General features: G+C 63.8%; 48 protein-coding genes, 1 tRNA gene and 1 rRNA gene (1 of these 50 only partly in view). 21 read left to right on the top strand and 29 right to left on the bottom strand.

Annotation, left to right across the window (positions count from 1 at the left end; genetic code table 11):
• Window positions 1–1,925, top strand: the 3' portion of a protein-coding gene (locus tag ACRCYW_RS05095; protein WP_438549077.1) for a ligand-gated channel protein. The gene continues 31 nt to the left of window position 1, outside the view; the window shows 1,925 of its 1,956 coding nt (coding positions 32–1,956); the start codon falls outside the window, past its left edge; it ends in the stop codon at window positions 1,923–1,925.
• Between the two features lie 67 nt (window positions 1,926–1,992).
• On the opposite strand, the gene ACRCYW_RS05090 is transcribed toward ACRCYW_RS05095, so the two are convergent.
• Both ACRCYW_RS05090 and ACRCYW_RS05085 read right to left on the bottom strand, forming a co-directional pair.
• Entirely contained in the window at window positions 1,993–3,354 is a 1,362-nt protein-coding gene (locus ACRCYW_RS05090) for an ATP-binding protein (protein WP_438549093.1), read from the bottom strand.
• A gap of 33 nt (window positions 3,355–3,387) precedes the next feature.
• Window positions 3,388–4,110 carry a response regulator gene (locus ACRCYW_RS05085; protein WP_438549092.1) on the bottom strand — a complete coding sequence of 241 codons (723 nt, stop codon included), beginning with the start codon at window positions 4,108–4,110 and terminating at the stop codon, window positions 3,388–3,390.
• Window positions 4,111–4,309: 199 nt separating this feature from the next.
• On the opposite strand from ACRCYW_RS05085, the gene ACRCYW_RS05080 reads away from it, so the two are divergent.
• The gene (locus tag ACRCYW_RS05080) at window positions 4,310–4,651 is read left to right on the top strand and encodes a hypothetical protein (protein ID WP_438549076.1); all 342 of its coding nucleotides are present in this window, start codon (window positions 4,310–4,312) and stop codon (window positions 4,649–4,651) included.
• Window positions 4,652–4,785: 134 nt separating this feature from the next.
• On the opposite strand, the gene ACRCYW_RS05075 is transcribed toward ACRCYW_RS05080, so the two are convergent.
• The 4 genes from ACRCYW_RS05075 to ACRCYW_RS05060 all read right to left on the bottom strand — a co-directional run bounded on the left by ACRCYW_RS05075 (window position 4,786) and on the right by ACRCYW_RS05060 (window position 8,781).
• Window positions 4,786–5,205, bottom strand: a complete 420-nt coding sequence (locus tag ACRCYW_RS05075; protein WP_438549075.1) for a hypothetical protein — start codon at window positions 5,203–5,205, stop codon at window positions 4,786–4,788.
• Window positions 5,206–5,337: 132 nt separating this feature from the next.
• The gene (locus ACRCYW_RS05070; protein ID WP_438549074.1) at window positions 5,338–6,339 is read right to left on the bottom strand and encodes a sensor domain-containing diguanylate cyclase; all 1,002 of its coding nucleotides are present in this window, start codon (window positions 6,337–6,339) and stop codon (window positions 5,338–5,340) included.
• 634 nt (window positions 6,340–6,973) lie between these two features.
• A complete protein-coding gene (locus tag ACRCYW_RS05065) occupies window positions 6,974–8,155 on the bottom strand; it encodes an SGNH/GDSL hydrolase family protein (protein WP_438549073.1) in 1,182 nt (393 codons plus the stop codon).
• A 17-nt stretch (window positions 8,156–8,172) separates the two neighbouring features.
• On the bottom strand, window positions 8,173–8,781 hold the full coding sequence (locus tag ACRCYW_RS05060) for a TetR/AcrR family transcriptional regulator (protein WP_438549072.1): 609 nt from the start codon (window positions 8,779–8,781) through the stop codon (window positions 8,173–8,175).
• Between the two features lie 211 nt (window positions 8,782–8,992).
• Between ACRCYW_RS05060 and ACRCYW_RS05055 the strand changes: the two genes are divergently transcribed.
• Entirely contained in the window at window positions 8,993–9,958 is a 966-nt protein-coding gene (locus ACRCYW_RS05055) for an alpha/beta fold hydrolase (RefSeq protein ID WP_438549071.1), read from the top strand.
• 250 nt (window positions 9,959–10,208) lie between these two features.
• Here ACRCYW_RS05055 and ACRCYW_RS05050 read toward each other — a convergent pair whose 3' ends face one another.
• The 7 genes from ACRCYW_RS05050 to ACRCYW_RS05020 form a co-directional block, all read right to left on the bottom strand.
• Entirely contained in the window at window positions 10,209–10,697 is a 489-nt protein-coding gene (locus ACRCYW_RS05050) for a GNAT family N-acetyltransferase (RefSeq protein WP_438549070.1), read from the bottom strand.
• Between the two features lie 53 nt (window positions 10,698–10,750).
• Complete coding sequence (gene recD, locus ACRCYW_RS05045) at window positions 10,751–12,805, bottom strand: exodeoxyribonuclease V subunit alpha (RefSeq protein ID WP_438549069.1); 2,055 nt, start codon at window positions 12,803–12,805, stop codon at window positions 10,751–10,753.
• Complete coding sequence (gene recB / locus ACRCYW_RS05040) at window positions 12,802–16,413, bottom strand: exodeoxyribonuclease V subunit beta (RefSeq protein ID WP_438549068.1); 3,612 nt, start codon at window positions 16,411–16,413, stop codon at window positions 12,802–12,804. The genes recD and recB overlap by 4 nt, the downstream gene beginning before the upstream one ends.
• Before the next feature lie 67 nt (window positions 16,414–16,480).
• The gene (gene recC, locus ACRCYW_RS05035) at window positions 16,481–19,879 is read right to left on the bottom strand and encodes an exodeoxyribonuclease V subunit gamma (RefSeq protein WP_438549067.1); all 3,399 of its coding nucleotides are present in this window, start codon (window positions 19,877–19,879) and stop codon (window positions 16,481–16,483) included.
• Window positions 19,880–20,120: 241 nt separating this feature from the next.
• The gene (locus tag ACRCYW_RS05030) at window positions 20,121–20,513 is read right to left on the bottom strand and encodes a DoxX family protein (protein ID WP_438549066.1); all 393 of its coding nucleotides are present in this window, start codon (window positions 20,511–20,513) and stop codon (window positions 20,121–20,123) included.
• 83 nt (window positions 20,514–20,596) lie between these two features.
• Window positions 20,597–21,283, bottom strand: coding sequence for a pirin family protein (locus ACRCYW_RS05025; RefSeq protein ID WP_438549065.1), 687 nt, complete (start codon window positions 21,281–21,283; stop codon window positions 20,597–20,599).
• A 30-nt stretch (window positions 21,284–21,313) separates the two neighbouring features.
• Window positions 21,314–21,646, bottom strand: a complete 333-nt coding sequence (locus tag ACRCYW_RS05020) for a hypothetical protein (protein ID WP_438549064.1) — start codon at window positions 21,644–21,646, stop codon at window positions 21,314–21,316.
• A 256-nt stretch (window positions 21,647–21,902) separates the two neighbouring features.
• Between ACRCYW_RS05020 and ACRCYW_RS05015 the strand changes: the two genes are divergently transcribed.
• Both ACRCYW_RS05015 and ACRCYW_RS05010 read left to right on the top strand, forming a co-directional pair.
• Entirely contained in the window at window positions 21,903–22,823 is a 921-nt protein-coding gene (locus ACRCYW_RS05015; RefSeq protein ID WP_438549063.1) for a LysR family transcriptional regulator, read from the top strand.
• Window positions 22,824–23,272: 449 nt separating this feature from the next.
• Window positions 23,273–24,037, top strand: a complete 765-nt coding sequence (locus ACRCYW_RS05010; protein WP_438549062.1) for a helix-turn-helix domain-containing protein — start codon at window positions 23,273–23,275, stop codon at window positions 24,035–24,037.
• A gap of 121 nt (window positions 24,038–24,158) precedes the next feature.
• Here the strand turns inward: ACRCYW_RS05010 and ACRCYW_RS05005 are convergent, their stop codons facing one another.
• Window positions 24,159–24,992, bottom strand: a complete 834-nt coding sequence (locus ACRCYW_RS05005) for a UTRA domain-containing protein (RefSeq protein ID WP_438549061.1) — start codon at window positions 24,990–24,992, stop codon at window positions 24,159–24,161.
• A 225-nt stretch (window positions 24,993–25,217) separates the two neighbouring features.
• Here ACRCYW_RS05005 and ACRCYW_RS05000 point away from each other — a divergent pair, with 225 nt between their 5' ends.
• The 6 genes from ACRCYW_RS05000 (at window position 25,218) to ACRCYW_RS04975 (ending at window position 30,511) form a co-directional block, all read left to right on the top strand.
• Window positions 25,218–26,264: an ABC transporter substrate-binding protein gene (locus tag ACRCYW_RS05000; protein ID WP_438549060.1), complete on the top strand. Its 1,047-nt coding sequence runs from the start codon at window positions 25,218–25,220 to the stop codon at window positions 26,262–26,264.
• A gap of 9 nt (window positions 26,265–26,273) precedes the next feature.
• Window positions 26,274–27,107: an alkaline phosphatase family protein gene (locus tag ACRCYW_RS04995; RefSeq protein ID WP_438549059.1), complete on the top strand. Its 834-nt coding sequence runs from the start codon at window positions 26,274–26,276 to the stop codon at window positions 27,105–27,107.
• Entirely contained in the window at window positions 27,107–28,003 is an 897-nt protein-coding gene (locus ACRCYW_RS04990) for an ABC transporter permease (RefSeq protein ID WP_438549058.1), read from the top strand. Before ACRCYW_RS04995 ends, ACRCYW_RS04990 begins: the two co-directional genes overlap by 1 nt.
• Window positions 27,996–28,772: an ABC transporter permease gene (locus ACRCYW_RS04985; RefSeq protein WP_438549057.1), complete on the top strand. Its 777-nt coding sequence runs from the start codon at window positions 27,996–27,998 to the stop codon at window positions 28,770–28,772. The genes ACRCYW_RS04990 and ACRCYW_RS04985 overlap by 8 nt, the downstream gene beginning before the upstream one ends.
• A gap of 6 nt (window positions 28,773–28,778) precedes the next feature.
• Window positions 28,779–29,786 (top strand): ABC transporter ATP-binding protein, encoded by a 1,008-nt coding sequence (locus tag ACRCYW_RS04980; protein ID WP_438549056.1) that lies wholly within the window; start codon window positions 28,779–28,781, stop codon window positions 29,784–29,786.
• 65 nt (window positions 29,787–29,851) lie between these two features.
• Window positions 29,852–30,511, top strand: coding sequence for an HAD family hydrolase (locus tag ACRCYW_RS04975; protein WP_438549055.1), 660 nt, complete (start codon window positions 29,852–29,854; stop codon window positions 30,509–30,511).
• A gap of 42 nt (window positions 30,512–30,553) precedes the next feature.
• Here the strand turns inward: ACRCYW_RS04975 and ACRCYW_RS04970 are convergent, their stop codons facing one another.
• Complete coding sequence (locus tag ACRCYW_RS04970; RefSeq protein ID WP_438549054.1) at window positions 30,554–32,080, bottom strand: sensor domain-containing diguanylate cyclase; 1,527 nt, start codon at window positions 32,078–32,080, stop codon at window positions 30,554–30,556.
• A gap of 165 nt (window positions 32,081–32,245) precedes the next feature.
• On the opposite strand from ACRCYW_RS04970, the gene ACRCYW_RS04965 reads away from it, so the two are divergent.
• Entirely contained in the window at window positions 32,246–32,686 is a 441-nt protein-coding gene (locus tag ACRCYW_RS04965; protein ID WP_438549053.1) for a DUF2214 family protein, read from the top strand.
• A gap of 216 nt (window positions 32,687–32,902) precedes the next feature.
• A complete protein-coding gene (locus tag ACRCYW_RS04960) occupies window positions 32,903–33,811 on the top strand; it encodes a DMT family transporter (protein WP_438549052.1) in 909 nt (302 codons plus the stop codon).
• 74 nt (window positions 33,812–33,885) lie between these two features.
• Here ACRCYW_RS04960 and ACRCYW_RS04955 read toward each other — a convergent pair whose 3' ends face one another.
• On the bottom strand, window positions 33,886–34,761 hold the full coding sequence (locus ACRCYW_RS04955) for an AraC family transcriptional regulator (RefSeq protein WP_438549051.1): 876 nt from the start codon (window positions 34,759–34,761) through the stop codon (window positions 33,886–33,888).
• A 22-nt stretch (window positions 34,762–34,783) separates the two neighbouring features.
• Window positions 34,784–35,275 carry a GNAT family N-acetyltransferase gene (locus ACRCYW_RS04950; RefSeq protein ID WP_438549050.1) on the bottom strand — a complete coding sequence of 164 codons (492 nt, stop codon included), beginning with the start codon at window positions 35,273–35,275 and terminating at the stop codon, window positions 34,784–34,786.
• A gap of 160 nt (window positions 35,276–35,435) precedes the next feature.
• On the opposite strand from ACRCYW_RS04950, the gene ACRCYW_RS04945 reads away from it, so the two are divergent.
• Window positions 35,436–36,881, top strand: a complete 1,446-nt coding sequence (locus tag ACRCYW_RS04945; RefSeq protein ID WP_438549049.1) for a catalase — start codon at window positions 35,436–35,438, stop codon at window positions 36,879–36,881.
• A gap of 628 nt (window positions 36,882–37,509) precedes the next feature.
• Here the strand turns inward: ACRCYW_RS04945 and ACRCYW_RS04940 are convergent.
• Window positions 37,510–37,833: a YnjH family protein gene (locus ACRCYW_RS04940; protein ID WP_438549048.1), complete on the bottom strand. Its 324-nt coding sequence runs from the start codon at window positions 37,831–37,833 to the stop codon at window positions 37,510–37,512.
• A gap of 223 nt (window positions 37,834–38,056) precedes the next feature.
• On the opposite strand from ACRCYW_RS04940, the gene ACRCYW_RS04935 reads away from it, so the two are divergent.
• The gene (locus ACRCYW_RS04935; protein WP_438549047.1) at window positions 38,057–39,274 is read left to right on the top strand and encodes a hypothetical protein; all 1,218 of its coding nucleotides are present in this window, start codon (window positions 38,057–38,059) and stop codon (window positions 39,272–39,274) included.
• Between the two features lie 79 nt (window positions 39,275–39,353).
• Here the strand turns inward: ACRCYW_RS04935 and ACRCYW_RS04930 are convergent, their stop codons facing one another.
• A complete protein-coding gene (locus tag ACRCYW_RS04930) occupies window positions 39,354–39,731 on the bottom strand; it encodes a hypothetical protein (RefSeq protein ID WP_438549046.1) in 378 nt (125 codons plus the stop codon).
• Between the two features lie 195 nt (window positions 39,732–39,926).
• Between ACRCYW_RS04930 and ACRCYW_RS04925 the strand changes: the two genes are divergently transcribed.
• The 3 genes from ACRCYW_RS04925 (at window position 39,927) to ACRCYW_RS04915 (ending at window position 43,318) form a co-directional block, all read left to right on the top strand.
• Entirely contained in the window at window positions 39,927–41,303 is a 1,377-nt protein-coding gene (locus tag ACRCYW_RS04925) for a bifunctional NUDIX hydrolase/phosphatase PAP2 family protein (RefSeq protein ID WP_438549045.1), read from the top strand.
• A 10-nt stretch (window positions 41,304–41,313) separates the two neighbouring features.
• Window positions 41,314–42,408 (top strand): AI-2E family transporter YdiK, encoded by a 1,095-nt coding sequence (gene ydiK, locus ACRCYW_RS04920; protein ID WP_438549091.1) that lies wholly within the window; start codon window positions 41,314–41,316, stop codon window positions 42,406–42,408.
• Window positions 42,409–42,613: 205 nt separating this feature from the next.
• Complete coding sequence (locus tag ACRCYW_RS04915; protein WP_438549044.1) at window positions 42,614–43,318, top strand: SDR family oxidoreductase; 705 nt, start codon at window positions 42,614–42,616, stop codon at window positions 43,316–43,318.
• Window positions 43,319–43,410: 92 nt separating this feature from the next.
• Here ACRCYW_RS04915 and ACRCYW_RS04910 read toward each other — a convergent pair whose 3' ends face one another.
• The 4 genes from ACRCYW_RS04910 to ACRCYW_RS04895 all read right to left on the bottom strand — a co-directional run bounded on the left by ACRCYW_RS04910 (window position 43,411) and on the right by ACRCYW_RS04895 (window position 47,731).
• Window positions 43,411–44,532 (bottom strand): agmatine deiminase family protein, encoded by a 1,122-nt coding sequence (locus ACRCYW_RS04910; RefSeq protein WP_438549043.1) that lies wholly within the window; start codon window positions 44,530–44,532, stop codon window positions 43,411–43,413.
• Window positions 44,533–44,549: 17 nt separating this feature from the next.
• Entirely contained in the window at window positions 44,550–45,647 is a 1,098-nt protein-coding gene (locus tag ACRCYW_RS04905) for an extracellular solute-binding protein (RefSeq protein WP_438549042.1), read from the bottom strand.
• A complete protein-coding gene (gene aguB, locus ACRCYW_RS04900) occupies window positions 45,644–46,543 on the bottom strand; it encodes an N-carbamoylputrescine amidase (RefSeq protein ID WP_438549041.1) in 900 nt (299 codons plus the stop codon). The genes ACRCYW_RS04905 and aguB overlap by 4 nt, the downstream gene beginning before the upstream one ends.
• Window positions 46,544–46,678: 135 nt before the next feature.
• The gene (locus tag ACRCYW_RS04895) at window positions 46,679–47,731 is read right to left on the bottom strand and encodes an agmatine deiminase family protein (RefSeq protein WP_438549040.1); all 1,053 of its coding nucleotides are present in this window, start codon (window positions 47,729–47,731) and stop codon (window positions 46,679–46,681) included.
• 116 nt (window positions 47,732–47,847) lie between these two features.
• Here ACRCYW_RS04895 and ACRCYW_RS04890 point away from each other — a divergent pair, with 116 nt between their 5' ends.
• Complete coding sequence (locus tag ACRCYW_RS04890; protein ID WP_438549039.1) at window positions 47,848–48,729, top strand: LysR substrate-binding domain-containing protein; 882 nt, start codon at window positions 47,848–47,850, stop codon at window positions 48,727–48,729.
• A 52-nt stretch (window positions 48,730–48,781) separates the two neighbouring features.
• Window positions 48,782–50,698, top strand: coding sequence for a dihydroxyacetone kinase operon transcriptional regulator DhaR (gene dhaR, locus ACRCYW_RS04885; RefSeq protein ID WP_438549038.1), 1,917 nt, complete (start codon window positions 48,782–48,784; stop codon window positions 50,696–50,698).
• A 65-nt stretch (window positions 50,699–50,763) separates the two neighbouring features.
• Here dhaR and dhaM read toward each other — a convergent pair whose 3' ends face one another.
• From dhaM to ACRCYW_RS04865, 4 genes are all read right to left on the bottom strand, one after another.
• Complete coding sequence (gene dhaM / locus ACRCYW_RS04880) at window positions 50,764–51,477, bottom strand: dihydroxyacetone kinase phosphoryl donor subunit DhaM (protein ID WP_438549037.1); 714 nt, start codon at window positions 51,475–51,477, stop codon at window positions 50,764–50,766.
• A gap of 1 nt (window position 51,478) precedes the next feature.
• Window positions 51,479–52,108 (bottom strand): dihydroxyacetone kinase subunit DhaL, encoded by a 630-nt coding sequence (dhaL, locus tag ACRCYW_RS04875; RefSeq protein ID WP_438549036.1) that lies wholly within the window; start codon window positions 52,106–52,108, stop codon window positions 51,479–51,481.
• A gap of 9 nt (window positions 52,109–52,117) precedes the next feature.
• A complete protein-coding gene (dhaK, locus tag ACRCYW_RS04870; RefSeq protein WP_438549035.1) occupies window positions 52,118–53,188 on the bottom strand; it encodes a dihydroxyacetone kinase subunit DhaK in 1,071 nt (356 codons plus the stop codon).
• Window positions 53,189–53,412: 224 nt separating this feature from the next.
• Window positions 53,413–54,771 carry an NCS2 family permease gene (locus ACRCYW_RS04865; protein ID WP_438549034.1) on the bottom strand — a complete coding sequence of 453 codons (1,359 nt, stop codon included), beginning with the start codon at window positions 54,769–54,771 and terminating at the stop codon, window positions 53,413–53,415.
• Window positions 54,772–54,985: 214 nt separating this feature from the next.
• Between ACRCYW_RS04865 and ACRCYW_RS04860 the strand changes: the two genes are divergently transcribed.
• Entirely contained in the window at window positions 54,986–55,318 is a 333-nt protein-coding gene (locus ACRCYW_RS04860) for a cupin domain-containing protein (protein WP_438549033.1), read from the top strand.
• A gap of 127 nt (window positions 55,319–55,445) precedes the next feature.
• On the opposite strand, the gene ACRCYW_RS04855 is transcribed toward ACRCYW_RS04860, so the two are convergent.
• Together ACRCYW_RS04855 and rrf are read right to left on the bottom strand one after the other, a co-directional pair.
• Window positions 55,446–55,522, bottom strand: a tRNA-Asp gene (locus ACRCYW_RS04855).
• Between the two features lie 95 nt (window positions 55,523–55,617).
• Window positions 55,618–55,732 (bottom strand): 5S ribosomal RNA (rrf, locus tag ACRCYW_RS04850).
• Window positions 55,733–55,743: the final 11 nt, after the last annotated feature.

Raw genomic sequence — 55,743 nt, 5'->3', positions numbered from 1 at the left:
CCCTCATTCTCGCGTCCCTCGCCGTCCCTGCCTATGCAGCCGAACCCGAGGTCATGGTCGTGACCGCCTCCGGCTTCCAGCAGAAGATCGAGGACACGGCGGCCTCCATCTCGGTGGTGACCCGTGAACAGCTGGAGAAGCGTGCCTATCGGGACGTCACCGACGCCCTGAAGGACGTGCCCGGCGTGGTGATCACCGGCGGGGGCAGCAGCAGCGACATCAGCATCCGCGGCATGGGCTCGAAGTACACCCTGATGCTGGTCGACGGCAAGCGGGTCGACAGCCGCGGTACCCGCCCCAACAGCGACGGTCCCGGCATAGAGCAGGGCTGGCTGCCTCCGTTGCAGGCCATAGATCGCATCGAGGTGGTGCGCGGTCCCATGTCATCCCGCTACGGCTCGGATGCCATGGGGGGCGTCATCAACGTCATCACCCGCAAGACCAGCAGCATGAGCGCCTGGCAGGGCTCCCTCCATGCGGACTCCACCTTCCAGGAGAACAAGGCGTCCGGCGACATCTTCCAGACCGACGGCTACACGGCGGGCAACCTGGTGGATGGGCTGCTGGGGATGCGCCTGAATGGCCAGCTCTCCCACCGGGGAGAGGATCAGTTCCAGAACGGCTTCGCCGAACAGGAGACGAAAAGCGGCACCGCCGTGTTCAGCCTGACGCCGGATACACACAATGGCTTCGACTTCGAGGTCAGCCGCTCCCTGCAGGATAGAGACCGCACCCCGGGCGAATCCCTGCCGGCCAAGTCCAAGCCCAGTCTGAACACCTACGAGCGCACCAACTACGCCATCACCCACAACGGCCAGTACGACTTCGGCTCATCCACCAGCTATCTGCAGCGGGAAGAGAACACCAACCCCGGCCGCCAGATGAAGATGATCAACAGCATCGCCGACACCCACACCCAGTTCATTCTGGGGGATCACTACCTGAGCCTCGGCGGCCAGTACCGTTACGAGGATCTGCAGGATCAAGGCAATCAGCTCAACGTGAGCAACCGGGCCAGCCAGCTGACCCGCTGGAGCTGGGCCCTCTTCCTGGAAGATGAGTGGTCCCTGACGGACAGCTTCGCCCTGACCGGCGGGGTCCGCATGGATCAGGATCAGAACTACGGCACCCACTGGAGCCCTCGCCTCTACGGGGTCTGGCACCCGGCGGAATTCTGGACCCTGAAGGGCGGGGTCTCGACGGGCTATCGCTCCCCCGATCTGCGCATGTCGGCGGCCAACTGGGGCCAGGCCACCGGCGGAGGCACCCAGGATGGCATCCTGGTCGGCAATCCGGATCTCAAGCCGGAGACCAGCGTCAGCGAGGAGATTGCCCTGCTATGGGACGGTCGCGAAGGGCTCAGCGCCAGCCTGACCCTGTTCAACACCGACTTCGAGGACATGCTCTCCGAGATCCGTCGCTGCTCCAGCAAGACAGACCCGTCCTGCACCCTCAATGGGCATACCTACGACTTCATCAGCGACCGCATCAACGTCGAAAAGGCGAACATGCGCGGGTTGGAGAGCACGGCCAACTGGGCCATCAATGAGGATTGGTCCCTGGCCTCCAGCTACACCTATACCCAGTCCGAGCAGAAGAGTGGCCCCATGGAAGGCAAACCGCTGAACCAGATGCCCCGCCACATGTTCAACGCCTCGGTCGACTGGCAGACCACCGCGGATGTCAGCCTCTGGTCCAGGGTCAACTTCCGCAGCAAGACCTCCGACTACCTGAGCCGCACCCGGATGGCCGAAGGCACCCCCTCCTACACCTTCTTCGACACCGGCCTGGTCTACAAGGCCAATCAACACCTCAACGTCACCGCCGGCGTCTACAACCTGTTCGACAAGACGGTGGATTACGGCAGCTACGGTACCGTGCTGGACGGTCGCCGCTACAATCTGGGGATGACCTACCAGTTCTGATGACCAGCGCCGCCACAGCGATAAATAAAGAGGGCGCCCTGGACGCCCTCTTTTTCACCATCCGTCTTCACAATGGCAGGCGGATCCTCGCCTCCAGCCCACCGCCGTCTCTATTGTGCAGGGTCAGCTCCCCGCCATGCTGGTGCACCAGGGTGCGGGCGATGGCGAGCCCCAGCCCCACGCTGCCGGACTCCGTATTGCGAGCCCCGTCGAGGCGCACGAAGGGCTTGAACACCTCCTCCAGCTGGCCCGGATCTATGCCGGGCCCCCGATCGCAGACCCGGATCAGCAGCTCGCTGTCGGTGCGCTCGAGGGAGACCTCGGCGCTGCCCGCATACTTGATGGCGTTGCCGATGAGGTTCTGCAGCACCCGGCGCAGGGTGTTGGCACGGCAGGCGTAGACCTGCTTGCCCTCGGCCAGGCAGGTGACCGGCTGGCCCGTGTCCGCATAGTCGTCACACAGGCTTTCCAGCAGGCTCACCAGATCCAGCTCCCGGGTCGCCTCCTGCAGCCCCTCCTCCCGGGCGAAGCTCAGGGTCGCCGCCAGCATCTGCTCCATCTGCTGCAGGGTCTGCTGGAAGCGCTCCTTGTCCTCCCCATCCGCCAGAAACTCGCTGCGCAGCCGCAGGCTGGTGATGGGGGTGCGCAGGTCGTGGGAAATGGCGGCCAGCATGCGGGTCCTGTCCTGCACGAAGCGATCGAGCCGGGTGTGCATCCGGTTGAAGGCCTGGATAGACTCGCGGATCTCCGTCGGCCCGGCTTCCCGCAGCGGCTCTATGTCCTCTCCTCGCCCCAGCCGATCCGCGTTGGCCGCCAACTGCTTGAGCGGTTGGGTGGCGCGGCGGAACAGCCAGATCATCAGGCCGATCACCAGGCTCGCCACCAGCAGCAGGTTGAGGGTGGTCTGCCAGGACCAGCTCGCCGACTCCTTGTCCACCAGGGAGCTGAATTGCAGCCAACCGCCATTGGGCAGCTGGATGGAACCGTAGAGCCGCATGTCCTGGGGCGGCGGCATGCCGCTGCGATCCTTCATCATGCGGTTATGATGACGCCAGGCCTGGCTGCGCTGGAACTCCTGCTTGAGCTCGGCGCTGATCTCCACCGCCAGCTGGGGCGGATAGTCCAGCTTGGCCCGCACCAGCTTCTCGAAGCGGGGGCTGCGGTTGTCCGGTTGCAGCGGCTCGTCGGAGAGGCGCAGCAACAGGGTCTCGCTGCGGCTCGCCTTGAGGATCTCGTGATAGAGGGAGGGGGGAGACAGGGTGAGCAGGCGCACTACAGAGATGATGCGCTGCATGGCGTTGCGGCTGTTGACGTAGCCGAGGGCCTCTTCCCGGTCGGAACGATAGATCTGGATGCTGAGCAACTGGATCAACACCAGCCCGGCCAGGGCCACCAGCACGATCTGGCCGGTCAGCCCCTTGGGCCACAGCCGGGAAAAAAATTTCTTGAACGTACTCACCCTTTACTCCTGGGTCACGTCGGCGGCGAACAGGTAGCCACCACCCCAGATGGTCTTGATGAGCTCGGGGTTCTTGGGATCCCGCTCCAGCTTGCGCCGCAGCCGGCTCACCAGGGTGTCGATGGCGCGATCGAAGGCCACCGCCTCCCGGCCGCGGGCCAGATCCAGCAGTTGATCCCGACTCAGCACCCGCTGGGGACGCTCGAGGAACACCTTCAGCAGATCGAACTCGGCGGTGGAGAGGCTCATCCCCACCCCCTCTTCATCTACCAACTCCCGGCGATGGATGTCCAGCAGCCAGCGATCGAAGCGCAGATCCCGGGTCAGGGCCTCAGGGGCGGATTGCGGCTCGGCCTGGGTGCGGCGCATCACTGCCTTGATCCTCGCCAGCAGCTCGCGGGGGTTGAACGGCTTGGCGAGGTAGTCATCGGCCCCCATCTCCAGCCCTATGATGCGGTCCGTCTCCTCCCCCATGGCGGTGAGCATGATGATGGGCAGGCTGGATTTCACCCTCAGCTCGCGGCACAGGGTCAGTCCATCCTCCCCCGGCATCATCAGGTCCAGCACCAGCAGGTCGAATTCCCGCTCCTCCAGCAGGCGCTTCATCTCCTTGCCGTCGCGGGCACAGCTGACCCGCATCCCGTGCTGTTCCAGAAAGCGCTTGAGCAGATCGCGGATCTCGCTGTGGTCATCCACCACCAGGATATGAGGGCTGCCTTGGTTCATCATTGTTCTCCCATGTTCGAGCTGGAGCGATTATACGAAAATCAACCGGGCGGATTATGTCAAAGTGTGCCGTAGCGCCAAGATGCCACACTCTGCTACAAAATAGGCCTCAACTGGCAAATTTCAGACACTTCCTCGGTGTTTACTGAGTACCAAGGCGAACGAGCCGAATCCCATATTCATCCGAAAGGAGTTACCCATGAAAAAGCTGACCAAGACCCTGCTGACCGCCACCCTGATCCTCGGCCTGCCGCTCGGCGCCTACGCCGCCAGCGAAGCCGTGAGTACCGCTCAGCCGGGCACCCCCATGATGAGCGACTGCCCCATGAAGGATGGCAAGCACCACGGTGGCCGCCACGACAAGATGGCCCGCATGCAGAACATGACCCCGGAGCAGATCCAGGCTCACCTGCAGCAGCGCTACGACAAGATTGAAGATCCGGCCAAGAAAGCCGAGTTCGTGAAGAATCTGGAGCTGCGCGCCGACGGCATGACCAAACACGCCGAGGTGATGAAGCAGTTTGCCGAAGCGAACAAATAAGTCTCTTCGACAACCAACGAGGGTGGCCCAGGCCACCCTCTGTCGTTTCTGCCGCCCCACACAACGGGGTCGGCGGTGAACGCCACCCAGCAAAAAGGGGCCATCAGGCCCCTGCTTCGTATCGTCAATCAGACTTATGCCTTGGCCTTGTCGGCCAGGTTCAGGGTCTTGACGGTCTCCCCTTCGAACTTGATGACCACCGTCTTCTGGGCCACTTCCGCATCCTTGAACAGGGTCTTGGAGGTCTCCGCCAGCATGGGGGATACCTTGTTCAGGGCGCCCAGATCATAGGTCCAGACTTCCAGACCGGCTTCGGTCTGGGTGCTCAGCGGGGCTCCCAGCTTGGCCTTGATGGCCTCCTTGTTGGAGCCGCCTTCCTTGATGTCCAGGGCGCGCTTGACCGCGGCATTGGTGGCGTCGTCCATGGCGCTACCGGCCATCTCCTTGGCGCTGCTGGTCAGGCTGCTGGTCACGGTATCGGTCAGGGAGTCCATCAGGCCGGCGTGGGCAAACAGCGGCATTGCGGTCAGGGCAATCAGGAGGCACTTCTTCATCAAGATACATCTCACAGGTATGAAAAGAGCGCGCATCAGACCAGCGAGTGGGGGCGGCGTCAAGTCGATACCTTGGTCAAGCCGCATCCGGGGGGGCATCGCCACCATGGCGGTCCTCAGCCCGCCCTGTTCCTAGCCACAGAGCCGATCCTTGCCCGCCAGCTTGGCCCGGTAGAGCGCCCCGTCCACCCTCGCCATCAGTTGCGTCAGGGCCTCGTCGGATTGGGATTCGACCAGCCCGAAGCTCAGGGTGACGGGATCCCGCTCCATCACCCGCAGATGCCCGAGTCGCAGGCGCAGCTTCTCGGCCACCAGCAGGGCATCCGCCAGTCGGGTATTGGGCAGGATCAACATGAACTCGTCGCCACCCCAGCGGGCGAGCAGATCGATCTCGCGGATCCCGCTCCGGGCCACCCGGACTATGTCGATCAGGGTCTGATCACCCACCCCGTGACCATGGTTGTCATTGATCTGCTTGAAGTCATCCACGTCCATGGCGATCACGGAGAAGGGCTCGTGGAAGCGCCTTGCCCGCTCGTGCTCCAGCCGGATCGCCTGCTCCAGCCGATAGCGGCTGGCGGCGCCCGTCAGCACGTCCGTCTCCGCCAGTCGACGATTCTCCTCCACCTGATGCTGCAACGCCCGGTTGAGGCGCTCCAGCTCGGCGGTGCGCTCGGCGACCTGCTGTTCCAGGCTGCGGTTTTGCCGCTCCAGCCGCACACAGAGTTCACGTTGGGCATGAATGTCCCGATGGGCCCCTATCATCCGGGCCACCGAACCATCCGGGTTGAGCCCTATGATGCGACCGGAATCCTCAATCCAGCGGTACTCCCCATTGCGGCAGCGGCAACGATACTCGGCCCTGTAGTCGGAGGCCTTGCCGTTCAGGCAGGCATCGAAGCAGGTCATGACATGAGCCAGATCGTCGGGGTGGATGACGCTCTCCCAGGTGAACACAGTGTTGTCCAGGGAGTGGGGATCGTATCCCAGCATCAGATACCAGCCGGCATTGCGGTAGACGAACCCCGTGTTGGCATTCCAATCCCAGATCCCTTCGCTGATCACCTCGAGAATGCCGTGTACCACGGCCTCATTGAGATCCGAGATCCTTATCCCACCCGTCTCTTGTTCCATAACAGACCATCCTTGTCCTCTCGCAGCCCCCATCCGGTAGCAGGCCTGGCATTGAGTGTAGAAGCCTTGGCCCCACTAGGATCATGGCTCACACTCCGTGCGGGTTCAGCTCGCTTCGATCGCCGACTCGCATTTCCCTCTAGCAGCAAAGGCAGGCTTATCTCGCATTACCCTCGGCAGTGTGGAGGGGGGAGAAAATGACCGCCCACCTCAAGCAGCTCAAAAGCGCCGAAGTCAAACACCTGGAGACCCCAGTTGGACCCGTAATAGCTATGACGAGAGCACCTTCCCCGCCCCTGAAGGAAACCGAATGGAACCTACCGCATGACCCATGGAATCGACACAAGTGGGCCAAAGAACAGGCTGGCTGCCCGGTTAGCGCTTTCGGCTTATCCGTAGTGTGGGAGCTCATCGCCTCCTGCAGTGGCAGACACGGGTTCGGCAAAGTACTCCCTGTATGCGCAGCCTAAGTACAGACAACGGCCTGGATGGATCCTCGACGCCGCTCCCGGATAGCGGCATCAATATAGATTGAAAAATGATACGGCCTGGGTAGATGGATATAGCGGCTTAGTGCTGAGTTGTAGCACCCCGCGAAATAGCGGGGCGTTGGATTCCACCGAGAAAAAAGCCGTCAATCAGCCCGGATCACGGCCAGCGGAATTGACTGCGCGACCCGCAGATGCCCTGCATGATTGAGATGAAGGTGATCCCCGGAATCATATTGCGCGCTGAGCTGCGAAATGCATTCCGGATCCCGTACCAGCAGATCGCTGTCAATAACAACATCAAACTCCCCGCTGGTGCGCATCCAGTGATTCACCTCCTGCCGGACAACCTCTTTTTCAGGCTGATAAAAGCCCTCAATGCCATACTCACCGGTTCCCCGTAGCGGTACCAGGGTTACACCTGTCATGCGGATATGGTATTCCCGCGCCATCGCCAGTAATTGCCGATAGCCGTTGATAAGCTCTGCTGCCGACGGCAGCGGATGTTCCGGATCCAGTGCCGTACCCGCCAAGCCGATATCATTCAGCCCGACCTGCACGATACAGGCGGTGACACCGGGCTGCTCAAGCACATCACGCTCAAAACGTGACAAGGCAGAGATGCCGACACCGTCTTTCAGTAACCGGGAACCCGACTGCCCGGCATTCACCACGGCAATATTGTCGGCAATAAAGCGCTCTGCCAAAAAATCCGTCCAGCGGCCATAGGTGTCCATGTCCACGCCGTTACCATCCACCATAGAGTCGCCGATAACGACCAGAGTGCTGCCCGCAGACTCCGGTTGAACCTGCACACTTTCAACCAGAAAACGGGAGCTGATTTTCTGACCGTCGCCGGCGTCTTCCTTGATGGCCCGATTACCCAGCTCAAGCAACGAAAAATGACGGGCATCCCAGTGGAAGGTATTGACCGGTATCGGTTCCGGCAGATAGGTCCGCAGAGTGATCACTGATAATGACGGAATATGCAGTGAAATTTCATCGCTGCACAGAATCCCCCCCGCAGGAATGGTCGCCCCGATTTGTCCGTCAAAGGTAACAGGCAGGGCGCTGCACAGATCAGGCACGGACATATAGCTCTCGCCCATGACCAGCGGCTGCGCACCATAACGGTTGGAGAAGATCAGCCGCAGCTTTTGGCCACCCCGGCTGATGCGCAATGCCTGCCTGAGTGTCTGATCCCCATGAATGACCGGTATGTCCGACGGAAAGGGAAACGCCTCTCCTGAGGCAGGCTGAGAGGTCGATAGCCAGCTGCATATCCATTCGTCGCGCATTGGCAGGACTGAAGGCACTGAATAGGGCATCAGAAATTCTCCTGAAATTAATGCGCGGCCGGCGGGATCGTCATGGCATCGAACGTATGCATGGCGATCTCTGTCATGGCCATCAGACGCGCCCGGCTGACACCATCCCGGGCCTGGATGGAGATCCCGTGAAACAGGGTCGCCAGATAATCCCCGAGCGCCTGGATATCGGTGTTTTCCGGCAGATCGCCGGACTCAACCCCCTGCCGGATGCGTTCTACCATGCCGTCAATCCGCTCCCGGCGGTAACCGGCCAGCCATGCCATGATCTCTTCATTGTCACGGCCATAGTTGGTCAGCGACAACACCACCATACAACCGTGCGGCCTATCGTCTCGGGTGTAGTTTTCAACTGCATTTACAAGCAGTTGCCTGACAGCCTGGCGGGTGTTCGGCTGTGATAGGGCGGCGTCTGCAAAAGCACCTTCTTCGGCCAGATAATGCGCTATCGCCTCACGGAAAAGATTCTCCTTTGAGCCGAAGGCGGCATAAATACGGGCAGAAGCAATCCCCAGTGCGGCAACCAGATCAGACAGGGATGTCCCTTCATAGCCACGCTGCCAGAACACCTCCTTTGCTTTGCGCAATGCCTCTTCACGATCGAACTCTCTTGGTCTGCCAGCCATAACACACTCTCCGAATAAGTCATCTCGGATAAAGGCTACCAGTTCATTGTCGACTAACAAAGAATTATTTTTTGTTGATTGACAAAAATTGAGAGACCCTCTTAACCTATTCACTGTTGATCGACAAACAATAGGTGCCGCCGCAGCTAACACAGGCTCTGTCTTGGGCCTGCTGCGGGTATTTTTTATCAATCATTCAGACGGAAAAGGTATGAACACATCACTCATCAGGGCATTGCTGGCAGCCGTCATGCTGCTCCCATTCCATGGCGCTGCCGTCGCGGCAACTGCACAAGGCGCGGCAGCGACATCGGCAACAACGCAGGTTAACGAGGCAGATTTTCAGCATCGGTATGTGGACGTTGCGGGGCAGAAGATGCATTACGTGACGGTGGGAAAGGGGGAGCCCGTGTTACTGATCCCGGGCTGGCCGCAGACCTGGTATGCATGGCGTCATGTGATGACCCGGCTCGCAGCCGAAGGCTATATGGCGATAGCGGTTGATCCGCCGGGCACCGGTTATTCCGCACGGCCGACCACGGGTTATGATACCGGGGCGGTGGCAACCACATTGCACAGGATGATGAATCAGCTGGGCCATAAACAATATTCGGTGGTCGGTCACGACATCGGCATGTGGGTGGGTTATGCGCTGGCAAGTGACTATCCCGCGGACATTAAACGAATCGCATTAACCGAGGCCGTGATTCCGGGTCTGGCGCCGGCGCCGTCCATCTTTGTCGATCCGCAGGAGAATATTTTCCTCTGGCATTTTATGTTTAATCAGGTACAGGACTTGCCGGAAATGCTGACGGCCGGTAAAGAACGGGAATATCTGAATTTTATTTTTGACCACTGGTCTTATCGTCGTGATCGCGTCGCAGCACAAACCTATATCGATGCTTATTCTTCACCGGGCGGGCTACGTGCAGGATTTGCCTATTACCGGGCGATCCCGCAAACCATTCAGCAGAACAAACAGCGGGCCGAGAAAAAGTTGATGATGCCGGTTCTGGCAATAGGTGCAGACCATGCCACCCGTGATGCACCACAGCAGACGATGCAGGGAAGAGCGGTGAATTTGCAGGGCGCTATGCTCAGCGAATGCGGTCACTTTGTAACGGAAGAGTGCCCGGAGCAGCTGATGACAGTGTTACTACCATTTTTGAAAAAATAAATACGCTGCTAATTTATGAGCGATATCAAAACAAGCCTCCGACTCGGGGGCTTTATTCTTTATGGCCGGAATAAGCAGACCTGATATTTTTCACGCTGGTTCAGCGTGGCATTCTATTGGCTAAGCGTAATTGGAAGGCGGAAGCAGGATTTCTCCCTTCTCCCCTTGCGGGAGAAGGGTTGGGGATGAGGGGCGGCAATATCATTGTCGTTATAGATGAGAATTAAATAAGCGGCGCGCCTATTGCCCTTTATAACAGGGAGGCATCCAGTCTGAGTCGATAAAAATCCGTCTCTTCGTGCTTCGGATTGGGGCGCAAGAATACCCAGCCAAATCGGCGATAGTGATTGATGGCCCGCAAGTTGGTACGACTGACGGAAAGCATTACCCATTGGCAGTCTGTAATGCGCAACTGGTGTCGGATATATGCCTGCAGTTCGGTGGCCAAGCCAGTGCCCCGATACTCGGGAAACAGATAAATCAGTTGCACATAGCCCGTCTCGGGTTCATCAGATACGCTTCGAAACTCCAATTGGCCGACGATCTTGCCGTCTACCCAAATATGGCGGTAAAACCACTCGGTCTGTGCTTGCCGTTCCAAGATGCGTTCCCGATAGCCGGAGATAAATTCGGCAAAACCATCATAAGTATCGAAGCTGCAGAAATAGGCATCCCTGCGCGCTTCGACACAAAGCTCGAAGTCTCTTTCCAGATTTATTTCTTTAAATTCAATCTGCAATGGCGACCTCCTGCCGCTCTACTGAAACTTGGTGATAGAGCCTTCAGGCCTCATCACTCCCCCAACCGCTGTGCCAATCCCGAATACCGCTCGGTCTTTTTCCGCACCGCCTGTGCCAGCAGGGCGCGATCGCCGTAGAGAGCGAGGCGGGCCTTGGCGCGGGTGATGCTGGTGTAAACCAGCTCGCGGGTGAGCAGGGGGCTGGGGCCGTCCGGCAACACCAATACGGTATGGGCAAACTCCGAGCCCTGGGATTTGTGGATGGTCATGGCGTAGACGGTCTCGTGAGGGGGTAAGCGGCTCGGCAACAATGAGCGCAGGCTGCCGTCCGGCTGCTCAAACCACACCTTCAATCGGCCGGTGTCATCCGGCAGGCAGAGCCCCATGTCGCCGTTGTAGAGGCCGATGCCGTGATCGTTGCGCACCACCATCACAGGGCGGCCCGCATACCAGTCGCCATCCCGCTGGATAAGGCCGGCCTTGGACAGGGCGAGCTCGAGGCGCTGATTCAAACCCTCCACCCCGAAGGGGCCGTCCCGCAGGGCGCAGAGGATCTGAAAGCCGTTGAACGCCCCGAACACGGCGGCGGGATCCTGCCCCTCCCGGGCCGCCTTGAGATAAGCGCCGTACCCTGCCACCCCCAGGGCGATCAGCCCCTCATAGGCATCCCCCACCCAGGGATGCAGGCTGATGTCGTTAAAGCCCTGCCCCCAGACCGCCTCCAGAGCCGCAACATCGCCGTCATTGCAGGCCCGTGCCAGCTGGCCTATGCCGGAGTGTTTGTCGAATCGCCAGCTCTTGGTTAACAGGCAGAGACTGTCCCGCACAGGGGCGCCGGTGGGCGAGCCCTGCAACCGGTAGCCGGTCTGGCGGGAGAGCCAATCCGCCTGCCCTAGGCTGATACCCTGAGAGATGAAGCTGCAGATGTCGCCGAGCACGGCCCCGGCCTCCACCGAGGCGAGCTGATCCTTGTCGCCGAGCAAAATCAGACGAGCAGACTTGGGCAGCGCGTCCAAGAGGCGCGCCATCATGGGCAAGTCCACCATGGAGGCCTCATCCACCACCAGCAGGTCCAGGTGCAGCGGGTTGCCCTTGTGATGGCGGAACTGGCTGCGACCCGGGATCACCCCGAGCAACCGGTGCAAGGTGCCCGCCTCGGTGGGAATGGCCGTCACCACCTCGGGGGTCAGATCCAGCGCCTGCAAGGCGCTGCCGATACTCTCGGTGAGCCTTGCCGCCGCCTTGCCGGTGGGCGCCACCAGCCGGATCGCCGGGGCCTTGCCCTGCTGCAGGCCGGTCTCCACCAGGATGGCCAGCAGCTTGGCGACCGTGGTGGTCTTGCCGGTGCCGGGGCCGCCGGAGATGACCGCGAAGGGGCGTGCCGCCGCCGTGGCCGCCGCCAGCTTCTGGCCGTTGCAGCAGAGCGCCTCCGGCACCAGCATATCCAACGCGCTCAGCTCGCTCGCCGCCTGGGCGCGGGCCAGCAGGGCCTCCACCTCGGGCCAATTCACCTCATCCGGGTACACCAGATCCAGGTACTTCTCCACAAACTGGGGGGCGGAGAAGTCCGGCGCTAGGCGCGCCTTGAGCAGGGCCGTGAAGATCTGGCCATAGTCGCGGGCAAACAGGCGCGACAGGGCTGGTGCTATGTCCGGCCATTCCGCTCGCTCGCTCAAGGCGCTCAGGTGGCGAGCCACCCCTTGCTCGTGATCGTGGTAGCGGGTGAGGTAGAGCCGCCCCTGCCACAGCCGCAGCGGCCAGCGCGGCGCTTCCCCCTCGCTTCCCTCCAGGCCCACCAGCGGACTCTCGGCAAACAGCGCGGGCCAGCGGGATGGATCGGCAAGATCCTGCAGCAGATCCCGGCTCTGCTCGGGATCCAGCCCGAACGGGCGCCAGGATCCCTGATCCTTGCCATCTTTCACCAACAGCGCCAGCGGCAGGCAGACGTGGCCGCGACCCAGCTCGTAACAGGCGAGCGCCGCCCCCAACACCAGCTCGGGACCGGCGCCGAGATCCGCCAGCAGCCTGGCAAATTGCAGATCCAGCTGACGAATGCGGCCCGCCAGGGCCAGTTGTTTCAAGCGTTCGATCATTGCTGTGCCCGTCATGCATCCGCCTTGTTCAACTCAATTAAACGATGATCATCAGGCATCACACCTTTACTAAACAACTCGTCGAGCCCCAGCACCAGATCCCGACTCGGACGGGTGTGGAAAACGCCACCCTGTGGCATGCCCCGCAGGAAGAGGTAATAGACACCGCCAAAGTGCTGGTCGAAGTCGTAACCCGGCAGCCGCAGCGTGAGCAGCCGGTGCAGTGCGAGGGAATAGAGCTGGTATTGCAGGTCGTAGCGATGTTCCTGCATGGCCCGCTCCAGCGCCGGGCGGCCGTAATCCGCCGGGCTCATGCCGAGGTGGTTGGATTTATAGTCGAGCAGATACCAGCGCCCCTGCCACTCGAACACCAGATCGATAAAGCCCTTGAGCATCCCCTGTACTGTACTGAAACTTAAGGGTTTATTGCCCGCCGACAGAGGGTCGAGGCGCTGACACAGCGTGGTGAGATCCTTTGCCGTCACCCGCTCCATGGGCAGGAAGAACTCCAGCTCCACCTGCTTGCGCTCGGCGCTCAGGTCGCGCAGCCGCACCGGCTCCCCAAACCCCGTCTCGAGTTGGGTATCCAGCACGGCCTCCACCTGCTGTTGCAACACCGGGGCCCAGCTCTCGTCGAACCCCTCCTGGGTCAGCAAGGTGGCTATATGGGCGCACAGCTCCTCCCCTTGTGCGCTTTGGAAGTCGATGGTCTCGAACAGGCTGTGCAGCAGGGTGCCGGGGCGCGCCCCCTTGGGGAAGCTGAAGATGGAGAGCTGAGGCGCCTCCTCCGGCAGCGGGACGGCCGCCTCGGTCACCACCTCGTCATCGAAGCCGGGGTTGGCCAGCACCCCCTTGCCGTGCCCCAGGCCCTGGGCCGCGAGGCCGGAGTAGGAGCTGATCCACCAGTCCCGCTCCAGTCTCCCCTCGAAGCGGCGCACCAGGGGCTCACCGAGGGAGGTCTGCTCTGCTGGCAATGGGGCCGGGCGGGTGAGCGAGGGCTCACCGACCGCCACCCCGGGCAGGGCCTTGGCAAGCTCGTCGAGGGCCGTGCTCAGGGTCGAGGCATCGCCGGCTTCCCCTTGTTGCAGCAGGTAGCCGATGGCGGTGTGGTGCAGGTCGGTCTGCTCCGACTTGCCCGCGCCGGCGCGCACCGGTGCGAGCCCGAGCCAGGTGGCGTAGACCCCCCGGGTCAGGGCCACGTAGAGCAGCCGCAGGTCTTCGGCGAGGCGCTCCCTGTCGGCCTCGGCCAGGGATCCTTCCGCCTCGGTGAGATCCAGGATGGTGCGGTTCTGCCCCTCCACCTCGGCGTGATAGAGAGGCAGCTCGGCGGCGCGGTGGCTGCAGATGAAGGGCAGGAACACCAGGGGGTACTCCAGCCCCTTGGACTTGTGGATGGTAACTATCTGCACCAGCTTGCGCTCGGATTCGAGGCGCAGCACCTGCTCCGCCACCTGGCCGTTGGGGTGGTTGACCGCCTCCCCCAGCCAGCGCAGCAGGGCATATTCCCCGTCCAGCTCGCAGCTTGCCTGTTGCAACAGCTCGGCCAGATGGAGGAAGTTGGTCAGCCGGCGCTCCCCATAGGGACTCGCCAGCAGGGAGGCGGCCAGGTTGCGCCTGTGCAGCAGGGCCCGCAGCATGGCCAGCACCCCATTGCGGTGCCACAGCGACCGGTACTCCATAAACTCCTGCACCGCGCTCTCCCAGGCGCGCTCGTCCGAGGCGAGCTCATCCAGCGCCTTGGCATCGAGATCGAACAGGCCGGTGGCGAGCGCCGCCCTCAGGCTGCGCTCCTCGCTCGGGTTCTGGCAGGCGTGCAGGATCAGCAAGATCTCCCGTGCCTCCACTTGGGCCAGCACGCTCTCGCGATTCGACAGATAGACGGAAGCGATGGCGAGCCGCGCCAGCTCCTGCTGCACCAGTCGCCCCTCGGCGCCGGTGCGCACCAGCACGGCTATGTCCCCCGCCTTCAGCGGTGCCTCCCCAATCAGCGCCTCGCCCTCCCGGGCCAGGCTCAGCAGACGGTGGATCTCGGCGGCGGTGGCGCGGGCCATCAGGCTCTGGTACTCCCCCCGGTTGAAGGTGGGCTGGCCGCCAAGCTGCCAGCAGTGCAGCACGGGGGCGGCCTGCCCTGCCAGGGTCAGCGCCTTGCCCTTGCCCTGGGCCTCCACCGGCAGGAAGGGAATGTCCGCCTCATAGATGAAGGGATCCTTCGCCCGCTCGAACAGGCCGTTGACCGCCGTCACCAGGGCGGCGCTGGATCGGTAGTTGCGCCCGAGGGTGTAGTGGGCACTTACATTCCGGCGCGCCTGGATGTAGGTGAAAATATCGGCGCCACGAAAACCATAGATGGCCTGCTTGGGGTCACCGATCATCAGCAGCGCAGTATCCTGTTTTCCGCCATAGAGGCGGTGGAAGATGCGGTACTGCTGGGGGTCGGTGTCCTGGAATTCATCTATCATGGCGACCCTGTAGGTCGCCCGGATCCGCTCGCACAATCTCTCCCCGAGCCCGGAGCCGAGGGCTCCGTCGAGATCTTTAAGCAGGTCGTCGAACGAGAGCTGATGGGCCTGACGCTTGCTGGCCTGCATCCGCTCGCGCACCACCCGCGCCGCCCGCTGCAGGATCAGATCCCGGATGCCGGGGCGGCTCGCCAACAGAGCGTCGATCTCGCTGAACAGCGGCAGGGTCGGCACTGTGCCCCCTTTCTTCAGGTTCTCCTCCAGCACCTGCTGGCCGAAGCGTTCCAGCTCCTTGGGGATGGCGTAGCCGCTGGCGGGATCCGAAGCCCAGTCGGCTATCTTGCCGAGCCAGCCTTCGTAGTTCTTGCCGGTGTAGCGGCTGATCTGGCCATCGGTCTGGCGGCGGATCTCGTCGACCTGCGCCAGCCACTGCGCCTTGATCCCTTCGATGCGGGCCATGGCCTGCCGATGGCGCTCGGCCAGCGTCTCGTCCCCCAGGGCCGGCAGGATGGCCAGCTCGCTGTTGTCGAGCCAGCCGTTCATCTCCCGCAGCAGGGCAGCAGGGCTTGGCCAGAGCTTGCGCACCGCCCGGGCCAGGGCCTCGTCCACCGGGTAGAACTCGGCACGCCAGTAGTCACTCACCGCCTGCAGCCGCAGCTGGCTGTCGTCGGTCAAAAATTCGGTTTCAAACAGGGCGCCAGATTCGAAGGCGTTCTGTTTGAGCATGCGCTGGCAGAAGCCGTGGATGGTGAACACGGCCGCCTCGTCCATCTGCCGCTCGGCCGCCAGCAGTCGGCGCGCCGCGAGCTCGTGATCCTCGACCTCTGCCAGCAGACCCGCCAGCAGGGGATCCTTGTCCGGCTCGGGGATGCTGCCACGCAGGAAGGCGAGGCGCGCCTCATGGATACGGGCGCGGATCCGCCCGCGCAGCTCGGCGGTGGCGGCCTCGGTAAAGGTCACCACCAGGATCTCGGTCACCGACAGGGGCCGCTCGTGGGCGCAGGGCTGGCCCGCCTCCTCTCCATCTGCCATCACTGGGCCATGGCCCAGCAAGAGGCGCAGGTAGAGACCGGCGATGGTGTAGGTCTTGCCGGTGCCGGCGGAGGCTTCGATCAGGCGCTCGCCATGGAGGGGAAAGCGCAGGGTATTCAGGGTCTTGGCCATTATTCTCCCCTTCGCATCACGGCGCGCTCGCCACCCACAGGGCGAAGGCTCTTCGCAGCATAAGTCATCATTGGTCGAGCGCCTCCAGGGCGTTGAACAGGGGGGTCAGGTGTTCCCGAGCCAGGGCCTGCAGCTGGCCGAGTACCTCATCGTTGAGTTCGGGGAAGCAGCGGGCGACGTAGACGTCCTGTCCCTCCCCCATCACCTGCCAGCCGCCGAGGAAGCGGGTCTGCGCCGCCTTGTCGGCGGCCTCGGGTTTTTCCGGATCCTTCTCGATCGCCTTGAGCCACTCCCAGGCGGTGTTGGGGAAGAACGGCAGCGGCCGCTTCATGCCCTGCTGCCAGAGTGCCACCAGGGCCGCCAGTCGGGATCTGGCCTCGTCCGCCGTCAGCACCGGCAGCCGCCAGCCCTGCTTGGCATCGAGCAGCAGGGTCTCGCCGGGAGCCTCGCTCAGGCAGAGGCAGAGGTGCTGCAGCCAGCCCAGCAGCAGATCCTTGCCGTTGAAGCTGCCGGGTTTGACCACCAGGGCGCGACCCCGCTGGGTATCTATCCAGCCCTGCAGCTGGCCCTGGGTCAGGGCGATGTCGATCTCCACCGCCCGTTTCTCGGCTTCGTCAGCGGCAAGCCAGGGGCGCAACCGCGCGGCCAGGCCGCCCATCTGCTCATCCAGATCGTCCAGCAACAGGTTGCCAAACCAGCCCTGGGGCAGTTGACCGGAAAGGCGCAACCGCTCCCGCCGTCGGCTCATTCCCTCGCGCAGCGCCTCGCCGTCCCCCTCAGCCAGGTGGGCATCCAGCAGCAGGCTCTTGAGCTGATAATGCTGCAAGCCGTCCAACTCGAACGGTTCGCTGTCCTCTATGTTCGCCTCGTTCAGCTCGAACCACACCTTGAGGCGGCGGTTGAGGAAATACTTGGCGGGCTGGCGATAGAAGCGCAGCAACTCGGCGAGCTCCAGCCCCTGCTCCTTGCCCCATTCGGGAGGCAATGGCAGCTCCCCGCTCTGGAAGTTCGCCGCCCCAGGCGTGGGCTTGAGGGCCGGCAGCCAGTCGGCGGCATAGGTGAACAGGCCGGATCCCGCTTTGGGATAGAAATAGTCCTGGCTGTAGGGGGTGAGCGGATGGCGGCGGATCAGGTGCTTGAGCAGCCGCTCGCCGGAGGCCTCGTCAGACAGATCCTCGTCCCCCGCCAACACGAAGCCCTGGCGCACATAGTCGATGAGCTCCGCCAGCAGCACCGAGGGCACCTTCTCGCTGTTGTCCTCGGCGCTGAAACCCTGATAGCTGATGTAGAGTCCCTGCTGGGCGGAGAGCAGCGCCTCCAGGAACAGGTAGCGGTCGTCGTCCCGGCGGGAGCGATCCCCACGGCGGCTCGCCACCGCCATCAGATCGAAACCCATGGGGGCCAGGGTGCGCGGGTAGACACCGTCGTTCATGCCGAGCAGGCAGACCTGGCGAAACGGGATGGAGCGCATGGGCATCAGGGTGCAGAAGTTGACCTGGCCTGCGAGGAAGCGCTGACTGGAGCGCTGCTCACCGAGCAGGCTGCCGAGGTAGTCCCGCAGCAGATCCGGACCGATGGCTTGTTCGAAGCACGCCTCCCCGAGCGCCCCTTGCCAGTCGATCAAGGCGGTGCGGATGAGCTGCAGCAGCCGCTCCTCGTCCTCGTCGGCGAGGTAGAAGCGATCCAGCAGCTCGTTCAGGCAGCTCATCCACTCCCCCAGGCGCTGTGGCTGTTGCAGCCTCGGCAGAAACTCGGCGAGGGAGTCCACGAACCAGGCCAGCTTGCCGAGGGCCAGGCCCTGCTGACCCTCGATGTCGGCGTAGGGCAGTATGCCGTCCACCGGCTCCCCGTCCCCCATGGCAAAGCCCAACAGCATGCGGCGCAGGCCGAACAGCCAGCTGTTGCCGGACAGGGGCGGCAGCGCGAAACGTTCGGGATAGGCATCGTCCAGCCCCCAGCGGATGCCGGTCTCCTGCACCCAGACCCTCAGTTGGTTGAACTCGTCGTCGCCGAGATCGAAGCGGCGCAGCACGGCCGGCACCTCCAGGATGGCGAGCAGCTCCCCCGCCCCGAAGCGGGCGTTCGGCAGCCCCAGCAGGGCGAGGAAGCTTTGCAGCAGCGGGCTCTCCTGGCTGGCGGCCCGATCCGACACCGCGAACGGGATCTGGGCGCGAGCCCCCGGCCTCTCCTTGCCGAAGACCGCCTGGATATAGGGGCCGTAGCTGTTCACATCCGGCATCATCACCACCACGTCCTTCGGGGTCAGGGTGGGATCTTGCTCGAACATCGCCAGCAGCCGGTCGTGCAGCACCTCCAGCTCCCGCATGGGGCCGTGACAGGCGTGGATCTGCAAGGATCCGTCGCTCGCGTCGAGCGGGCTCTTGTGACGGCTGCTGTCGAGGTTCCCCTCTTTCTCAAACACCGCCTCCCCGCGGGAGCCCAGCTCCAGCACATCCTTCTGGATGCAATGCAGCAAGCTGGTTTCGTCGATATCGACGAAGGCCTCGATCTGCGGCACCTCCAGCTCCATCAGCTGATGCAGATAGTCCCGCCCCAGCTTGCCCATGGAGGAGAGCAGAGGGTTGGTCGGCCCCTGCAGAGACACGATATCGGTACCGGGTTTGAGCTTGCTCTCGAGCCGTGCCAGGGTCTTTCTGTCGAGCAGATCCCCCCAGTAGTAGCGACAGGGGTTGGTGACGAACAGGTGGATCTCCACCTCCTGCCGACTGCCCAGCGCCAGCAGCGCCTCCACGTAGCGGGGCGGCAGCGCCGAGATGCCGAACACGAACACCCGTTGGGGCAGCTTGCCCGGCAAGTCCACGGTCCGTTGCAGCTCGTGGATAAATTCTTCGTAGAGGTTGGCTCTGTGATAGCCGCTTGGGCTGAGCGCCAGGGTGCGTGCCACCAGCTCACGCCACAGCTCAGGCTGCCAATCCTGGCCACTCACCCCCGCCAACTCCTGGCTGCCGGTGCCGACCAGACCCTCCCCCTGCTCCCAGCGGGCGATCCAGTCCGGTCGATAGACCAGGTATTGGTCGAACAGATCCGCAATCTTCTGGCACAGCTGCCACAGTCGCACCTGTTCGGGATCGCCTGCTGCCTCTTCGCTATCCGGGCTCCCCAGATAGGCGGCGAGCGGCGCGAAGGCGGGCCTGTCCAGCAGGGCGGGCAGGATGCTCATCAGCTGCCAGCTCATGGCTCCCTTGTTGTAGGGGCTCTGGCGCGGCACGTCCGCCAGCACCCGGGTAAACATCTCCCAGATGAAGCTGGCGGGCAGGGGAAAGTCGATATTGGCGGCGATGCCGAATGCCTTGGCCAACTCCAGCTTGAGCCACTGGGCCATGCCCGGGCTCTGCACCAAGATCTGCTCCCGCTCGAAGGGGTGAGCGAGGGGCGCCTGCCGGATGCGGTTCACCAGCAACTCTTTGAGCAGATCCAGCTGATTGGAGTGGTAGAGGGTAAACATGGGCAAGTCCCGCCAATTCAAGGATGCAAGGGATGAGGTGACGGGGCAAACAGCAATGGCCGCCGTCACGTCGCACGAAAAAGGATTGTCGGGGATTGGCGGGGAAGATGCAAAAGACGCTTATCGTCGCGAAGCCGGGCGCGATCACAGTTCTCGCCGGCGAGGCAGTGGATCGCAGGCAATAAAAAGGCCGGTGCGTTGCACCGGCCAAAGGCGTTGGAAAACATCGTCTATCGGGGCATTACCAGTTCTTGCCGAGGCGGGCATCCAGGCTGAAGGCCCCTGCTCCGGCCGCCGCCAGGGCCAGGAAACCACCGGCCACGGAGACGTTCTTCATGAACATCAGCATCTGCATCTGCTCGGCAGGCTGATAGTGGAAGATGAAGGCGGCCATCAGGGTGAAGCCCGCCAGCAGCACCGAGATGCTACGGGTGAACAGACCCAGCACTATGGCGAGGCCACCACCCAGCTCCAGCAGGATAACCAGCGGCAAGATGGCACCGGGCACACCCATGGCTTCCATATAACCCTGGGTACCGGCATAACCGCCGATCTTGCCCCAGCCTGCTACCACGAACATCAGCGCCAGCAGTACACGACCCACCAACAGTGCCACGTCTCTCATTTTGTCCATCTCCAGATTCCTTTGATTACCCATCGTACGTTAATAGTGTAAGACCGAATTTCTAACTCATTCATTTCGCCGAGATTTATATATCACGGCAGATCAAACAGCAGGGCTTCACAACTCTGTGAGGCCACCAGCGACCAACGCTGCTCGTCACGACTGAGCAGGCCATCGCCGGGGTGGGCAGCCAGACCGTTGCCAGTCAGCTCCCCTGAAATCATATGCAGGTAACCGTGACGTCCTTGCAATGCCCATTCGAGGGTCTCCCCTTGGGCCAGTTGCAGCCGCCATACCTTTGCCTGCTGGCGGATCCTGAAGGATCCATCCTCTCCATCCGGCGATGCGACCAGGGTCAGGCCGGGCTGGGTTTCAATCTTCTTCTGCTGATAACCCGGTTCTGTGCCGAATTCATTCGGCTCGATCCAGATCTGCAACAGGGAGAGCGGCTCGGTCTGCGAGGGGTTGTACTCGCTGTGACGGATGCCGGAGCCTGCGCTCATCAGCTGGAAATCCCCCGCCGGGATCTGCTCGGCGTGGCCGAGGCTGTCCCTGTGCTCTATGGTGCCACTCAGCACGCAGGTCAGGATCTCCATGTTGGCATGAGGGTGGGTGGCAAAGCCGCCACCCGGCGACACCCGATCCTGATTGATGACCCGCAGGACAGAGTGGCCCATCCAGTCCGGGTCGTAGTAGTGACCGAACGAGAAGCTGTGACGGGCATCCAGCCAGCCAAAGTTGGCATGACCTCGTTCTGCTGCGGCTCTCAATTTCATCATGGTGTGCTCCTCATGTACCAAGGCGGTGGATTAACGCTGGCGACCGCCACCCAGACCGAAGGGGATGCGGTAATTACTGCTTTCGTTGCCCATGCTGACCGTCAGGTTGCCCTGGGTACGGCTCGGGATCTTCACGATCTGGGTGCCGGTCAGGTTCGCATGGACAGAGGCCAATACATCACCGGCTTCGTCACGGACCTCCAGCATGGGGTTGGACTTGCCATCGATGGCGGCGCTCGCCTGCCAGTTCACGAACAGTACACCCGGGGCGGCGCTGAAGTCAGCGGGAACGGAAGCCTGGGCTACACCGGCGGTCATCAGGCCTGCAACGGCCAGCATCTTGATTACGTTTTTCATGTTCATTCACTCTCTTGTTTTATATGTCATTGCCAAGGCCGACTGGCCCGAATCAATGCATCCATGCAAGAGGTCATTCAAATATGGTGTTGTTCTTTCACCGACATCAGACTTCACCCCTTGGGGTGTCACGGCCCTGAACTACCGATTATTTGGCCGCCTGGCTCTCCTGCCGAAGCGATGATTGAATATTAGGGTGAGTTGCCCTAAGTTGTTAGCGAGATAATCTGGCAAACATGTTCAAAAAAATTGAAGGTTAGATATGGCCAAGGAGACGAACAAGGAACGGGCGCTGACCCTGGAAGCCATCCGGGTGCTGGACGCCATCGATCGCCGTGGCAGCTTCGCCGCCGCCGCCGATGAGCTGGGCAAGGTGCCGTCGGCCCTGAGCTACACGGTGCAGAAGCTGGAGGACGAGCTGGACGCCATGCTGTTCGATCGCAGCGGCCATCGCACCAAGTTCACCCCGGCCGGGCGTATGCTGCTGGAGCGGGGCCGGGTGCTGCTGGAGGCGGCCGAACACCTGGTGGGGGAGACCCGGGCCCTGGCCCGTGGCTGGGAGACAGACATCACCATAGCCGTCGACGCCCTGGTGCCGCTGCAGTTGTTCTATCCGCTGGTGGAGCGCCTCGCCGAGCTCACCGACACCCGCTTGCGGCTGCGGGCCGAGGTGCTGGCGGGCAGTTGGGAGAGCCTGGAGGATGGCCGCGCCGATCTGCTCATCGCCACCCTCAACCCCGACATCATGCTGACCGGCATCAAGCACCAGATACTGCAGGAAGAGGTGATGCTCTACGTGGCTCACCCGGATCACCCACTGCACCAGGAGGCGGAACCCCTGGCGGACGATACCCTGCGCCGTTATCGCGCCATCGCCATCGCCGACTCCGCCCTGCGCAAGCCGGTGCTCACCTACCGGCTGCTCGACAAACAGCCACGCCTCACCGTCAGCACCATGGCCGAGAAGCGCGATGCCCTGCTGGCGGGGATAGGGATAGGCACCATGCCGATGAGCTGGATAGCAGAAGACATCAAGGCGGGACGACTCAAGGTGATAGGGCCCGAGTACCGTCATCAGGTTCAGGTCGCCCTGGCCTGGCGGCGGGATACCATGGGCAAGGCCAAGAGCTGGCTGGTGCGGGAGATCCCCAAGCTGTTTCCCTGCAAGGAGGAGCAAAGCTGAATCGATTGAGTACCTAGATGGTGGCAAACGGATGGAAAGAGGCGAAAGATGCGCCTCTTTCTTGACGCCGGGCTCAGATTCGGAGAAAAGAAAAAGCGGATCTCTTGCGAGTTCCGCTCAATGCCAGGAAAGAATAAAAACCTTACGGTTTAAAAAACCCTTAAATTGGAAGCAAACAATCGTTTTCTCAACCAGGAAGGTCATGAATCCGATTCGTGTTGAATTATGTGCGATGTAATATGCATCACCAGCAAAATGTTGGAAGGTTGAAGGATATGCGCCATAGAGTGTCATAATCTGCCACCTTGCGGCCTCACTGGTCAGTCCATTTCAGCCGTTCTCGCCGGGTTTATTTCCTCTGGTTTTTCAAGGTGTCAATTTCTGAGCCCGAAACCATAAAAACTCTCACTTTCTGACACGACTAAAAATGCAGATAAAGGAATAGTTGCATGACCTATAGCCAGACCCTGGCCAATCACATTCTCGACACCCTGAAGAAGACCCTCACCGACAAGGGGATCCGCTACCAGACCCTGGCGGAGGCCATGGGCGTCTCCATCGCCACCATCAAGCGGATGATGAACAAGCCCTCCCTGCCGTTCGATACCCTGCTGGAGATCTGCCACCTGGTGGGCCTGTCGTTCGAGGAGCTGCTGGACAAGACCCAGGACGCCCAGAGCCGACGCGCCGTCTTCACTCAGGAGCAGGACGAGGCATTCCACAAGGAGCCCGGCCTCTACGCCTTCCTCGCCAACATCTTCTGGCGCGACAAGGCCCTGGTGGATCTGAAGCGGGATTACGGTCTCACCGATGCCTCCTGCTACCTCTATCTGCGCAAGCTGGAACGGCTCGGCATACTGCAGCTCGGCATCGACAACAGCTACCACTTCCTCATCAGCGAGCGCATCAGCTTCGAGCAGCACAGCCGTTTCGCCCGCCAGCAGGCACGTCAGGCCATGTCGGTGCTGGGAGACTATCTGGTGGAGAACATGCACAAGTCCAACAACTACATGGCCCTGTGCCAGCTGCACCTGAACGAGAGCGAGGCCATGGCCCTGATCGATCGCATGAAGGAGTACTGGCATCAGGAGCTCAAGCTGAACCGCCCCGCCATCGGCCAGCGGGAGGACAGCAAGACCTACACCATGTCCCTGCAGCTCGCCGACTGCGGCTACCAGAGCTTCGACGACCTGATCCCCAATATCGACAACTGATCCGCCGGGATCCCTCTTCGGATCAGGATCCTGCCACCGGTGGCAGGATCCTTCTTTCACGCTGGCATGGGCCAGGCCCTCGACAAGCAAGCTCGCCGATACTGCTCCCTTCTTTCCCTCCTCACCCTCCCACAGCTCCCGAGCGCTCTGCCAACGGGGGCCTGCTCATGTCCGGTGGCGGCACCAGGACCCGGGTATCCAGGCAGATGCGGATGGCATCCGGCCGCCAGTGCTCGATATCGCAATCCACCAGCCCCCCCTTCTCGTCATAGTTGACCCGCACCAGCCGCAGCACAGCGCTCCCTTCCGCCAGGTTGAGGGCCTGGGCGATGGCCCCCCGCGCCGCCGAGGGGGTGATCTCGAGCTTCGCCCCCCCCTGGCCTATGCCATAGCGATGCCGGTAGAGCTCGGTGAGGGAGCTCGCCAGGGGGGCGCTCGCGATATCGGGGAAGCGGTTCGCCAGCAGATGGTGGCTGACGTGCAGCACGGGGCGACCGTCGATGAGGCGCTGGCGGCGGATCTCGTAGAGCGGCGTGAAGGGGGCCACTCCCATCCAGCGGCACAGCTCGCTGCTGGCCAGGGCGCCACCGTGGGCCAACACCCGGGTCTCGGCCACCCGCTGCTGCTCGCCGATCCACTGGTGGAAGTGGGTGTGGATGGCTGGATCATAGGTGAGCCTCGGCGGCGCCACGAACCAGCCACGGCGCTCGGCTCTGTAGATGAGGCCATCTGCCTCCAGGCTGGAGAGCGCCTCCTTGACGGTGATGCGGGTGGTGGCGAAGCGCTCGCTCAGGGCCCGCTCGGCGGGCAGCTGTTGCCCCGCCCCCAGCTGGCCGCTGCCGATATAGCGGCGCAGGGTCTGGCAAATCTGTTCACTCTTGGAAGGGCTGCGGCCATAAGCCCTTGGCTGCTCGCTCAATCGCGGCTCTCTCACTGTCACGTCCCTGTCGGTCATTGGGCTGGCATAGACCAGCCGCCCTTGGCCCAGAGTTGTACCCCGGCAGGATGACAAGGCGGTGACAACGCACGCCTGCCATGCAGACTGTTTCGGCTCCCCGGTGGCCACGGCCCCTTGGCGCCCATTGTCATCAAACTGCCATGGAAACGCCCCGCCACCGTCATATTTGCGCTCTAGCATCCCTCTCGAACCTTAACTGACCTAGTCCAGAGGGATGGGATGATGAAAACCTTGATCGCAAGTGCACTGGCCATGGCGGCCATCAGTCAGCCACTGTTCGCGGCCGACAACATCGCGGATCTGGAGAAGGCCGCCCGCGGCGAAGGCCAGCTCAACAGCATCGGCATGCCCGACAGCTGGGCGAACTGGAAGGACACCTGGCAGCAGATCGGCAGCGTCTATGGCATCAAGCACCAGGACACCGACATGAGCTCGGCCCAGGAGATCGCCAAGTTTGCCGCCGAGAAGGCCAATGCCACCGCCGACATCGGCGACGTGGGCGGCGCCTTCGGCCCGGTCGCGGTCAAGCAAGGAGTCACCCAGCCCTACAAGCCCTCCACCTGGGCGGACATTCCGAACTGGGCCAAGGACGCGGACGGCCACTGGATGCTGGCCTATACCGGCACCATCGCCTTCCTGATCAACAAGGATCTGGTCAAGGCCGCCCCCACCAGCTGGCAATCTCTGCTGGGCGGTGACTACAAGGTGACCCTGGGTGACGTCGGTGTCGCCTCCCAGGCCAACAACGGTGTGCTGGCGGCGGCCTATGCCACCGGCGGAAGCGAGAATGACCTCAAGCCAGCGCTGGAGCTGTTCGGCAAGCTGGCCAAGCAGGGCCGCCTGTCCCTGAACGACCCCACCATAGCCAACATCGAGAAGGGCGAGGTGGAAGTGGGTGTGCTGTGGGACTTCAACGCCCTCAACTACCGCGATCAGATCGACCCCAACAAGTTTGCCGTGGTGATCCCGAGCGACGGCTCCGTCATCGCCGGTTACACCACCATCATCAACAAGTGGGCCAAGAACCCCAACGCCGCCAAGCTGGCGCGGGAATATATCCTCTCGGACGCCGGTCAAATCAACCTGGCCCGTGGCTATGCCCGCCCCATCCGCAGCAACGTCGCCCTGCCGGATGACGTCAAGGCCAAGCTGCTGCCGGCGGAGCAATACGCCAACGCCAAACCGGTGCAGGATCACGCCGCCTGGGAGCAGAGCTCCAAGGCCCTGCCGCGCCAGTGGCAAGAAACCGTCATGATCAACATGCAGTAAGGACAGCCTGTGCAACACAAGGTGATAGTGGTACTTGTGGATGGCCTGTCTGCCGAGGTAGCCCACTGCATGGGCTACCTCGCTGGCATGGTGGAGGCGGAGCGCGGGCTCTACACGACCCTGACCTGCGCCCTGCCCTCCCTCTCACGGCCACTCTACGAATGCATACTGACCGGCGTGCCGCCCGTGGCGAGCGGCATAGGTCACAACGGCGTCAGCCGCCTCAGCCGGCACGACTCCATCTTCCATCTCGCCCGCGCCGCGGGCAAAACCACCGCCGCCGCGGCCTATCACTGGGTGAGCGATCTCTACAACCGAAGCCCCTGGCAGGGGCTTCGGGATCGCTTCACCCATGACGAGCAATTGCCGATCCAGCACGGCTGTTTCTACTGGGACGACCGTTACCCCGACAGCCACCTGCTGCTGGACGGCGAATGGCTGCGAACCCAGTACGATCCAGACTTCCTGCTGATCCATCCCATGGGGGTGGACGACGCGGGTCACCAGTTCGGTCTCGACTCCCCCCAGTACCGCAACCAGGCGCGGCGTATGGACAGCCTGCTGGCCGACCTGCTGCCCCAGTGGCTCGGCGAGGGGTATCAGGTGCTGATCACCTCGGATCACGGCATGAACGAGGATCGCAGCCACGGCGGCACCTTGCCCGAGGAGCGCCAGGTGCCGCTCTGGCTGTTTGGGGAGGCCTTGGTCCCCCAGTGGCCGGCAGGGCCTGCTCTGCAGCAGACCCAGCTCTGCGCCCTGATGGCGGACCTGCTCGGCATCCCTCACGACAAGCCGAGCGGCCCTCAGTTGCTCAAGAGCAGCCACCAGCGGGAGGTGCACTGATGATGCCCGCCGCCACTGACACCCTGACAGCGCAAGGCGCGCGTCAGGGCCGCGCCCGCCGTCACTGGCTGCCCGCCCTGGTGCTGCTGCCCTTCGCCCTGCTGATGATACTGTTCCAGCTCGCCCCCATGATATGGGTGCTGGTGGGCAGCCTGCAGACCCCGGACGGCTGGGGCCTGGGGTATTACCGGGAGATCCTGAGCTCCCCCTTCTACCTGCAATCCTTTGGCAACTCGTTGCGCATCGCCGGCATCGCCAGTCTGGCGGGGCTCACCATCGGCACCCTGGGGGCAGCCGCCCTGCGCCACAGCGGTGAGGGGGTCAAGCGCCTGCTGCTGGCGTTTGTCACCATGACAGGCAACTTCAGCGGGGTGCCGCTGGCCTTCGCCTTCATCATCGTGCTCGGCATCAATGGCTCCATCACCCTGCTGCTCAAATCCTGGGGCTGGATCGACGGTTTCAACCTCTACTCCGGCAGCGGCCTCATCCTCATCTACACCTATTTCCAGATCCCGCTGGCCCTCTTGCTGCTCTACCCGGCGTTTGATGCGCTGCAGGATGACTGGCCCCAGGCCGCCGCCCTGCTCGGCGCCAGCAAGCGCCAATATGTGTGGCACGTGGCGCTGCCCGTGCTCACCCCGGCCCTGCTCGGCACCCTGATCATTCTGTTTGCCAACGCGGTGGGGGCCTATGCCTCCGCCTACGCCCTCACCACCGGCAACTTCAACCTGGTGACCATCAGAGTGGCCAGCCTGGTCTCCGGCGACATCTTCCTCGAGCCGAACCTGGCGGCGGCGCTGGCGGTGATCCTGATGGTGCTGCTGGGGGTGGTCACGGCTGCCAACCAGTGGCTGCTGAAAAAGAGCTATGTGAACAAGGGGAACCCCCATGCATGACCTGACACCACGCTGGCCACGCTGGGTGCTGACCGCCCTGGTGGCGACCCTGCTGCTGCCGCTGCTGGCCACCTTCCTCTACTCCATCTCCACCCGCTGGGGCGCCACCCTGCTGCCGGACGGCTTCACCCTCGACTGGTATCTCAAGCTGTGGGGGGATCCCCGCTTCCTTGCGGCGTTTGGCCGCAGCCTGCTGGTCTGCTTCGCGACCCTGCTGCTGGGGACGCTGGTGCTGGTGCCCACCGTGCTGGTGGTGGCCTACTACTTCCCGAAGCTGGATCCCTGGATGAATCTGCTGATCCTGCTGCCCTTCGCGGTGCCGCCCGTGGTCTCCTCGGTGGGGCTGTTGCAGATCTACGCGGACGGCCCCCTGCCCCTCATCGGCACGCCGTGGATCCTGGTGGGCACCTGGTTCACCGTGGTGCTGCCCTTCATGTACCGGGCGCTGGCCAACAGCCTGCAGGGAGTGCCGCTCAAGGATCTGATGGATGCCGCCCACCTGCTGGGGGCGAGCAGCGGCCGCGCCTTCCTGCTGGTGGTGATCCCCTGCCTGCGCAAGGGGCTGCTGGCGGCGCTGTTTCTGTCGCTATCCTTCCTGCTCGGGGAGTTCGTGTTCGCCAACATGCTGGTGGGCACCCGCTACGAGACGCTGCAGGTCTACCTCTACAACATGCGCGCCACCTCGGGCCACTTCACCAGCGCCCTGGTGATGAGCTACTTCCTGCTGACCCTGCTGCTCACCTGGGCGGCCAACAGATTCCATCGGTGACAAGCCATGTTTCATTTAGAAGTCAATCAGTTACAAAAGTCATACGGAGAGACCCGGGTATTCGAGGGGATCGAATTTGGCATCCGCAAGGGGGAGCTGGTGACCCTGCTCGGCCCCTCCGGCTGTGGCAAGTCCACCCTGCTGCGGGCCCTGGCCGGCCTCACCCAGGTGGACGGCGGCCAGATCCGGGTCATGGGGGAGGAGATCACCTTTCAGCCCCCCCAGCAGCGGGGCATCGGCATGGTGTTCCAGAGCTATGCCCTGTTCCCCAATATGACGGTGTGGGACAACGTGGCCTTCGGCCTCAAGATGAAGCCCCAGCCGGGGCGTGAGCTGGCCGCCAGCGTGCGGGAGGCCCTCGAACTGGTGGAGCTCGCGGAGCTCGCGAAGCGCTACCCGAGCGAGCTCTCCGGTGGTCAGCGCCAGCGGGTCGCCCTGGCCCGCGCCCTCGTCGTGCGCCCCAGGATCCTCTTGCTGGACGAACCCTTGTCGGCGCTCGATGCCCGCATCCGCCGCAGCCTGCGCCAGCAGATCCGCGCCATCCAGCAGCGGCTCGAGCTGACCACCTTGTTCGTCACCCACGATCAGGAGGAGGCACTGACCCTGTCGGATCGGGTCTTCCTGATGGACAGGGGGCGGATAGTGCAGAGCGGCAGCCCGGAGCAGATCTATACCCAGCCCGCCAGCGCCTTCGTGGCGGGCTTCATCGGCCACTACAACCTGCTGGCACCCGAACAGGCCAGCACGCTGCTGGGAGCCAGCCACCACGCCCGGCTGGCCCTGCGCCCCGAGGCCATCAGCCTGCTGCCGGCCGGGAGCTCATGCCTGGATCCCAGCCTGCCCGGCATCATTCGCCAGCAACAGTTGCTCGGCAACGTCATCCGCTACCAGGTGGAGTGCGCGGCGGGCCTGCTGACGGTGGATGCCCTCAACCGCTCGGCCCGGGAACTGCTGCCGGTGGGCACGGGAGTCACCCTGGCGGTAGCCCGGGATCAGCTGTGTGAGGTAGCATAAGGCCATGAATCCTATTCTTTTTTCATCCGGCACTCAGGTGGCGGCACCCATTGCAAGGAGCGGACATGGCACTGGCACTGTTTGATTTGGACGAGACCCTGATCGCCGGGGACTCCGCCAGCCTCTGGCTGGAGTACATGGTGGCCGAGGAGCTGGCCCCGGCCACCATGGTGGCCGAGGAGCAGGCCATGATGTCCCTCTACCATCAGGGCAAGATGGACATGCACCAGTACATGGCCTTTACCCTGCAACCCCTGGCGGGCAAGCCCAGGGCCTGGCTCGATACCCTGTGCCAGCACTTCGCCGAGCAGACCCTGCGCCAGCGCCTCTATCCGGAGGGGCTGGCCCGCATCGAGTGGCATCGGCAACGGGGTGACGTCCTGGTGCTGATCTCCGCCTCCGGCGAGCACCTGGTGGCCCCCATGGCCCGCATGCTGGGGATGGATCACTGCGTCGCCATCCTGTTGGATGAGGAGGAGGGCAGGCTCACCGGCCAGACCCGGGGCACCCTGAGTTTTCGGGAGGGCAAGGTGGCCCGCGTCAACCAGCTGTTTGGCGGGGAAGCTCATGTCTGGCGGGAGAGCCACGGCTACAGCGACTCCCACAACGATCTGCCGCTGCTGCGGGCGGTGGCCCATCCCCACGCGGTCAACCCGGCCCCCGGCCTGCGCCAGGTCGCCGAGGAGCTGCACTGGCCCTTGCTGCACTGGCAACTGGCGGTCTGATCGAAAAGAGCCCGTCCGGGCTCTTTTGCTGTGGCCTCCCCGTCAGGGCAGCGCCAGGGAGGCGGTCTCCATGGGCTTGCCGAGGTAGAGGCGATTCTTGCCATCCCGCTTGGCCCGATAGACCTCCATGTCGACTATGGTCATCAGCGCCTTGGCATCCAGACCCGGTGTGCTCGCCACCAGCCCGCCGCTGAAGGTGATCTTGAGCCCGGGCTCCCGCCACTCGAGGGAGGCCACGCCGATGCGAAACTGTTCGAGCAGCATCTGGCAGAAGCCGGTATCCGGGTTTATCAACAACACGGTCAGCTCCTCGCCGCCGTAACGGCAGACCCAGCCATGGTCCCCCAGCAGCTGGGCCCCCAGCTTGCCCACCCGCCTGAGCACCACGTCCCCGGTCTGGTGGCCATAGGTATCGTTGACCCCCTTGAAGTTGTCCAGATCCAGCATGGCCAGGCAGAAGGGCTGCTGCTCCGCCAGCAGGTGGTGCAGCCGCTCGTCGAAGAAGCGCCGGTTGTAGAGACCGGTGAGCTTGTCCATGTTGGCCTGCAGGCGTACCTCGTGATAATCCTTGCTCACCTCAGCCAGCTCGGCATAGACCCGCCTGAGCTCGCGCATTCCCCCCTGAGGCACCCCGTCCGGCCGCAGCCGGCTGGCCCGGATCATGGCGGAGATCTCGTTCAGCATGCGCCTGAAGTTGCGGGACCAGAACAGCGCCAGCAGCGCATAGAGCACGCTGGCCAGCACCACCACCCCCAGCACGTTGAGAGAGGCCCGGGTCACCACGGCCTGGAAGCTGGCCGCCGGCTGCACGCTGATCAGCACCCAGTTCCAGTGGGGCAGGCGACGATAGGCCACGAACTGCTGGGACTCCTCGTCCAGGAAGATGCCTTCGTTCTGCTGGAAGCGGGAGAGCCAACTGGGGTGGAGCATGGCCTTCATCAGCTGGCTAGCATCCGGGTAGGCCAGCACCTTGCCGGACTGGTTGATGATCATCTGATAGCCGGCATCCGGCTGCTTGTTGAGCTGGGCGGAGAAGGGGGCGAGCACCACATCGATGGCCACCACCCCCTTCACCTCGCCGCTTTGGTCGGTCAGGGCGCGGGCTAGGGCGATCACCAGGTTGCCGTTGCTGTAGTCGTAGTAGGGCTCGGTCCAGACCGTCTTGCCCACCTGCTGGCTGGCCAGCTGATACCAGGGGCGTACCCTGGGGTCAAAATTGGCGTCCGCCTGCCAGTCTGGGTAGATCAGGATCTTGCGGCTGGCGGTACCCACGTAGACATAGATGAGGTCCGCCATCATCTGCTTGTAGAGGGCCCACTCCTGCAGGTAGCGCTCGCCGTGCAGCACGTCGGGACCGCTGAAGTCCTTGACCCTGACACCTTCGTAGATCAGGCCGAATTCCCGTTCAAGCTCGTTGAGATAGGGTTCGATGAAGCCGTGCTGGAGTTGTTGATTGGTGGCGAGCAGGCGCTGGCGCAAATCATTTTGCAGGCTGCGTTCCATGTGCAGATAGTAGATACTGCCCAGCATCAGCACCGGCAGGAAAAGCAGGACAAGCCCCAGTCGCATCCTGGCAACCAGAGACCAATTCTCCGTGGTTACAATCCGCTTGTCACCCTTGGCCAATCCGGGCCCCCGCTACCGTCCGATGCGATCTGATGTCAGAATATCAGCCCTGCCAGATGGCACCAAGAGGAAGCTTGCGATGAGCTCAATGGGAAGGAACAGGCTCAGATGTTGAACCCGGATCTGCTGATGGCGCTCCATTATTGCGCCGTGATCACCCTCACCGGGGCCGTCACCTCCGTCTATTTCCTGTTTCGGCGCGGCATGTCCATCGAGCAGGTGCGCAAGTTGCTGCTCGCCGACAACCTGGCGGCCCTGGCGCTGCTGCTCATCTTCATCACCGGCGTGCTGCAGGTACTCGCCCATCCCATGACCCCCTCCGCCCTGCTCGCCAACCCCGGCTATCGCACCAAGCTGCTGCTCTTCTTCGTCATGGCCATCAGCTTCGGCTACCCCAGCCGGCTGTTCCACCGCTGGCGCCGCTCCCTGCGCCAGGGGCGGGCCCCCATCGTCTCCACCCAGCAGCAGTTCTGGGTGATCTGGATCCTCAGGGCCAACCTGCTGTTGCTGGCCCTGATCCCCGTGCTGGCCAAGCTCGCCAACGACTGATCCGCAGGCATCCCGACCCAGCCAGCGATGACGGCATCCTGCACGTCACTCCGTGGCTGCCCCGCCTGTCCCCATGGCGGGCAGGCGGGCCAGCGACTGGCCCACGGCGCCCCTGCCGGGATCGCAAACCCCGCGACAAGCCCCCCCGTACACGGGTATCGTGGTGACAGGGGCCAGGGCTGGCTCCCGTTGTCACTGCCTCAGGGATGGATCTGTATGCGTTCGAACATGATGTTATTGATGGCCGCCGCCATTTGGGGGCTGGGCTTCGTGGCCCAGCGCCTGGGGATGGATCACATGGGGCCCTTCACCTTCAACGGCCTGCGCTTCCTGCTCGGCGCCCTCTCCCTGCTGCCCCTGCTGTGGTGGCTGAAATCACGGCAGCCCAGCGCGCCATCCGGATCATCGTCAGGCGATCGCCGCCTGCTGCTGATTGGCGGTCTGCTCGCCGGCACAGTGCTGTTCAGCGCCGCCTCCCTGCAGCAGGTGGGGCTGCTCTACACCACGGCCGCCAAGGCGGGTTTCATCACGGGCCTCTACATCATTTTGGTGCCCGTCATCGGCCTCTTGCTGCGCCACAAGACGGGGACCAACACCTGGGTCGGCGGCCTCATCGCCATGGCCGGGCTCTACTACCTCAGCGTGACCGACGACTTCACCATGGGCTACGGGGACCTGCTGCAGGTGGTCGGCGCCCTGTTCTGGGCCATCCACCTGCTGGTGCTGGATCACTACTCCAACCGGGTCGCGCCGATCCGCCTCGCCGGGGTGCAATTCCTGGTGTGCGGCCTGCTGAGCCTCACCACCGCCTTCATCATCGAGACGCCTACGCTCGGCGGCGCCCTCGCGGGCTGGCAGGCCCTGCTCTACGCAGGTCTGGTGTCGGTCGGCATCGGCTACACCCTGCAGGTGGTGGGTCAGCGCGGCGCTCACCCGGCCCATGCCGCCATCATCCTCAGCCTGGAGACGGTGTTTGCCGCCGTCGGCGGCGTGCTGCTGCTGGGCGAATCCCTGGACGAGCGGGCCGTGGTCGGCTGCTGCCTGATGCTGGCAGGGATGCTCATCTCCCAGATCCGCCTGCGCTGGTGGTGGAAGTCCCGTCGGGACAAGGTGCCCAGCCAATGAATGCAAAGAGGAGCCACTATGGCTCCTCTTTCGTCTTGGCGAACGCGGAGTCAGTGAAGGCTGCGCCTCGCCACTCAGCCCTGCACGCTGGAGCAGAAGCTCACGTCGTCCCTCAGGGGATCGCTGCTCACGCTGTGGTAGAGCTCGAAGCAGGGGCCGTCGCCGAAGGCCAGCCCGGCCGCCACTATCTCGCCGACGTGCTCCTGCCACAGGGGTCCGTACTGGCTTCTGTCCGTGATCACATAGCGGGACTGGGCATAGCGGCCGGCGGGGATCAGCTGGGATTCCACCTCCCCCGAGACCGCCGTTCCCGCCGGCACAGTCACCCCTATATCGGTGCGACACAGGGCCGGCGCCGTCACCTCAGGGTTGTCGTGGTAGATGAAGATCCACTCCCCCTCCGCCAGCCCGCGCGGCGCCGCCCACTGATAGAGCCGCTGGCAGACGGGATCATAGCCCTCCCCGTAGGGACCGGTGACGCGAATAGAGGCCAGGGTACGGGCACTCATCTGTTCGGTTTTCATCCTGAAACTCCTCTCGTTTGACACCCCCTCAGCATGCCCGTCACTCAAAGAGAAAGCGTGTCCATCCTTGCGCTCCTGGTGTCCAATCTTGCTGTTTGGCAGCCGCTCCGGATGGCGACGCACCTCCCCCGGGGTCATGGCGAACTGCTTGCGAAACGCCTTGGCGAAGGCCTGGGAGCTGGCAAAGCCCGCCGCCAGCGCCACGCTGGTGACCGGTGCCTTGCCGTAGCGCAGGGCGGCGCAAGCCCGCTCCAGCCGCAGCCTGCGCTGCATCTCGCCCGGGGACTCGCCGGTCACGGCGGTAAAGACCCGGTGGAAGTGGTAGCAGGAGAGGCAGGCCAGCGCCGCCACCTCGTTCAGGCTCAGCTCGGGATCCTGCTCCAGGGCACGGATGGCGGGCCGCAGGCGGGCACGGTAGTCGATCATGACAGTCTCACTCTCATAGCGCTCACGGCAGGCGCACTCGCCCCATATGCAGGGCATCGACGAAGCGCCCCTCGCGAAACGCATAGGCGGGGGAGCGCCCCTCCTCCACGAAGCCGTGCTTGCGATAGAGCGCGATGGCGGCCGCGTTGTCGCTGTAGACGGTCAGCTCGAGGCGCTGCAGGTTGAGCCAGTTGTCCGCGAGATCCACCGCCGCCCCCAGCAGGGCCGAGCCCACGCCGCGGCCGGCCCAGTCGTCCCGCACCCCCATGCCAAAGGACGCCACATGGCGGCGCCGCGGGTTGGCCTCCAGCCAGAGCCTGAGATCCCCCACCAGCAGCTCATCCACCATGGCCACCAGGCCGTAGCCGCTGCGCTCCGCCAGCCGTTGCTGCCACATGGCCAGGGTCGGATAGGGCATCTGCAGGGTGCCCGCCTGAGCCCTTGGCATGGCATAGAGATCCCGCAGCCCCTGGGCATCGCCGACCTCCACCTGACGGATCCTGATTTCAACCATTTTCTCTCCTCCCTGCTGAATGACTGTTTGTCCAAAATAGCGCCCTTTGCATCCGTCGCCAACTCCATTAGGGCCATCTATCAAACACTTAGGCATGACCGATTGGCCCCGCTCGCGCCCCCTGCCGTATCGTGCCTCCATCATCACAAGGAGATGCCCCATGACCGACAAGACCCTGCACAGCGCCAATGGCGCCCCCGTCGTCGACAACAACAACAGCCTGACCGCCGGCCCCCGTGGCCCGGTACTGATGCAAGACATCTGGTTGATGGAGAAACTCGCCCACTTCGACCGCGAGCGCATCCCGGAGCGGGTGGTGCACGCCAAGGGCTCGGGCGCCTACGGCACCTTCACCGTGACCCACGACATCAGCCGGTTCAGCAGGGCGGACTTGTTCAACGCCGTCGGCAAGCAGACTCCCGTATTCCTGCGCTTCTCCACCGTCGCCGGTGAGAAGGGGGCCGCCGATGCAGAGCGCGACGTGCGCGGCTTCGCCCTGAAGTTCTACACCGAGCAGGGCAACTGGGATCTGGTGGGCAACAACACCCCGGTCTTCTTCATCCGCGATCCGCTCAAGTTCCCGGACTTCATCCACACCCAGAAGCGGGATCCCCGCACCAACCTGCGCAGCGCCACCGCCGCCTGGGACTTCTGGTCCCGCCACCCGGAGTCCCTGCATCAGATCACCACCCTGTTCAGCGACCGCGGCATCCCCAGGAGCCTGCGGGAGATGAACGGCTACGGCAGCCACACCTTCAGCTTCATCAACGACGCGAATGAGCGCTTCTGGGTCAAGTTCCACTTCAAGACCGAGCAGGGCCACAGCTTCTACACCGACGAAGAGGCCGCCGCCGTGGTCGGTCAGGATCGGGAGAGCAGCCAGGCGGACCTGTTCAACGCCATCGAGCGGGGGGACTTCCCGCGCTGGAAGGTCTATGTGCAGGTGATGCCGGAGGCCGAGGCCCATACCTATGAGATCCACCCCTTCGATCTCACCAAGGTGTGGCCCCACAAGGACTACCCCCTCATCCCGGTCGGGGTGCTGGAACTCAACAAGAACCCGGACAACTACTTCGCCCATGTGGAGCAGGCCGCCTTCACCCCGGCCAACGTGGTGCCCGGCATCGGCTTCTCGCCGGATCGCATGCTGCAGGGACGGCTCTTCTCCTACGGTGACACCCAGCGCTACCGCCTCGGGGTCAACCACGGTCTGCTGCCGGTCAACGCCCCCCGCTGCCCGTTCAGCGGTGCCCACCGCGACGGCGCCATGCGAGCGGACGGCAACGGCGGCGCCAGCCCGAACTACCAGCCGAACCGCTTCGGCACCCAGACCCCGAGTGGCCAGCAGGAGCCGGCCCTGAGCCTGGAAGGGGCGGCCCTGCACTACGACTTCCGCGACTACGATGACGACTACTACAGCCAGCCGGGCAACCTGTTCCGCATCATGGATGAGGGTCAGCGTGCGCGCCTCGCCGCCAACCTGGCGCGTTCGCTGGTCAGCGTGGAGGACGACGCCATCGTCCAGGCCCAGCTCAGACACTTCGAGCAGGCGGATCCGGAATACGCCAAGCGGGTCGAACTGGCTCTCGCCGCCCTGCAGCGCTAAGCCACTGATAGAAAATAAAAAAGGAGGCCAATCGGCCTCCTTTCATGTTCCTGGAAACATGTAAATACGGGGCCCTGAGGCCTCGCTTTCAATTAATCATGGCTCCCGAACCCGGCGCCCTCGTGCTCTGCCCGCTCCGCCCCGACAGGGGGTTGTACCACCAGCCATTGCGATGACGTTGGATATTAACAAGGAGTGGAAGAGCTACGAGCCTCCATGAGCAACAATAAAAACGGGGCCCACAGGCCCCGTTTTTATTTAATCATCAATCCCGAACGGAACGCGCTTCGCGCTCTGCCCGTTCCCGTACCAACAGGCGCTTGTACCACCAGCCATTGCGACGACGTTGGATATTAACAAGGAGTGGAAGAGCGACGAGCTCTCCATGAACAACAAATAAAAACGGGGCCCACAGGCCCCGTTTTTATTTAATCATCAATCTCGAACGGAACGCGCTTCGCGCTCTGCCCGTTCCCGTACCAACAGGCGTTTGTACCACCAGCTACTGCGACGACGTTGCATATTGGAAGAGCGACGAGCCATTTGCTTAGATCCCAGCCGAGAGAAGAAAGTGCCGCATTATGCGATAGAGATCACGTCCATGTCTGTAGCTGGATCAAGAAAAGGCTCACTGACCCACGGTGATCGTCTCCCGGTTAGGGTTACCTTCGGCGGCAGGCTGATACAACTGAGGCTCACGCCAGGCCAGAGGGCCATTGCTCTCCTGCGGATTCTGCGGGCCGCACTCCAGCCAGATATCCCCCTGCTGGATGCGGGCCCCCAGGGAGAACTTCTGATCCTGATACCAGCAGACCCGCTCCGGCAGTGATCCGAGCGGCAGCACCAGATCCGTGCCCACCGAGTGGCGAGAAGGTGTCTGCACCTTGACCGGATCCCCCAGGGCGCTAGTGGCCCCCACCAGGGCAAGCAGAGAGAAAACGAATTTAATCATGGCAAGGAACCTGTGATGAAAGAGCCCGATCCATAGAGGCGACCATAGCCGTCGCCCACTTGACCAAAAAGTGACGGCTCATCTGGCATTCCGGGGGCAATATGATAGCCTGCCAGCGCCCGCCGGCTACACCCATCAAGCAGGCGAGCCAGTTCAGGTGATGTTGTCGGGATAGGACAATATATTACCTTATTAATCAAATAATTACTTGGATATGTTGTCGATGCGTATCATGCCGTTGCTCAAGGCTGCCTGCCTGAGCCTGATGTTGTCAGCCTGCGTTGCCCCCCTCCTGCTGATGAGCCCCACCAGCCAGCTGATGTGGGCCCTGCTCAAACCCCTGGTCGGTTTCGACCCGAACGAGGCGAATCTGTTCGAGCAGCCCCTCATCAAGGACCGCATGACCGCCATGCTGGGCCCCAACTACGACACCACCATGCAGTTGCTCAAGACCGCCAACGAGCTGCAACAGGAGGGGCCGCTGTTCTACGTGGTCTCCCGCTATGCCCCCGTGCCGGACATCGCCAAGCAGGCGGGCATGGTGTGGAACGCCGACACCAACCAGCTCTCCGTCATGCTGCAAAAAGGAGACGGAGCGACCCAGGTGTTCGGTGAGAACCTGACCGCGGCCACCCCGAGCTGGCCGAGCGCAATGCAAAACTGGCAAGCAGGCAGCCCGACCGCCACCGCCCTCGGCGGGGTCGGCAAGGCCATGACGGGATCCGGCGGCTCCCTGCTCGGCAACATGGTGGGCGCCATGCAGCAGAGCGCGACCCAGGCCATCACGGGCTCCGCCAAGCAAGCGGTCGGCAGCGCCACCGAGGCAGCGACGCAGCAGGTGAACAAGGGCGTCACCGGCACCCTGCAGCAGGCCAACCAGGCGGTGACGGACTCCGCCAAGCGGGCGGTGAACGACGCCGCCGTCAGCACCCAACAACAGGCGACCAAGGCCGTCACTGACACCACCAAACAGGCGGTCAGCGGGGCTGCGACCACACTGCAGCAGCAAGCCACCCAGGCCGTGACCAATTCGGCCAAACAGGCTGTGAGCAGCGCCGCCGTCAGCACCCAGCAACAGGCGGCCAAGGCCGTCACCGATACAGCCAAACAGGCTGCGAGCAGCGCCGCCGTCAGCACCCAGCAACAGGCGGCCAAGGCCGTCACCGATACTACCAAGCAGGCTGCGAGCAGCGCCGCCGTCAGCACTCAGCAACAGGCGGCCAAGGCCGTCACCGACACCGCCAAGCAGGCCGCGAGCAGCGCCACCGTCAGCACCCAGCAGCAGGCAACCAAGGCCGTCGCCGACACCGCCAAGCAGGCGGTGAGCGGTGCGACCACGACCGTGAAGGCAGAAGCGACCAAGCTGGAGGCCCAGGCAGTCGGACAAGGAGACCAGGCCAGGGCGGATGCCGAGGCCGAGCTGGAAAAACTGCTCAACTGATACTCGGTGGCATATCCCACCATGCAAACAGGCCACCCTGGGGTGGCCTGTTGTCTATCTGCGATGAGGCAGTGAAACCTTAGAAGTGGCGATCCTGCTCGGAGGGCTTGGCCACCTTGTCTTCGCTGTGCTCGATGGCGGTGCGGATAAGGTCGACCCCGGCCCGGATGATCAAGACCCCCATGTTCACCAGCTTGACGCAGACCCACATGAATGTGATGAGCAGTATCAGCTTGAGGACTGTCTGGAAGGCCTCCAGGAAGTTCTGTTCCAGCTGGTTGGTGAGGCCGTTGGCACTGGTCATCAGCCAGGTGTACACCTCGCGCACGAAGGGGATGCGGCTCGGCATCTCCAGCACGTCCAACGCGGCGGGCAAGGCCTGGAAGATGACGATGCTGCCGAACAGTATCAAGATGACGCCGATGGCGACCCCGAGGAAAAAGCCAAACTGTCTCATGGAAAGCCCCAAGATGAGTTGCGTGAAAGGAACAATAGCCGCCAATACTAGGGACTGCCTCCGCCAACGGCAATCCTTGTGGCCCAGATTGGGCCGAGGCTGCGTCAGTTGCGACAGGGATGTGTCGGTAAACCATTGCCCAAGTCGCTGATTTCTGTGACCCTTGCCCCATTCATCAGCCTTCACGGACCCACCATGATCCGCGCCCTCTTTTTCCTGTTTCTGTTGCTGTCACCCCTGCTCACCGTCCAGGCCGATCAAACGGCCCCCGGCGCGGCCGCCTGCGTGATCCGCCACCAGCAACAACTGCTGCTGGTGCAAGACAGGATCTCCGGCCGCTACAGCCTGAGCGGCGGCTACATAGACGCGGGGGAGAACGCCGAGCAGGCGGCCCTGCGGGAACTCCATGAGGAGACGGGGCTGCAGGGTCGCATCACCGCCGAGCTGGGGCGTTGGCAGCGGGCCCAACTGTTCGCCTGCCAGACCCTCACTCCCATCCAGGCCCAGCGAGGCTCGGGCTTTGTCTCCATACTGCAGGCACCGAACCTCGGCGGCGAGATCCTCAATGCCAGGCTGATCGAACCGGCCTTGCTGCCAGATGGGGAGCGCCGCTTCCCGGCGCAGCTCGACTGGCTAATCCCCAGGCTCGGCGAGGTGGCCGAGAGTCCGGTCCAGTGGCAGGCCAATTTCAGCGAGGACGCCAGCCCATTGCACCGGGCCGAGCTGCCCCTGATCCAGCGCCTGCAAGGCTGGATTGGGCCGAACGCCCTCTGGCCCCTGGCCGGCAACCTGCTCGGCACGGCCCCCGTCCAGCTCGGGGTGGCCCTGCTGCTCCTGCCCCTGCTCGGCTGGCCCAGGCTGTACCGTATGCTGTTTACCATGGCGCTGCTCACCCTGCTGGTGCAGCTCGCCAAGGAGGGATTGGGCTGGCCCCGGCCCTTCCATCTGGACCCCGCGCTCGCGGGGCAGAGCGCCCAGGGCTTTGGCATGCCGAGCGGTCACACCGCCTCCGCCTTGCTGTGCTGGGGCCTGCTGCTCTGCTCGCTGCCCGGGATCCGGGCCTGGCAAGGGATCACGCTCGCCCTGCTGCTGGCGTGTCTGGCGGGACTGGCCCGGGTCTGGCTCGGGGTGCACTTCATCTCGGACGTGGTGGCGGGCCTGGGGCTCGGCACCCTGCTGCTGGCCCTGCGCAAACCTCTCTTCGCCCTGGCGGACAACCGCGGCTCCTGGGCGGCCCTGATCCTCGTCAGCCTGCTGGGGGCCTGGCTCACCCAATCCAGCGCCCTGGGGGCGCTGGCCATGTTCACCCTTGGCCTGGTATCGGGTACTCTGTTCCCACTCGAACGACACCCTGTGCCCGCCCTAGGCTCGGCCCTGCTGGCCCTGTCGGTCAGCCTGGGCATGGGCGGCCTGTTGCTCACCCTGCCCCTGCTCACCAGCAGCTCCCTGCTGATCCTGATAGGGCAGGGCGTGCTCCTCGGCGGCCTGGGGCTCTGGCTGAGTGCCGGCCTCTGGTGGTCACTGCGTTTTATCAACCCCGGCTCCACGCACCGGGGCCCAACCCCTCATTAAAGGGAATGCGATAGCTATGAAAAAAGTGGATTTGGCCAAGATCACCCTGGGGGTGCTGTTCCTCAGCCTGCTCATCATCTCGTGCTTCATGGTGCTGCGCCCCTTCCTGCCCGCCCTGGTGTGGGCCACCATGATCACCATTGCCACCTGGCCGCTGATGCAGATGGCCCAGCGCCTGCTGTGGGGCAAGCGCGCCCTGGCCGCCCTGCTGATGAGCAGCATCTTGCTGCTGATGTTTGTCATTCCCCTGTTCATGACCCTGGCCAACGTGGCGGAGAAGGCCCCCATGCTGATCGAGCTCGGCACCCAGCTGAGCCACTCGCCGCCCCCGGAACTGCTCTGGCTGCAACAGGTCCCCGTGGTCGGCGACAAGCTGTATGAGTTCTGGCAGCAGATCCTGGCGAGCGGCGGTCAGGTGCTGTTCGCCAAGCTGGCCCCCTACTTCGGCCAGACCGCCCGCTGGCTGGCGGCCCAGGCGGGCAATCTCGGCCTGCTGTTCGTCCACTTCATGCTGACCGTGGCCATCTGCGGCCTGCTCTACCACTCCGGTGAGAAGGCGGCCGACGGCATTCGCCGCTTCGCCCACCGGTTGGCGGGACAGCGTGGTGACAACGCCACAGTGCTGGCCTCCCAGGCCATTCGTGCCGTCGCCATGGGAGTGGTGGTCACCGCCCTGGTGCAGTCCTCGGTGGCCGGGCTCGGCCTGCTGATCGCCGGCATCCCCTACACCATGGTGTTGGTGGTGCTGATGTTCCTGCTGATCGTGGCCCAGATCGGTCCCTTCCCCGTGCTGCTGGCCAGCGTCGGCTACCTCTACTGGAGCGGCGACACCACCTGGGGCACCTTCCTGCTGGTCTGGTCCGTGCTGGCGGGCACCATGGACAACTTCCTGCGCCCCTTCCTCATCAAACGCGGCGCCGATTTGCCGCTGATCCTGATCCTGGTCGGGGTCATCGGCGGCCTGCTGGCCATGGGGATCATCGGCCTCTTCATCGGGCCCGTGGTGCTGGCGGTCGGTTACACCCTGCTGGATGCCTGGATCAAGGAGGATGAACATCCCGCGACCGCCGTCACAGCACCACCCCAGGAGAAGGCGTTGCCATGATCCAAAACGCCGCCCTCGGGCGGCGTTTTGTTTTCAAGATCAAGGGACAGGCGCTGGCCCTTTGAAAGACTCGACGCCAGCCTAGAACCAAAGTTCGAATCCCTTGCGCCAAATCCGAACCAGGGTTCGAGCTAACGCCGCCTCCCCCCTACCGTCCCGCATCGCCCCTAGCCACAATGCCTCCACCATTTCGGAGGAGCAAAAGATGAACGAACTGAGAGCAACACGCGCCCTGATCACCGGTGGCGCCAGCGGGATCGGACTGGCCATCGCCGAGTCACTGGCCCGTGAGGGGGTAGAGCTGATCCTGGCGTCCCGTCGCCAGTCATTGCTGGAGCGAGAGGCGGCTCGCCTTAGCGCCCAATACGGGGTGAGGGTGCTGCCCCTGGTGCTGGATGTGTGCGACGGCCCCCAGGTGCGTGCCCAGCACGCCCAGGCCAGCGCCCTGCTCGGCCCCATCGATCTGCTGATCAACAACAGCGGGGTTGGCAGCGATTATCTGGTGCAGGATCTACCGGAATCGGAGTGGGACAGGGTGATGAACACCTGCGCCAAGGGGACCTTCCTGCTGACCCAGGCCTGCCTGCCGGACATGCTGGCCCGCCGCCACGGCACCATCATCAACATCGCCTCCCAGGCCGCCAAGCACGGCTACGCCAGGGCCAACGTCTACTGTGCCGCCAAGTTTGCCGTGCTGGGATTTGCCAAGGCGCTGCGGGAAGAGGTGCAGCATCAGGGCATACGAGTGCATACCCTCTGCCCCGGCCTGGTACAGGTGCCGCCCCCGGCCTGCGCCAGTGAGCGCAAGCCCGGCTGGTTGCAGGTGGAAGATCTGGCCGAGGCCGTGCTCTACACCCTGCGCCAACCCGCCCACGTCCAGCTCGACGAGATCGGCATGACGGGGATCTGACCCAGGTTATCCAGCTGACGACAGCAATGACATGGGGCGCCGAGGCGCCCCATGCAGTATTTCACGCTGGCATTACCTATCTTGGCGAACTATCAGGCAGGCTGATGCAGGGTGATGCAGTGGATGCCACCACCACCGGCCGCCACAGGATCTATGTCGATCTGCACTATCTCCCGATCCGGATAGAGGCGAGCCAGCAGATCCCGGCAATGACGGTCGGCCTTGGCATCCCCGAACTGGGGAGCGATGACGGCGCCGTTGATGGGCAGGTAGTTGATGTAACCGGCGGCAAAGTCCGGGCTGCGGCTGAATTTATTGTCTCGTCCACCGAGCGGGGGCGGCAGCTGATGCAGCTCCAGTTTGTTGCCATCGGCGTCCGTCGCCTGCTGCAAGATGGCCAGGTGCTGGCGGGTCACCTTGTAGTCGTAGGAGTCGGGATCATTGTCCATGTTGATCACCACCACCCCGGGGCGCACGAAGCGGGCGTAGAAGTCCACGTGAGCGTCCGTGATGTCCTTGCCCTTGATCCCCGGCAGCCAGATGATCTTGCGCAGCCCCAGGTTGGCCTTGAGCTCCGCCTCCACCTGGGACTTGGTGAGGCCGGGGTTGCGGTTGCTGTTGATCCAGCTGCTCTCGGTCATGATGGCGGTGCCGTTGCCGTCCACCTCGATGCCGCCCCCCTCGCCGATGAGATCGCTCTGCAGGTAATAAGCGTCCGCCTGACGGCTCACCAGGGAGGCTATCCTGGTGTCATAGCTGTGCTCCTGCTTGTCTCCCCAACCGTTGAAGTTGAAGTCCACCAGCCCGAGTTCCCCCTGCTCGTCCTGCACGAAGACGCCGCCGGTATCCCGCAGCCAGATATCGTCCATCACGGCGTGGATGAAGTGGGTGTTGCGCTCGCCGCACAGCTGGCGCGCCAGATCCTCTTCTTCCTCATGACAGAGCACGTTGACCCGGGTGTAGGGGGCCATGGCTTTCACCAAGCGGCCTATGGTGGCCTGCACGTCCTTGTAGTTGCGACCCCAGATCTCGCTGGTGGCACCGAAGGCCACCCAGACCTGGGCCTGGGGGGTGGACTCCTCCGGCATGTGGTAGCGGCCGGCGGCACTGGTCTCGCCGGCGGCGAAGGCCGAGCTGGCGCCGGGCAGGCTGCCAAACCCGGCGATGGCGCCGAGGGCGACCAGCTGTTTCAATACGTGGCGTCGGGAAAACATCTTTCTACTCCTAGGGTTCAGAGGCTGCTCTTGAAGCGAGTCCAGGCTCGCATGCGGGCACGCATCTGGGATTGAGCGATATCCTGGCCCGGAATGAGCCGCTGGTAGCTGGCCTCGTCCAGGTAGATATCCGGGTTGGCCGTCATGGTGGTATCCACCATGGGCTTGGCCTTGGCACTGGCGGTCGGATAGCCGGTGCTGTTGGTGATGGCCGCCATGTTGGCGGGGCGCATCACGAAGTTGATAAAGGCGTAGGCATATTCAGGATGGGGGGCATCCGCCGGGATCGCCATGGTGTCCATCCAAATGGTGCTCCCTTCCTTCGGCAATCTGTATTCGAAGTCGGCCCCCTTGCCTGACTCGGCGGCCGCGCGCCTGGCCTGGGTCATGTCGCCGCTGTAACCCAGAGAGAGGCAGAGATCCCCGTTCACCAGCTGGGTCACCGGCTGGGACTGGAACTTGCGGATATAGGGCTTGATCCCCTTGAGCAGGGCCAGGGCCGCCTCCAGATCCGCCGCCTTGCCGCTGCGGGGATCCCGCCCGAGGTAGTGCAGCACCACCGCCAGCACCTCGTCCGGGGAGTCCAAGACCGAGATGCCGCAATCCGCAAATTTTGCCGCCAGCTCGGGCTTGAACAACATGTCCAGGCTGTTCACCGGGGCATCCGGCATCCTCTGCTTGATCGCATCCGCATTGTAGGTGAGCCCTATGGTGCCCCAGGTGTAGGGCACCACGGCCTCCTTCGCATGGGGGTAGGCCAGCTGCAAGCGCACCAGCTCGGGATCCAGATCGCCGAGGTGCTGCAACTTGTCCTTGTCGAGCGGCTGCAGACTGCCCGCCCGCATCAGCCGCTCCGCCACCGTATCGCCTGGGAAGATGAGGTCATAACCGCTGCGACCCGCCATCAGCTTGGCCTCCAGGGTCTCGCTGCTGTCCATCACGTCGTAGATGACCCGGATCCCTGTCTCCCTGGTGAATTCGCTCAGGGTATCGGGGGCGAAATAATCGGACCAGTTGTAGAGGCGCAGCACCTTCTCCTCTTGCGCCTCCTCGGCCTGAACCCCGACGCTCAGCAGCAGGGCCAGCCCCATGGCTATCTTGGTCAAGACGCTCATGATGGACGCCCTCCCCGATGGCTGCGTCCGTCCAGGCTCAGCAAGGCGCCATACATCTCGGGGCGGCGATCCCGATAGATACCCCAGGTCAGCCGCTCCTCCGCCATGGCGGCCAGATCCAGCTCCTGCACCAGCACCCCCTGGCTGTCCCTGTCCGCCTCGGCCAGCAGGGCCCCCTTGTGATCCGTGATGAAGGAGGAGCCATAGAAGCGCATCTGAAGCTCGGGATCCCGGGTCGCCACCTCGCGTCCGATGCGGTTGGCGGCGATCACCGGCATGATGTTGGCGGCGGCGTGACCGCGCTGGGTCAGCTGCCAGTGATCCCGCGAATCGAGCGCCTCGGCACCCGGCTCGGAGCCGATGGCGGTGGGATAGAGCAGCAGCTCGGCCCCCTGCAGCGCCATGGCGCGGGCCGCCTCCGGGAACCACTGATCCCAGCAGATGCCGACCCCGATGCGGCCAGCGGCCGTGTCCCAGACTCTGAACCCCGTGTCCCCCGGGCTGAAGTACTCCTTCTCCTGATAACCGATGGCGTTCGGGATATGGGTCTTGCGATAGACCCCGAGCAGCCGGCCATCCTCATCCGCCACCGCCAGGGAGTTGAAGTAGGCGTTGCCGGCGCGCTCGAACCAGCTGATGGGCAACACCACCCCCAGCTCCCGTGCCAGGGCCGAGAAGCGGCGCAGCACCCGGCTCTGTTCGAACGGTTCCGCCAGCGCAAGATGGCCGTGATACTGCTCGATGCAGAAGTAGGGAGTGGCGAACAGCTCCTGCAACAGCACCAGGTTGGCCCCCTTGGCGGCGGCTTCCCGTACCAGGCTCTCCGCCATGTCCAGATTGCGCTCCAGCTCCCAGCTGCAGGCGAATTGCGTGGTGGCGACGACTATCTTGCTCATCCGTATACCCTCCCCGACACCCGTTCCCGCCGACAGGCGAACTGCATGGTTGCGACGACCTTGTTCATGAATCTCTCCTCCCTGATCCCGTCATGGCGCCTCGCCAGGTTCACCCGGCGAGGCGCGTCCCTATCCTTAACCTTGCAACGGCCAGGCCGGCTGCTGCTGAGTGATGCAGTGAATGCCACCGCCGCCGTGGGCCAGCTGGTTGATCCGCACCGGCACCAGCTGCCGGTCCGGGAAGGCGAGCCTCAGCACCTCCCCCGCAGCCTCGTCCGCTGCCACGCCGTAGGCAGGCATGATGATGGCGCCGTTGGCGATGTAGAAGTTGGTGTAGGAGGCGCAGAACACCTCGGCCTCGGCGTCCACCGCCTCGCTCGCCTCGAACAGCTCGAGGCACTCGAAGGTGCGACCTCTCGCATCGGTAGCCAGGGCCAGGGCACGGCGGTTCTCCCGCACGACCCGGCCATAGGTGGAGTTCGTATCCAGGGTCGCGTCCACCAGCAGGTGGCCGGGGCGGCTGAAGGCGCAGACCCCGTCCACGTGACCGTCCGTCATGTCGCCGGTGACGTGGTCTGGATCCCCCGGCAGCCAGATAGTCTTCTCGATGCCGAGCAGGCGGCTGAAGATCCCTTCGATCTCCCGCTTGTTCATGCCGGGGTTACGGTTGCTGTTGAGCAGCACGGATTCCGTGGTGATCAGGGTGCCCTCGCCGTCCACGTGGATGGCGCCCCCCTCGTTGGCGAGGAAGCTGCCGATGCAATCCAGCTCCAGGCTGTTGAGGACGCGCCGTGCCAACCCCTCGTCCAGACCGTGGGCCGACTTGCCGCCCCAGGCGTTGAAGCGCCAGCTGATGCCGGCGGTGCCGAGCTCGGGATGGCAGATGAAGGTGGGACCAGAGTCACGGCACCAGCTGTCATCCACCGGCAGGGGAATGAAGCGCACCCCCTCGCCGCAGAGGGCGCGAGCCTCTGCGACGGCGCTGGGATCCACCACCAGATTCACCGGTTCGAAGCGGGCGATGGCGTTGACCACCCGGGCGAAGTCCTGCTGCACCTGGGCCAGGGTCACACCCCAGCCGTTTTCCCACAGCGCCTTGTTGTGCGGCCAGACCATCCAGGTCGCCGCATGCCGGCACCATTCGGCAGGCATAAACCAGCCTGCTGCCATCATTCCCTGCTCGCGCATCTCAGCCTCTCTGATTAGGTACTATTAAGGTTGTTGACGATGGGAATAGACTATTCTCCCGAGAGATGGGTAACAAACGATCGATTTTCGATAAAAGTGATAAGCGGAGCTAATCAATGATGTTCAAACACTGGCCTCCCCTCAACGTGCTGCGAGGCTTCGAGGCGGCGGCCAGGCTCGGCAGTTTTCATCAGGCGGCCCAGGAGCTGCACCTCACCCAATCCGCCATCAGCCAGCAGATCCGCTCCCTGGAGGAGCTGATCGGCCAGCCCCTGTTCTATCGGCAGGGTCGCTCAGTGGCCCTGACCGACGCGGGCCAGGATCTGCTGGAGACCACCCAGAAGGTGCTGCTGCAACTGGCGGTGGGGATCCAGCGGCTCGAGCAGTATCGCAAGCCGAACCAGCTGGTGCTCAACACCAGCACCGCCATCGCCCGCCACTGGCTTCTGCCCCGGCTGGCCGATTTCCACCGCCAGCATCCCGGTATCGATCTCTGGCTGTTCACCGGCGACGACACCCCGAACATGGCCGAGCAGACCATAGACATAGCGCTGCGCTGGGGCCTGGCTCCTCAGGCGGAGTGCCGCCATCAGCCGCTGCTGGCGGATCGCCTGCTGCCGGTGGCGAGCCCGGCGGTGCTGGCACAACCGGCGCAGGAGCGCACCACCTTGCACGGGGAGCGGGAGATGGACTGGCACCACTGGACCCTCAAGGGCGGCGAGGATCTGCAGCTGCTCACCCAGGGGCTCAACTTCTCCGATCCCGGCCTGCTGCTGGATGCCGCCCAGGCAGGCCTGGGGGTGGCGCTGGTGAGCGAGCGGCTCTCCCGCCCGGCCCGCCAGCAGGGGCTGCTGCAACCCCTCTCCAGCCACAGGGTCCCCGGCCCGAGCTGGAGCCTGCTAGTCCATCAGGAGAGCGATGGCGGCCACCAGTGCCGTACCTTCTGCCACTGGCTGGAGCGGCAGTTTGCCGAGGGGGATGAGGAAGCGAACCTCTGAGGGGGGTCACTGAATCGGCCAACCCGCCGTGGTTAAATGGTGGATTCGCCCCATGTCGGAATTCGCCGTGACCCAGCCATCCATCCAGCCGCCCCACACCTGGCCCGACGAACTGCAGGCCTCCTGGCTGCGCTGCGCCCACCAGACCAGCCGGGAGCTCTGGCACCCGCCCCACAGCGCCAGGGGCCAGACCCTGCACAGCCTGCGCCAGCGCAAGCGGGATCTGCTCACCACGGGGGAGATGGCGCTGGAGGATCTCTACGAATACATGGAGGGGCGTCCCTGTGCCCTGCTGCTGACCGACGAGAGCGGCTGTCTGCTGGCCCGCACCGGCCACAATGAGACCCTGGCGGAACTGGAGTCCCTCGGCTTCGGCCCTGGCGCCTTCTTCAGCGAGGGGCGCATCGGCACCAACGCCATCAACCTGGCGGCCCTGACGGGCACGCCCCTCACCGTCAGCGGCCCCCAGCACTTCAACCGCACCCTGCATCCTTGGCACTGTTGCGCCAGCCCTGTCTACAACAGCACTGGCCGCCAGGTCGCCATCGTCGCCCTGGTGTGCAAGGTGGAGTCAGCGACCGCCAGCGATCTCGCCCTCACCGTCAGCGCCGGGCGCGAGCTGGCCAACATGCTGCGTGCGGAAACCCTGATGCAGGAGTCCCAGCACCACCTGAGCGAGCTCTATGCCCTGCTCGATGGCATGGATGACGGCGTACTGGCCTGGGATCCCCAAGGCAGGCTGCGCTACCTCAATACCTTGGCGGCCCGGCGACTGCGCCTCGACCCCGAGCGCTGCCTCGGCCAGCCGCTGACGCAACACCTGCTGCTGCCCCAACGATTGCGGCTCGCCATCGAGGGGCAGACCGGCCTCAGCCACGTGGAGCTGACCCTGGAGCGGGTCGGGGAGCAGAGCGGGGACTTCATCAACGCCCTGGTCAGCCTCAAGCCCCTGCCGGGACCGGACGGGGTCGGCTTCATCGCCCTGATCCACCCCGTCGATCGCTTGAGGGCCATCCATCAGCTGCGCCAGTCGGTGCCCGAACTCTCCACCCTGGTGGGGGAATCCGCTCCCATGCGCACGCTGCTGCGCCATGCCAGGCAGGCGGCCCGCAGTGCGGGGCCCATGCTGCTGCGCGGTGAGGAGGAGGTGGGCAAGGGACAGATCGCCGAGGCCATCCACTTTGCCGGCGAGCGCGCCGATGGCCCGCTCATCCTGTTCAACTGCCAGGCCCTGCCACCAGAGCGGATGGCGCTGGAGCTGATGGGCTCCGACGAGGCGGGACAGGAGCGGGCCGGCAAGTTCGAACTGGCCCACGGCGGCACCCTGGTGCTGGAGCAGATAGAGTATCTGCCCGCCCCCATGCAGGCGGCCCTGCTGCAACTGCTCAAGACGGGCCGCATCCAGCGCTTCGACTCGGCCCGCATCCTACCGCTCAGGGTGAGGATCATCGCCACCAGTAGCGCAGCGCTGGAACAACGGGTGCAGGAGGGAGGGTTCGGACGCCAGCTGCTCTACGCCCTGCAGGCCTGCGAACTCCGGGTGCCCAGCCTGCGCGAGCGCGGGGCAGACCTGCCTGCCCTCATCGGCCAGCAGCTGAGTGCCCGGGGGCGAGCGCCCCATCGTCGCTTCAGCCCGGCGGCCCTCGACTGCCTGCTGGCCTATCCCTGGCCCGGCAACCTGGGGGAGCTGCGCAGCGCCATCGAACACGCCCTGCTTCAGGGGGGCGACGATCCCATCCCCCCGGAGGCGCTGCCGGCCGCCATTTGCCACGGTCATCGACGGCTGGCCGAGGAGCCGGTGGGGCAACCCCTGCTCAGCCTGGCCGAGCTGGAACGCCAGGCCATCCGGCGCTGCGCCCTGGCCTGTCAGGGGCAGATCGGCCTGATGGCCCAGCAGTTGGGGATCAGCCGCACCACCTTGTGGCGCAAGCTGAAGCAGTGGCAGATAGATCCCCTGGCGCAGCAATGAATCGCCGAGGGAAATAGAAAAGAGGGGCCTTGGCCCCTCTTTCTTGTGCTACTCCGTGCTATCTCCTACTCCCCGAAGCGCCCCTCGGCCACTAGCCTGAAGGCCTGGATCGCCTGCTCCGCCTGGGGGCCGCTGGCCCTCAGCTCGATCTCGTCCCCACAGCGCACATCCAGCATGGCGAGTCGGGTCAGGCTGCGAGGGTTGATCCCCTTCTCCCCCTTGTAGAGGGTGAGCTCGGCGTCGAACGGCTTGAGGGCCGCCACCAACTTGGCGGCGGGGCGCACGTGCAGGCCATGGGGGTTGCACACCCGGTGGCGCCAGCAGAGGGTCGCCGCAGAAGAGGGCTCAGGCACAACAACCACCGGTGCCAGCCCCTGCCCCAGCATGGCGACCTTGGCCTGCAGACCCGCCATGGCCTCGGCGGCCACCTCATCGAGCCCCAGACCCGCGCCGGCCGCCACCACGGCGGCCAGGGTCCCCTCCACCAGAGGGGCCGGGCAGAGCCGCACCCGAGCACTCAGCTCGGGGGGCAGTAGCTCGAGGGCGGTCTCTGCGCTCAGCAGGGCTGAGCCGAGATCCATCAATACCAGCACACCGCTGCCATCGTCCGCCTGCTCTATGGCGCTCATCACGGCGATGGCATCTGTGCCTATGGGGTGCTCGGGATCATCCACACCGGCCGCCAGCAGCAGGGGGGCCGGGCTGCCCAGCTGGGCGGCCAGCTCGCCGATGCCGGCGGCCAGGGTGGCGCTGTGAGAGACAAGGACTATGCCTATCATGTCAGAGCCTCGCCCGGTCGCGCAGGGCGGTCAACAGCAACAGGGTCGAGGTAGCTCCCGCATCCTGATGGCCTATGCTGCGTTCCCCCAGGTAGCTGGCGCGCCCCTTGCGGGCCTGCATCTGTATGCTGGCCTCGGTGCCCGCCGCCGCGGCAGCCACGGCCCCATCCAGCGCCTCGACCAGTGGCAGGCCTTGCTGCTGCGCCCGCTGCAGGGCGGCCAGGGCCGGCCACCAGGCGTCACACATAGTCTTGTCGCCGGGCTCGGCGCGGCCACGGGAGACGATACCCTCCACCCCGTCCGCCAGCATCCGGGTCAGCTGATCCAGACTCAGGCTCTGGCAGGCATCGGCACTGGCCGCCGCGCGGATGAAGAAGGTGCCGTAGAGGGGCCCGCTGGCCCCTCCCACCGAGGAGAGCAAGGTCATGCCCGTGGTCTTGAGCACCTGGCCAATGTCCTTGTCCGCCACCGCCGGCAGCTTCTCCGCCACCTTGGCGAAGCCACGCTGCATGTTGAGGCCGTGGTCACCGTCGCCGATGTCGGTATCCAGCGCGGTGAGATGGTCGCGCTGTTCGGTGAAGATGTGCTCGCAGTCGAGCAGCCAGTTCACTATCTGATGTTTGCTTAACATGACTATTCCTCAGCAGCCACGGCGCAGGGCCGGTGTATGAACGGGAGCATCCCACAGGGTCATCAGCTCGTCATCCACCTTGAGCAGGGTGATGGAGATCCCGGCCATGTCGAGGGCGGTGCAATAAGGGCCGATGAGGTTTCGCACCAGGTGGATGCCGGCATCCTCGCACAGGGTGGCGAGATGACCATAGACCCCGTAGAGCTCGGAGAGAGGTGTGCCTCCCAGGCTGTTGACCAGGGCGATCACCCTGTCCCCCTCGTTGAGCGGCTCGATGAAGGCGTGCTCCTCCTGCCAGCTCCCCGAGGCCCTGTCCCAATGGCGCAGGGTGCGGCCATAGGGGCTGTTGTCCGTCAGCTCCCTGAACATCTCATCCACCAGGGTATCGAGACTTGTGAAGGGACGGCGTGCTATGCCGGGCTCACCGTGAATGCCGACCCCGAACTCCAGCTCGCCGTCTGCCAAGGTGAAGGAGGGTTTGCCCGCCGCCGGGACCGTACAGGCGTGGGTGGCGATCCCTATGGTGCGGCCCTGGTTGTTGATGCGCCGTGCCAGCGCCTCACAGCGATCCAGGTCATAACCCGCCTCAGCGGCAGCCCCGACCAGCTTCTCGCACAGCACTGTGGTGGCCACCCCGCGGCGACCGGCGGTATAGAGGCTGTCCTTGACCGCCACGTCGTCATCGATGAGGGCAAAGCCGACCCTGACCCCATCCCCGTGCAGCAGCTCGACGGCCGTCTCGAAGTTGAGCACATCGCCGGTGTAGTTCTTCACCAGGAAGAGCACGCCGGCGCCGCCGTCCACCGCCTGGCCACACTCATACATCTGATCCGGAGTCGGCGAGGTAAAGATCTCGCCGGGGCAGGCACCGTCCAGCATGCCCATCCCCACCAGGCCGCCGTGCATGGGCTCGTGCCCGCTGCCACCGCCGGAGACCAGCGCCACCTTGCCCATCACGGGGGCGTCGGCACGGGTGATGTAGTGAGGCTCGATACGGACCCTGAGCTCGGGGTGGGCGGCGGCCATCCCCATCAGTTGTTCACGGACCACGGCATCAACGGCATTGATCAGCTTCTTCATGGCTCACTCCTCGACTCGCCCCGGGGGCGGATGATTGATGGAACCAGTCTAGCGAGAGCACTGGGGATAAAAATGACGGGCATCGGGGTTCGGATTTGAAACCGGGGAGGAGGGGTTGGCGTTTCAATCTGAAACGAGGGGCGGCCAGGGAGCAGAAAACTGTTAGCCCCCTCACAGAGACGAAAAAGGGCCCCCGCGGGAGCCCTTCTCGACATCGGTTTGGCTTAGATGGCCCAACCACCGGCGTAGAACACCACGAGCGCCACCGCGATGATGACGGTACCGACGTTGAGCTTCTTCCACTCGGCGGCAAACAGACGGCCGACCACCAGGGCCACGAAGCCCAGCATGATGCCGGTCACTATGTTGCAGGTGAGCACGATGAAGACGGCGCACAGCATGCCGGACAGGGCATCTACCGAATCCTTGAAGTCCAGCTTGGTGACGTTGCCCAGCATCAGCAGACCCACATACATCAGGGCCGGCGCGGTGGCGTAGGCCGGCACCAGATAGCTCAGGGGGGAGAGGAAGATCATCAGCAGGAAGAGCACGCCCACCAGGGTGGCGGTCAGGCCTGTCTTGCCACCGGCGGCGGTGCCTGCGGCGGACTCGATGTAGACGGCAGCCGGAGCCCCACCCACGGCGCCCGCCACCATGCTGCTGACGGAGTCGGCGGTCAGGGCCTTGCCGCCGCTGATGATGTGGCCACGCTCGTTGATGAGACCGGCCTGACCCGCCACGGCACGTATGGTGCCAGTCGCGTCGAACACGGCGGTCATCACCAGAGCCAGCACGGTCGGGATGACCACGGGGTTGAGGGCTCCCAGCAGATCCATGCTGCCCACAAGTGAGCCCTTCTCACCGGTCAGGCTCGGCATGGCGAAGAAGCCCTGCCAGGTCACCTTGGGATCGAAGGCCAGCCCCAGGGCGGAGATGGCGATGATCACCATCAGGATGCCACCCGGCACCTTGCGGCGCTCCAGGCCGAAGATGGCCGCCAGCCCCAGCACCGTCATGATGACCGGGAAGGAGGTGATCTCGCCGAGCTGCACCGGCAGGCCGGCCCCCTCGTTCTTGATCACCATGCCGACACCGTTGGTGGCGATCAGCAGCAGGAACAGGCCGATGCCGATACCGGTGCCGTGAGCGATGCCGGAGGGTAGGTTGTCCAGGATCCACTGGCGCACGCCGGTCACGCTGATCAGGGTGAACAGCACCCCCATCAGGAAGATGGCACCCAGCGCCACCGGGATGCTCAAGCCCTGCCCCAGCACCAAGCTGAAGGCGGTGAAGGCGGTGAGGGAGATGGCGCAGCCAATGGCCATGGGCAGCTTGGCCCAGAGACCCATCAGCAGGGAGCCGAAGGCCGCGATCAAGCAGGTCGCGACGAACACGGGCCCCTGCTCAAAACCGGCGACACCCAGCATGTTCGGCACCACTATGATGCTGTAGACCATGGCCAGGAAGGTGGTCAGCCCGGCCAACAACTCCTGGCGCACGCTGCTGCCGCGCTCGGAGATGGAAAAATAGGAATCCAGAAAGCCGCTCTTTCCTGCTTGGGCGGCGATATCTTGCGTTGCCATAACTCATCCTGAAAGTGTGAAGGAAATCGTTTGCTTTTATGGCTGCGCAAAATAGCAAGAATTTGTCAGGATTGCAGCGACTTCTCCGAACTTTTCCACAAAGTCATGACAAAAAGCTCCATTTGTGGCTCATCGTGCTCACCAGGAGAGTCGATCCCCCTGGATGAGGGCTCCTATACTGCAATGACCACGTGGCGCCCGACTGGAGATGAGCATGCACACGCGCAACCTGTTGAACGACATTCCCTCCCCCCTGCCCAACGAGTTCTTCCAGGATCTGGTCAGCACCAACCACCTGCGCATCGAGCGCATCGTCTCTCACGGCCATCAGAGCGCTCCGGGGGAGTGGTACGATCAGGATGAGCACGAGTGGGTGCTGATCGTGCAGGGGGAAGCCAGCCTGCTGTTTGTCGATCCCCAGACCCAGGAACAGCAACAGGTACTGCTCGGGCCGGGGGACCATATCAACATCCCCGCCCGTCAGAAGCACAGGGTAGAGTGGACCCATCCAGACATGCATACCATCTGGCTCTGCGTATTCTACTGACAGAGCTCAGAAGCCCTAAAAACCTGTACTTTGTGGTGAAATGGACGAGAAAAGGCGAGGAAACTCTGTGGGGATTAGGAAAGCAGAAATGAAAAAGCCCAGTCTTCCGACTGGGCTTCTTAAGTAGTGGCGGAGCGGACGGGACTCGAACCCGCGACCCCCGGCGTGACAGGCCGGTATTCTAACCGACTGAACTACCGCTCCGCATTCGGTTAGCTTTCGCTAAATCATGTGCCGCTTCGTTGAGATGTCATCCTCGCAGCCAATCGTGCAATGTGTGCACAACTGTTTAATTGGGTGCCTGGCAGTGTCCTACTCTCGCATGGCGAATGCCACACTACCATCGGCGCTACCGCGTTTCACTTCTGAGTTCGGCATGGGATCAGGTGGTTCCACGGCGCTATGGCCGCCAGGCAAATTCTTAA

This window comes from Aeromonas sp. (assembly GCF_051657805.1).
GTDB lineage: Bacteria > Pseudomonadota > Gammaproteobacteria > Enterobacterales > Aeromonadaceae > Aeromonas.
Note: the sequence above shows the minus strand (reverse complement) of the source record. Positions and strands in the feature narration are given on the sequence as shown.

Excerpts from the sequence above, each read along its gene's own strand:
- ACRCYW_RS05085 (WP_438549092.1), bottom strand. The coding sequence starts at position 4,110 with ATGAACCAAGGCAGCCCTCATATCCTGGTGGTGGATGACCACAGCGAG.
- ACRCYW_RS05080 (WP_438549076.1), top strand. The coding sequence starts at position 4,310 with ATGAAAAAGCTGACCAAGACCCTGCTGACCGCCACCCTGATCCTCGGC.
- ACRCYW_RS05075 (WP_438549075.1), bottom strand. The coding sequence starts at position 5,205 with ATGAAGAAGTGCCTCCTGATTGCCCTGACCGCAATGCCGCTGTTTGCC.
- ACRCYW_RS05070 (WP_438549074.1), bottom strand. The coding sequence starts at position 6,339 with ATGGAACAAGAGACGGGTGGGATAAGGATCTCGGATCTCAATGAGGCC.
- ACRCYW_RS05065 (WP_438549073.1), bottom strand. The coding sequence starts at position 8,155 with ATGCCCTATTCAGTGCCTTCAGTCCTGCCAATGCGCGACGAATGGATA.
- ACRCYW_RS05060 (WP_438549072.1), bottom strand. The coding sequence starts at position 8,781 with ATGGCTGGCAGACCAAGAGAGTTCGATCGTGAAGAGGCATTGCGCAAA.
- ACRCYW_RS05055 (WP_438549071.1), top strand. The coding sequence starts at position 8,993 with ATGAACACATCACTCATCAGGGCATTGCTGGCAGCCGTCATGCTGCTC.
- recD (WP_438549069.1), bottom strand. The coding sequence starts at position 12,805 with ATGACGGGCACAGCAATGATCGAACGCTTGAAACAACTGGCCCTGGCG.
- recB (WP_438549068.1), bottom strand. The coding sequence starts at position 16,413 with ATGGCCAAGACCCTGAATACCCTGCGCTTTCCCCTCCATGGCGAGCGC.
- recC (WP_438549067.1), bottom strand. The coding sequence starts at position 19,879 with ATGTTTACCCTCTACCACTCCAATCAGCTGGATCTGCTCAAAGAGTTG.
- ACRCYW_RS05030 (WP_438549066.1), bottom strand. The coding sequence starts at position 20,513 with ATGGACAAAATGAGAGACGTGGCACTGTTGGTGGGTCGTGTACTGCTG.
- ACRCYW_RS05025 (WP_438549065.1), bottom strand. The coding sequence starts at position 21,283 with ATGATGAAATTGAGAGCCGCAGCAGAACGAGGTCATGCCAACTTTGGC.
- ACRCYW_RS05020 (WP_438549064.1), bottom strand. The coding sequence starts at position 21,646 with ATGAACATGAAAAACGTAATCAAGATGCTGGCCGTTGCAGGCCTGATG.
- ACRCYW_RS05015 (WP_438549063.1), top strand. The coding sequence starts at position 21,903 with ATGGCCAAGGAGACGAACAAGGAACGGGCGCTGACCCTGGAAGCCATC.
- ACRCYW_RS05010 (WP_438549062.1), top strand. The coding sequence starts at position 23,273 with ATGACCTATAGCCAGACCCTGGCCAATCACATTCTCGACACCCTGAAG.
- ACRCYW_RS05005 (WP_438549061.1), bottom strand. The coding sequence starts at position 24,992 with ATGACCGACAGGGACGTGACAGTGAGAGAGCCGCGATTGAGCGAGCAG.
- ACRCYW_RS05000 (WP_438549060.1), top strand. The coding sequence starts at position 25,218 with ATGAAAACCTTGATCGCAAGTGCACTGGCCATGGCGGCCATCAGTCAG.
- ACRCYW_RS04990 (WP_438549058.1), top strand. The coding sequence starts at position 27,107 with ATGATGCCCGCCGCCACTGACACCCTGACAGCGCAAGGCGCGCGTCAG.
- ACRCYW_RS04985 (WP_438549057.1), top strand. The coding sequence starts at position 27,996 with ATGCATGACCTGACACCACGCTGGCCACGCTGGGTGCTGACCGCCCTG.
- ACRCYW_RS04980 (WP_438549056.1), top strand. The coding sequence starts at position 28,779 with ATGTTTCATTTAGAAGTCAATCAGTTACAAAAGTCATACGGAGAGACC.
- ACRCYW_RS04975 (WP_438549055.1), top strand. The coding sequence starts at position 29,852 with ATGGCACTGGCACTGTTTGATTTGGACGAGACCCTGATCGCCGGGGAC.
- ACRCYW_RS04970 (WP_438549054.1), bottom strand. The coding sequence starts at position 32,080 with ATGCGACTGGGGCTTGTCCTGCTTTTCCTGCCGGTGCTGATGCTGGGC.
- ACRCYW_RS04965 (WP_438549053.1), top strand. The coding sequence starts at position 32,246 with ATGTTGAACCCGGATCTGCTGATGGCGCTCCATTATTGCGCCGTGATC.
- ACRCYW_RS04960 (WP_438549052.1), top strand. The coding sequence starts at position 32,903 with ATGCGTTCGAACATGATGTTATTGATGGCCGCCGCCATTTGGGGGCTG.
- ACRCYW_RS04955 (WP_438549051.1), bottom strand. The coding sequence starts at position 34,761 with ATGATCGACTACCGTGCCCGCCTGCGGCCCGCCATCCGTGCCCTGGAG.
- ACRCYW_RS04950 (WP_438549050.1), bottom strand. The coding sequence starts at position 35,275 with ATGGTTGAAATCAGGATCCGTCAGGTGGAGGTCGGCGATGCCCAGGGG.
- ACRCYW_RS04945 (WP_438549049.1), top strand. The coding sequence starts at position 35,436 with ATGACCGACAAGACCCTGCACAGCGCCAATGGCGCCCCCGTCGTCGAC.
- ACRCYW_RS04940 (WP_438549048.1), bottom strand. The coding sequence starts at position 37,833 with ATGATTAAATTCGTTTTCTCTCTGCTTGCCCTGGTGGGGGCCACTAGC.
- ACRCYW_RS04935 (WP_438549047.1), top strand. The coding sequence starts at position 38,057 with ATGCGTATCATGCCGTTGCTCAAGGCTGCCTGCCTGAGCCTGATGTTG.
- ACRCYW_RS04930 (WP_438549046.1), bottom strand. The coding sequence starts at position 39,731 with ATGAGACAGTTTGGCTTTTTCCTCGGGGTCGCCATCGGCGTCATCTTG.
- ACRCYW_RS04925 (WP_438549045.1), top strand. The coding sequence starts at position 39,927 with ATGATCCGCGCCCTCTTTTTCCTGTTTCTGTTGCTGTCACCCCTGCTC.
- ACRCYW_RS04915 (WP_438549044.1), top strand. The coding sequence starts at position 42,614 with ATGAACGAACTGAGAGCAACACGCGCCCTGATCACCGGTGGCGCCAGC.
- ACRCYW_RS04910 (WP_438549043.1), bottom strand. The coding sequence starts at position 44,532 with ATGTTTTCCCGACGCCACGTATTGAAACAGCTGGTCGCCCTCGGCGCC.
- ACRCYW_RS04905 (WP_438549042.1), bottom strand. The coding sequence starts at position 45,647 with ATGAGCGTCTTGACCAAGATAGCCATGGGGCTGGCCCTGCTGCTGAGC.
- aguB (WP_438549041.1), bottom strand. The coding sequence starts at position 46,543 with ATGAGCAAGATAGTCGTCGCCACCACGCAATTCGCCTGCAGCTGGGAG.
- ACRCYW_RS04895 (WP_438549040.1), bottom strand. The coding sequence starts at position 47,731 with ATGCGCGAGCAGGGAATGATGGCAGCAGGCTGGTTTATGCCTGCCGAA.
- ACRCYW_RS04890 (WP_438549039.1), top strand. The coding sequence starts at position 47,848 with ATGATGTTCAAACACTGGCCTCCCCTCAACGTGCTGCGAGGCTTCGAG.
- dhaR (WP_438549038.1), top strand. The coding sequence starts at position 48,782 with ATGTCGGAATTCGCCGTGACCCAGCCATCCATCCAGCCGCCCCACACC.
- dhaM (WP_438549037.1), bottom strand. The coding sequence starts at position 51,477 with ATGATAGGCATAGTCCTTGTCTCTCACAGCGCCACCCTGGCCGCCGGC.
- dhaL (WP_438549036.1), bottom strand. The coding sequence starts at position 52,108 with ATGTTAAGCAAACATCAGATAGTGAACTGGCTGCTCGACTGCGAGCAC.
- dhaK (WP_438549035.1), bottom strand. The coding sequence starts at position 53,188 with ATGAAGAAGCTGATCAATGCCGTTGATGCCGTGGTCCGTGAACAACTG.
- ACRCYW_RS04865 (WP_438549034.1), bottom strand. The coding sequence starts at position 54,771 with ATGGCAACGCAAGATATCGCCGCCCAAGCAGGAAAGAGCGGCTTTCTG.
- ACRCYW_RS04860 (WP_438549033.1), top strand. The coding sequence starts at position 54,986 with ATGCACACGCGCAACCTGTTGAACGACATTCCCTCCCCCCTGCCCAAC.